At 60.2% G+C, this 56,183-nt stretch carries 54 protein-coding genes and 1 riboswitch (1 of these 55 running past the window's edge); of the genes, 26 read left to right on the top strand and 28 right to left on the bottom strand.

From position 1 onward, the window contains the following. Positions 1-254: the 5' portion of a 2,3-bisphosphoglycerate-independent phosphoglycerate mutase gene (gene gpmM, locus ACUXAC_RS24460; RefSeq protein ID WP_387445483.1), read on the bottom strand. It extends 1,291 nt beyond the left edge of the window; 254 of the gene's 1,545 nt are visible here — the first part of the coding sequence; it begins with the start codon at positions 252-254; its stop codon lies off the left edge, out of view. Positions 255-551: 297 nt separating this feature from the next. Here gpmM and ACUXAC_RS24455 point away from each other — a divergent pair, with 297 nt between their 5' ends. The 5 genes from ACUXAC_RS24455 (at position 552) to cysE (ending at position 3,735) form a co-directional block, all read left to right on the top strand. After that, on the top strand, positions 552-986 hold the full coding sequence (locus tag ACUXAC_RS24455) for a rhodanese-like domain-containing protein (RefSeq protein ID WP_038872623.1): 435 nt from the start codon (positions 552-554) through the stop codon (positions 984-986). A 28-nt stretch (positions 987-1,014) separates the two neighbouring features. Next, positions 1,015-1,263 (top strand): glutaredoxin 3, encoded by a 249-nt coding sequence (grxC, locus tag ACUXAC_RS24450; protein ID WP_004931142.1) that lies wholly within the window; start codon positions 1,015-1,017, stop codon positions 1,261-1,263. Positions 1,264-1,320: 57 nt separating this feature from the next. Further along, positions 1,321-1,791 (top strand): protein-export chaperone SecB, encoded by a 471-nt coding sequence (secB, locus tag ACUXAC_RS24445; RefSeq protein WP_025304678.1) that lies wholly within the window; start codon positions 1,321-1,323, stop codon positions 1,789-1,791. Then, entirely contained in the window at positions 1,791-2,810 is a 1,020-nt protein-coding gene (gene gpsA / locus ACUXAC_RS24440; protein ID WP_038872626.1) for an NAD(P)H-dependent glycerol-3-phosphate dehydrogenase, read from the top strand. The genes secB and gpsA overlap by 1 nt, the downstream gene beginning before the upstream one ends. Before the next feature lie 103 nt (positions 2,811-2,913). Further along, a complete protein-coding gene (cysE, locus tag ACUXAC_RS24435) occupies positions 2,914-3,735 on the top strand; it encodes a serine O-acetyltransferase (protein WP_004931135.1) in 822 nt (273 codons plus the stop codon). A 61-nt stretch (positions 3,736-3,796) separates the two neighbouring features. On the opposite strand, the gene ACUXAC_RS24430 is transcribed toward cysE, so the two are convergent. The 5 genes from ACUXAC_RS24430 to cpxR form a co-directional block, all read right to left on the bottom strand. Further along, positions 3,797-4,468, bottom strand: a complete 672-nt coding sequence (locus ACUXAC_RS24430) for a DUF3313 domain-containing protein (RefSeq protein ID WP_038872629.1) — start codon at positions 4,466-4,468, stop codon at positions 3,797-3,799. 104 nt (positions 4,469-4,572) lie between these two features. Beyond that, on the bottom strand, positions 4,573-5,346 hold the full coding sequence (locus ACUXAC_RS24425; RefSeq protein ID WP_387445489.1) for a CHAD domain-containing protein: 774 nt from the start codon (positions 5,344-5,346) through the stop codon (positions 4,573-4,575). 61 nt (positions 5,347-5,407) lie between these two features. Continuing rightward, the gene (gene trmL / locus ACUXAC_RS24420) at positions 5,408-5,881 is read right to left on the bottom strand and encodes a tRNA (uridine(34)/cytosine(34)/5-carboxymethylaminomethyluridine(34)-2'-O)-methyltransferase TrmL (RefSeq protein ID WP_004931130.1); all 474 of its coding nucleotides are present in this window, start codon (positions 5,879-5,881) and stop codon (positions 5,408-5,410) included. A gap of 43 nt (positions 5,882-5,924) precedes the next feature. Then, on the bottom strand, positions 5,925-7,319 hold the full coding sequence (cpxA, locus tag ACUXAC_RS24415; RefSeq protein WP_387445492.1) for an envelope stress sensor histidine kinase CpxA: 1,395 nt from the start codon (positions 7,317-7,319) through the stop codon (positions 5,925-5,927). Next, positions 7,316-8,014, bottom strand: coding sequence for an envelope stress response regulator transcription factor CpxR (gene cpxR / locus ACUXAC_RS24410; protein ID WP_004931124.1), 699 nt, complete (start codon positions 8,012-8,014; stop codon positions 7,316-7,318). The genes cpxA and cpxR overlap by 4 nt, the downstream gene beginning before the upstream one ends. Before the next feature lie 148 nt (positions 8,015-8,162). Between cpxR and cpxP the strand changes: the two genes are divergently transcribed. The 4 genes from cpxP to ACUXAC_RS24390 all read left to right on the top strand — a co-directional run bounded on the left by cpxP (position 8,163) and on the right by ACUXAC_RS24390 (position 12,047). Beyond that, on the top strand, positions 8,163-8,642 hold the full coding sequence (cpxP, locus tag ACUXAC_RS24405) for a cell-envelope stress modulator CpxP (protein WP_004931122.1): 480 nt from the start codon (positions 8,163-8,165) through the stop codon (positions 8,640-8,642). 132 nt (positions 8,643-8,774) lie between these two features. Continuing rightward, positions 8,775-9,677: a CDF family cation-efflux transporter FieF gene (gene fieF, locus ACUXAC_RS24400; RefSeq protein WP_033649885.1), complete on the top strand. Its 903-nt coding sequence runs from the start codon at positions 8,775-8,777 to the stop codon at positions 9,675-9,677. 231 nt (positions 9,678-9,908) lie between these two features. Further along, positions 9,909-10,871, top strand: coding sequence for a 6-phosphofructokinase (gene pfkA / locus ACUXAC_RS24395; protein WP_004931116.1), 963 nt, complete (start codon positions 9,909-9,911; stop codon positions 10,869-10,871). Positions 10,872-11,057: 186 nt separating this feature from the next. Continuing rightward, on the top strand, positions 11,058-12,047 hold the full coding sequence (locus ACUXAC_RS24390) for a sulfate ABC transporter substrate-binding protein (RefSeq protein WP_060424973.1): 990 nt from the start codon (positions 11,058-11,060) through the stop codon (positions 12,045-12,047). 65 nt (positions 12,048-12,112) lie between these two features. Here ACUXAC_RS24390 and tpiA read toward each other — a convergent pair whose 3' ends face one another. Both tpiA and ACUXAC_RS24380 read right to left on the bottom strand, forming a co-directional pair. Further along, positions 12,113-12,880, bottom strand: a complete 768-nt coding sequence (tpiA, locus tag ACUXAC_RS24385; RefSeq protein ID WP_004931113.1) for a triose-phosphate isomerase — start codon at positions 12,878-12,880, stop codon at positions 12,113-12,115. Between the two features lie 127 nt (positions 12,881-13,007). Continuing rightward, positions 13,008-13,592, bottom strand: a complete 585-nt coding sequence (locus tag ACUXAC_RS24380) for a DUF1454 family protein (protein ID WP_047729614.1) — start codon at positions 13,590-13,592, stop codon at positions 13,008-13,010. 199 nt (positions 13,593-13,791) lie between these two features. Between ACUXAC_RS24380 and ACUXAC_RS24375 the strand changes: the two genes are divergently transcribed. Next, positions 13,792-14,211 (top strand): DUF805 domain-containing protein, encoded by a 420-nt coding sequence (locus ACUXAC_RS24375; protein ID WP_047729615.1) that lies wholly within the window; start codon positions 13,792-13,794, stop codon positions 14,209-14,211. Positions 14,212-14,222: 11 nt separating this feature from the next. On the opposite strand, the gene fpr is transcribed toward ACUXAC_RS24375, so the two are convergent. Further along, positions 14,223-14,969, bottom strand: a complete 747-nt coding sequence (gene fpr, locus ACUXAC_RS24370; RefSeq protein ID WP_387445499.1) for a ferredoxin--NADP(+) reductase — start codon at positions 14,967-14,969, stop codon at positions 14,223-14,225. A gap of 3 nt (positions 14,970-14,972) precedes the next feature. Continuing rightward, on the bottom strand, positions 14,973-15,584 hold the full coding sequence (locus tag ACUXAC_RS24365) for a helix-turn-helix transcriptional regulator (protein WP_047729617.1): 612 nt from the start codon (positions 15,582-15,584) through the stop codon (positions 14,973-14,975). A gap of 297 nt (positions 15,585-15,881) precedes the next feature. Here ACUXAC_RS24365 and emrD point away from each other — a divergent pair, with 297 nt between their 5' ends. Further along, positions 15,882-17,066, top strand: coding sequence for a multidrug efflux MFS transporter EmrD (gene emrD, locus ACUXAC_RS24360; RefSeq protein WP_004931102.1), 1,185 nt, complete (start codon positions 15,882-15,884; stop codon positions 17,064-17,066). Between the two features lie 134 nt (positions 17,067-17,200). Next, positions 17,201-18,175, top strand: coding sequence for a dicarboxylate transporter/tellurite-resistance protein TehA (gene tehA, locus ACUXAC_RS24355; protein ID WP_454266929.1), 975 nt, complete (start codon positions 17,201-17,203; stop codon positions 18,173-18,175). A 40-nt stretch (positions 18,176-18,215) separates the two neighbouring features. Here the strand turns inward: tehA and glpX are convergent, their stop codons facing one another. The 3 genes from glpX to ACUXAC_RS24340 all read right to left on the bottom strand — a co-directional run bounded on the left by glpX (position 18,216) and on the right by ACUXAC_RS24340 (position 21,751). After that, the gene (glpX, locus tag ACUXAC_RS24350; protein WP_070913792.1) at positions 18,216-19,226 is read right to left on the bottom strand and encodes a class II fructose-bisphosphatase; all 1,011 of its coding nucleotides are present in this window, start codon (positions 19,224-19,226) and stop codon (positions 18,216-18,218) included. 128 nt (positions 19,227-19,354) lie between these two features. Beyond that, positions 19,355-20,863, bottom strand: a complete 1,509-nt coding sequence (glpK, locus tag ACUXAC_RS24345) for a glycerol kinase GlpK (RefSeq protein ID WP_019452234.1) — start codon at positions 20,861-20,863, stop codon at positions 19,355-19,357. Positions 20,864-20,905: 42 nt separating this feature from the next. Next, entirely contained in the window at positions 20,906-21,751 is an 846-nt protein-coding gene (locus ACUXAC_RS24340; protein ID WP_387445507.1) for an MIP/aquaporin family protein, read from the bottom strand. Between the two features lie 524 nt (positions 21,752-22,275). Between ACUXAC_RS24340 and zapB the strand changes: the two genes are divergently transcribed. After that, a complete protein-coding gene (gene zapB, locus ACUXAC_RS24335; RefSeq protein ID WP_004931092.1) occupies positions 22,276-22,515 on the top strand; it encodes a septal ring assembly protein ZapB in 240 nt (79 codons plus the stop codon). 60 nt (positions 22,516-22,575) lie between these two features. Here the strand turns inward: zapB and rraA are convergent, their stop codons facing one another. The 7 genes from rraA to priA all read right to left on the bottom strand — a co-directional run bounded on the left by rraA (position 22,576) and on the right by priA (position 30,647). Then, positions 22,576-23,061: a ribonuclease E activity regulator RraA gene (gene rraA, locus ACUXAC_RS24330; protein WP_038872664.1), complete on the bottom strand. Its 486-nt coding sequence runs from the start codon at positions 23,059-23,061 to the stop codon at positions 22,576-22,578. Between the two features lie 75 nt (positions 23,062-23,136). Next, positions 23,137-24,054 carry a 1,4-dihydroxy-2-naphthoate polyprenyltransferase gene (locus tag ACUXAC_RS24325; protein ID WP_015379416.1) on the bottom strand — a complete coding sequence of 306 codons (918 nt, stop codon included), beginning with the start codon at positions 24,052-24,054 and terminating at the stop codon, positions 23,137-23,139. Between the two features lie 96 nt (positions 24,055-24,150). After that, a complete protein-coding gene (hslU, locus tag ACUXAC_RS24320; protein ID WP_025304663.1) occupies positions 24,151-25,485 on the bottom strand; it encodes an HslU--HslV peptidase ATPase subunit in 1,335 nt (444 codons plus the stop codon). A gap of 12 nt (positions 25,486-25,497) precedes the next feature. Beyond that, positions 25,498-26,028: an ATP-dependent protease subunit HslV gene (gene hslV / locus ACUXAC_RS24315; RefSeq protein WP_004931085.1), complete on the bottom strand. Its 531-nt coding sequence runs from the start codon at positions 26,026-26,028 to the stop codon at positions 25,498-25,500. A gap of 102 nt (positions 26,029-26,130) precedes the next feature. Then, positions 26,131-27,066, bottom strand: coding sequence for a cell division protein FtsN (gene ftsN, locus ACUXAC_RS24310; RefSeq protein WP_087762548.1), 936 nt, complete (start codon positions 27,064-27,066; stop codon positions 26,131-26,133). A gap of 65 nt (positions 27,067-27,131) precedes the next feature. Next, positions 27,132-28,160 carry a DNA-binding transcriptional regulator CytR gene (gene cytR, locus ACUXAC_RS24305; RefSeq protein ID WP_038872675.1) on the bottom strand — a complete coding sequence of 343 codons (1,029 nt, stop codon included), beginning with the start codon at positions 28,158-28,160 and terminating at the stop codon, positions 27,132-27,134. A gap of 291 nt (positions 28,161-28,451) precedes the next feature. Further along, positions 28,452-30,647 carry a primosomal protein N' gene (gene priA, locus ACUXAC_RS24300; RefSeq protein ID WP_033654545.1) on the bottom strand — a complete coding sequence of 732 codons (2,196 nt, stop codon included), beginning with the start codon at positions 30,645-30,647 and terminating at the stop codon, positions 28,452-28,454. A gap of 199 nt (positions 30,648-30,846) precedes the next feature. Between priA and rpmE the strand changes: the two genes are divergently transcribed. Further along, positions 30,847-31,062, top strand: a complete 216-nt coding sequence (rpmE, locus tag ACUXAC_RS24295) for a 50S ribosomal protein L31 (RefSeq protein ID WP_004931078.1) — start codon at positions 30,847-30,849, stop codon at positions 31,060-31,062. Positions 31,063-31,139: 77 nt separating this feature from the next. Here the strand turns inward: rpmE and metJ are convergent, their stop codons facing one another. Continuing rightward, on the bottom strand, positions 31,140-31,457 hold the full coding sequence (metJ, locus tag ACUXAC_RS24290; protein ID WP_006317756.1) for a met regulon transcriptional regulator MetJ: 318 nt from the start codon (positions 31,455-31,457) through the stop codon (positions 31,140-31,142). A gap of 304 nt (positions 31,458-31,761) precedes the next feature. Between metJ and metB the strand changes: the two genes are divergently transcribed. The 3 genes from metB to metF all read left to right on the top strand — a co-directional run bounded on the left by metB (position 31,762) and on the right by metF (position 36,485). Beyond that, positions 31,762-32,922: a cystathionine gamma-synthase gene (gene metB / locus ACUXAC_RS24285; RefSeq protein WP_060441468.1), complete on the top strand. Its 1,161-nt coding sequence runs from the start codon at positions 31,762-31,764 to the stop codon at positions 32,920-32,922. 2 nt (positions 32,923-32,924) lie between these two features. Beyond that, complete coding sequence (locus tag ACUXAC_RS24280; RefSeq protein ID WP_164268727.1) at positions 32,925-35,360, top strand: bifunctional aspartate kinase/homoserine dehydrogenase II; 2,436 nt, start codon at positions 32,925-32,927, stop codon at positions 35,358-35,360. Between the two features lie 228 nt (positions 35,361-35,588). Continuing rightward, positions 35,589-36,485: a methylenetetrahydrofolate reductase gene (metF, locus tag ACUXAC_RS24275; RefSeq protein WP_033645217.1), complete on the top strand. Its 897-nt coding sequence runs from the start codon at positions 35,589-35,591 to the stop codon at positions 36,483-36,485. Between the two features lie 107 nt (positions 36,486-36,592). On the opposite strand, the gene ppc is transcribed toward metF, so the two are convergent. Then, the gene (gene ppc / locus ACUXAC_RS24270) at positions 36,593-39,229 is read right to left on the bottom strand and encodes a phosphoenolpyruvate carboxylase (protein WP_342121544.1); all 2,637 of its coding nucleotides are present in this window, start codon (positions 39,227-39,229) and stop codon (positions 36,593-36,595) included. Positions 39,230-39,487: 258 nt separating this feature from the next. Next, on the bottom strand, positions 39,488-40,633 hold the full coding sequence (gene argE, locus ACUXAC_RS24265; protein ID WP_033649896.1) for an acetylornithine deacetylase: 1,146 nt from the start codon (positions 40,631-40,633) through the stop codon (positions 39,488-39,490). A 216-nt stretch (positions 40,634-40,849) separates the two neighbouring features. Here argE and argC point away from each other — a divergent pair, with 216 nt between their 5' ends. The 4 genes from argC to argH all read left to right on the top strand — a co-directional run bounded on the left by argC (position 40,850) and on the right by argH (position 45,336). Continuing rightward, a complete protein-coding gene (gene argC, locus ACUXAC_RS24260) occupies positions 40,850-41,854 on the top strand; it encodes an N-acetyl-gamma-glutamyl-phosphate reductase (protein WP_049205319.1) in 1,005 nt (334 codons plus the stop codon). A gap of 20 nt (positions 41,855-41,874) precedes the next feature. Then, the gene (gene argB, locus ACUXAC_RS24255) at positions 41,875-42,648 is read left to right on the top strand and encodes an acetylglutamate kinase (protein WP_038872691.1); all 774 of its coding nucleotides are present in this window, start codon (positions 41,875-41,877) and stop codon (positions 42,646-42,648) included. Positions 42,649-42,673: 25 nt separating this feature from the next. Continuing rightward, entirely contained in the window at positions 42,674-43,894 is a 1,221-nt protein-coding gene (locus ACUXAC_RS24250; protein ID WP_019452247.1) for an argininosuccinate synthase, read from the top strand. A 68-nt stretch (positions 43,895-43,962) separates the two neighbouring features. After that, entirely contained in the window at positions 43,963-45,336 is a 1,374-nt protein-coding gene (argH, locus tag ACUXAC_RS24245) for an argininosuccinate lyase (RefSeq protein ID WP_043140965.1), read from the top strand. A 36-nt stretch (positions 45,337-45,372) separates the two neighbouring features. Here argH and ACUXAC_RS24240 read toward each other — a convergent pair whose 3' ends face one another. The 3 genes from ACUXAC_RS24240 to ACUXAC_RS24230 all read right to left on the bottom strand — a co-directional run bounded on the left by ACUXAC_RS24240 (position 45,373) and on the right by ACUXAC_RS24230 (position 48,134). Next, the gene (locus ACUXAC_RS24240) at positions 45,373-45,699 is read right to left on the bottom strand and encodes a type II toxin-antitoxin system HicB family antitoxin (protein WP_387445521.1); all 327 of its coding nucleotides are present in this window, start codon (positions 45,697-45,699) and stop codon (positions 45,373-45,375) included. Positions 45,700-45,881: 182 nt separating this feature from the next. Beyond that, the gene (locus tag ACUXAC_RS24235) at positions 45,882-47,330 is read right to left on the bottom strand and encodes a dihydrolipoyl dehydrogenase (protein ID WP_087762552.1); all 1,449 of its coding nucleotides are present in this window, start codon (positions 47,328-47,330) and stop codon (positions 45,882-45,884) included. Between the two features lie 72 nt (positions 47,331-47,402). Then, on the bottom strand, positions 47,403-48,134 hold the full coding sequence (locus ACUXAC_RS24230) for a glutathione peroxidase (RefSeq protein WP_019452251.1): 732 nt from the start codon (positions 48,132-48,134) through the stop codon (positions 47,403-47,405). A gap of 151 nt (positions 48,135-48,285) precedes the next feature. On the opposite strand from ACUXAC_RS24230, the gene oxyR reads away from it, so the two are divergent. Further along, positions 48,286-49,203 carry a DNA-binding transcriptional regulator OxyR gene (oxyR, locus tag ACUXAC_RS24225; RefSeq protein ID WP_033636422.1) on the top strand — a complete coding sequence of 306 codons (918 nt, stop codon included), beginning with the start codon at positions 48,286-48,288 and terminating at the stop codon, positions 49,201-49,203. Here the strand turns inward: oxyR and sthA are convergent. Further along, entirely contained in the window at positions 49,186-50,583 is a 1,398-nt protein-coding gene (gene sthA / locus ACUXAC_RS24220) for a Si-specific NAD(P)(+) transhydrogenase (protein WP_004931047.1), read from the bottom strand. The two genes, oxyR and sthA, sit on opposite strands and share 18 nt — an antisense overlap. Positions 50,584-50,801: 218 nt before the next feature. On the opposite strand from sthA, the gene fabR reads away from it, so the two are divergent. Further along, positions 50,802-51,434: an HTH-type transcriptional repressor FabR gene (fabR, locus tag ACUXAC_RS24215; RefSeq protein WP_004931044.1), complete on the top strand. Its 633-nt coding sequence runs from the start codon at positions 50,802-50,804 to the stop codon at positions 51,432-51,434. A gap of 15 nt (positions 51,435-51,449) precedes the next feature. Then, on the top strand, positions 51,450-51,821 hold the full coding sequence (locus ACUXAC_RS24210) for a YijD family membrane protein (RefSeq protein ID WP_049201879.1): 372 nt from the start codon (positions 51,450-51,452) through the stop codon (positions 51,819-51,821). Between the two features lie 34 nt (positions 51,822-51,855). Here ACUXAC_RS24210 and trmA read toward each other — a convergent pair whose 3' ends face one another. Next, the gene (gene trmA / locus ACUXAC_RS24205) at positions 51,856-52,959 is read right to left on the bottom strand and encodes a tRNA (uridine(54)-C5)-methyltransferase TrmA (RefSeq protein ID WP_141960515.1); all 1,104 of its coding nucleotides are present in this window, start codon (positions 52,957-52,959) and stop codon (positions 51,856-51,858) included. 115 nt (positions 52,960-53,074) lie between these two features. After that, a riboswitch (cobalamin riboswitch) is annotated at positions 53,075-53,294 on the top strand. A 69-nt stretch (positions 53,295-53,363) separates the two neighbouring features. Here trmA and btuB point away from each other — a divergent pair. Further along, the gene (gene btuB, locus ACUXAC_RS24200) at positions 53,364-55,235 is read left to right on the top strand and encodes a TonB-dependent vitamin B12 receptor BtuB (protein ID WP_225529607.1); all 1,872 of its coding nucleotides are present in this window, start codon (positions 53,364-53,366) and stop codon (positions 55,233-55,235) included. Next, positions 55,180-56,043: a glutamate racemase gene (gene murI / locus ACUXAC_RS24195; RefSeq protein WP_060424947.1), complete on the top strand. Its 864-nt coding sequence runs from the start codon at positions 55,180-55,182 to the stop codon at positions 56,041-56,043. The genes btuB and murI overlap by 56 nt, the downstream gene beginning before the upstream one ends. Positions 56,044-56,183: the final 140 nt, after the last annotated feature.

Raw genomic sequence — 56,183 nt, 5'->3', positions numbered from 1 at the left:
TCCAGCCGGGTCAGATCCTGGTACACGATGCGCCCGGCACCCAGATTGACGTGGCCGACTTCGGAGTTGCCCATTTGGCCGTCGGGCAGGCCGACATCCAGCCCGGAAGCGGCGATCAGCGTATGCGGCTGCTCCCGCCACAGGCGATCCATCACCGGGGTGCCGGCGTTCAGGATCGCGTTGTCCTGCCGCTCTTCACGATGGCCGTAACCGTCCAGGATCACCAGTACCATCGGTTTTTTGTTGCTCGACATTGCATTGACCTCTTATGAACTTTTTAAGCTGCGAATAGCCATGCGCCCGCCGCAGGCATGGCTATTCACCCTCGAAAAACCGGCTGATTTTACACCGCCGGCGGCGATAAATAGCCCAAAGAGATCAAGGTTGCGGCGAATCGCGCGGGCTTTTATGCTCTGACGTCGGGAATTTCTCAGCGCAGCCCGCAGTTTCTACAATCGCGCTTGCTTATTGGCTGTATTTGCCGCACTCGGCAGGTATACTCTGGAACCTTGACTTATTTATCCCTTAACTGACGGGAGTTGTTACACCCCATGCTGCAAGAAATTATGCCATTCGTAAGCAGACACCCTATTCTGAGCCTGGCTTGGATCGCTCTGCTGGTCGCCGTGATCGTCATGACCTTCAAAAGCCGTTTCTCCAAGGTTAAAGAGATCGCCCGCGGTGAAGCTATTCGCCTGATCAACAAAGAAGAAGCCGTGGTGGTCGACACCCGCAGCCGCGACGATTTCCGCCGTGGTCACCTGGCCAACGCCATCAACCTGACCGCCAGCGAAATCAAAAACGGCAGCCTGGGCGAGCTGGAAAAACACAAAGCGCAGCCGATCATCGTCGTGTGCGCCAACGGCACCGCCTCCCGCGAGCCGGCGGAGAACCTGAGCAAGGCCGGTTTTGAAAAGGTAACTATGCTGAAAGACGGCATTTCCGGCTGGAGCGGAGAAAACCTGCCGCTGGTGCGCGGTAAGTAACCGTTTAACCTATTTGAGGTGGCAATCCATGGCTAACATTGATATCTACACCAAAGCGACCTGTCCGTTCTGCCATCGCGCCAAGGCGCTGTTGAACAGCAAGGGCGCGGCGTTTAACGAGATCGCCATCGACGGCGATAACGCCAAGCGCGAAGTGATGATCGAGCGCAGCGGGCGCACCACGGTGCCGCAGATTTTCATCGACGGCCGGCATATCGGCGGCTGCGATGATTTATATGAACTCGATGCTCGCGGCGGCCTGGATCCGCTGCTTTAAGCAGCTTGCCGGTTCACCGAGTGTCAATAAGGACGTTTAACCAAGGGTATTACTCACATGTCAGAACAAAACAGCACCGAAATGGCTTTCCAGATCCAACGTATTTATACCAAGGACATCTCCTTCGAAGCGCCGAACGCGCCGCAGGTTTTCCAGCAGGAATGGCAGCCGGAAGTTAAACTTGATCTGGATACCGCGTCCAGCCAGCTGGCTGACGAAGTGTATGAAGTGGTACTGCGCGTAACCGTGACGGCGAGCCTGGGCGAAGAAACTGCGTTCCTGTGCGAAGTGCAACAGGCGGGCATCTTCTCGGTAGCAGGCATCGAAGGCACGCAGCTGGCGCATTGCCTGGGTGCATACTGCCCGAACATCCTGTTCCCGTATGCGCGCGAGTGCATCACCAGCCTGGTTTCCCGCGGTACATTCCCGCAGCTGAACCTGGCACCGGTCAACTTTGACGCGCTGTTCATGAACTATCTGCAGCAGCAGGCGGAAGGCGAAGGTGCCGCACCACATCAGGATGCCTGATGAACACCGTCAATGCTTCAATGACTGTCATCGGTGCCGGCTCGTACGGCACCGCATTGGCCATTACGCTGGCGCGTAACGGCCACTCCGTGGTGCTGTGGGGGCACAACCCCGCGCAAATTCAAACGTTGCAGCAAGATCGCTGCAATCAGGCGTTTCTGCCCGACGTTCCCTTCCCCGACACCCTGCTGCTTGAAGCCGATTTGGCGCGTGCGCTGGCGGCCAGCCGCGACGTGCTGGTGGTGGTGCCGAGCCACGTGTTCGGCGACGTGCTGCGCCAGCTGAAGCCGCATCTGCGCCCGGACGCCCGTATCGTGTGGGCCACCAAGGGGCTGGAAGCGGAAACCGGTCGGTTGCTGCAGGACGTGGCGCGTGAGGCGTTGGGCGAGACGATCCCGCTGGCGGTGCTCTCCGGGCCGACGTTCGCCAAAGAGCTGGCTGCCGGCCTGCCGACGGCGATCGCGCTGGCGGCGACCGATGCGCAGTTCGCCGACGATCTGCAACAGCTGCTGCACTGCGGCAAGAGCTTCCGTGTCTATAGCAATCCCGACTTCATCGGCGTGCAGCTTGGCGGCGCGGTGAAGAACGTGATCGCCATCGGCGCCGGCATGTCCGACGGCATCGGTTTCGGCGCCAACGCCCGCACTGCGTTGATTACACGCGGGCTGGCGGAAATGAGCCGTCTGGGTTCTGCGCTCGGCGCCGATCCTTCGACGTTCATGGGCATGGCGGGGCTGGGGGATCTGGTGCTAACCTGCACGGACAACCAATCGCGCAACCGCCGCTTCGGCATTATGCTGGGGCAGGGCAAAGGCGTGCAGGAAGCGCAGGACAGCATCGGCCAGGTGGTCGAGGGCTATCGAAATACCAAAGAGGTGTTGGCGCTGGCGCAGCGGCACGGCGTGGAAATGCCGATCACCGAACAGATTTATCAGGTGCTTTACTGCCATAAAGACGCCCGCGAAGCGGCGCTGAGCCTGCTGGGGCGAGCCCGAAAGGACGAAAAACCCAGCGCGTGACATAAAACGATATGCCGGGGCAGCGTGCTGACCCCGCAAATGACCTGGGCCGCTTCGCGCTACCGTGTGAAGCGGCCCGTTTGGCAAGGCAGAGGGGAATGTGATGTCGTCAGAAGAGTTGGAGCAGGTCTGGAACAGCATTAAATCAGAAGCGCGAGCACTGGCTGATTGTGAACCGATGCTGGCCAGCTTTTTCCATGCGACGTTGCTCAAGCACGAGAACCTGGGCAGCGCGCTCAGCTATATGCTGGCCAACAAGCTGGCGACGCCGATCATGCCCGCCATCGCGGTGCGCGAGGTGGTGGAAGAGGCCTACAAGTCCGACAACCAGATGATCGTTTCGGCGGCGCGCGATATCCTTGCGGTGCGGCTGCGCGACCCGGCGGTCGATAAATATTCCACGCCGCTGCTTTACCTGAAAGGGTTCCATGCGCTGCAGGCTTACCGTATCGGTCACTGGCTGTGGCAGCAAGGGCGGCAAGCGCTGGCTATCTACCTGCAAAATCAAATTTCCGTCGCCTTCGGCGTGGACATCCACCCGGCGGCGACCATCGGCTGCGGCATCATGCTCGACCACGCCACCGGCATCGTGATCGGTGAAACGGCGGTGGTGGAGAACAACGTCTCTATCCTGCAGTCGGTCACCCTGGGCGGTACCGGTAAAACCAGCGGCGATCGTCACCCGAAAATTCGCGAAGGGGTGATGATTGGCGCCGGCGCCAAAATTCTCGGCAATATCGAAGTGGGCAAGGGCGCGAAGATCGGAGCGGGCTCGGTGGTCTTGCAGGCGATACCGCCGCACACCACCGCCGCCGGCGTACCGGCGCGCATCGTCGGGCGTCCGGAGAGCGATACGCCGTCGATGGATATGGACCAATACTTCAACGGCACCAATCACGGCTTTGAGTACGGCGACGGCATTTGAGTGCCGTCTGCGCAGCCATTCAGGGGGAGCTTCGGCTCCCCCTGTGTTTTTCAGGCGGCGGTCAGCCCTGTTTCGGGAAGTTGGTGATATCGGTAACGATGTCGTCGATCGCCGCCTTGACGTCATCCGCCGTGACCGGCGTGCTGTCGTTGTTGACGGTTTTGCCGTAAGCCTTGCGTACCACTTCCATCACCGTTTTACCGGTATCCTGGTCGATCAGCTCGCCTTCGATATACAGCGCGGTATTTTGCGTCCGGTGCCCGGTCGCCGCCATGGTGCTGGCAACGACCGCCGCGACCGGTACCACCTCATAGAACTTCATGTCTTCGTTTTCGGCAGAAACGGCGGTGATGGCGAGTTTGGCTACTAACACACGTGAGCCTGCCGGGCTGGGCAGAATGGTGAAGCGGTTCTGCAGCGCGGCTTTAATCCGCTGGGTCGCATACGCCTTGATTTTGTTCAGCGTGTCCTGGCTGACGCGCGTGGTCGGTTTTTCCGCCGGGAAATAGACCACCGGTTGGAAATAGAGGCCGCGGTAGTTGGATTCCTTGTAGTTTGGATCTATCCAGCGCAGCGTTTTATGGCCGCTTGGCGAGGTGGTTTCCTGCAGTTTGCTGTAATCGGACAAGAAGCCCGAATATTGAGACGTTTGGGTGACTTTGGACGAACAGCCCGCCAGCAACAGGCCCGCTGCCAGAACCGCCATGGCAACGCTCAAGCGTTGTTTCTTCATATGGTTTCCTATGATGAGTGGTGATTACCCTTACAAAACATAGCGCATTATCTGTGCCTCATCGGGCATTTTCGGGGCCGGGCGTGCCCTGCCGTGGCCTTTTTTCAGGATCGTGATGCGCCGCCGGTTTTCGCCGCCAGCGCCGGTGATAAGGCGGCGAGTAGGGTATCCGTTCTGGCCAGCGCCTGGCGTTGCTCAACTTGCCATAGGGGCAACAACGGCCAGAGATCCGCCTGATGCTCGGCCTGCAGGCACCAGACCTCCCGATCGTGCCAGTCACCGAGGGCGTTTTGCGCCGCTTTGAGGCCCGCCGTCGCTTCGGCAGAGAGGGAAAGGCGTTGCGGATAGGCTTCGGCGGCATAACGCAGGCGTTTTATCAGCAGCCGCAGACGGTGGCGATCGTAGCCGGTATCGGCCAATGCCCGGCGCAGCTGCCGCTGCTGGCGCTGTAGGCGCCGGTTCAGGCGGTATTTGGCGGTGCGTCGCGCGGTGCGGCGGAAGCGGCGCGGCCAGGCGTGCAACAGCGAGGGAAAGTCGATGAGCTGCGGATGGGCGAGCAGTTGACGGCAGCGAGCCTGAAGATCGCTCCGGCGCACGTTGGCCTGCCAATCGAGGCGATGGCGCGCCAGCTCGGCGCTCAGCACCTCGAGATCGCGTAGCGGCGTCGTGAGCCTGCCCAACTCGGCGGCGGCCCGATCGAGCCGCGTTGCGCCGGGGCAGCCGCGCAACGGGCGCAGCAGGCTGCGAATGCGGCGCAGACAGACGCGCAGGTCGTGCAGCGCTTCGCTGTCTTGCGCCTGCTGCAGCCGCAGCAGCGCCTCGTTCAGCGCCGTCTCGAGGCGGCGAAGCTGGGTGACAATATCCTCGATGAAAGCCATGTGCCGTTCCTGGAAAGAACATCGCAGCGATGATGCCTCCAGTATGGCGCGTCGTCGCGGATTATGCCTTGATCAGCGCGCCGGCATAGTCCAGCTGCCGCCAGGCCTCATACACCACCACCGATACGGCATTCGACAGGTTCATGCTGCGGCTTTGCGCCTGCATCGGGATGCGGATTTTTTGCTGCGCAGGCAGCGCATCGAGGATGTCGGCGGGCAACCCGCGCGTTTCCGGGCCGAACAGCAGATAGTCGCCGGCCTGATAGCTGACGGCGCTGTGCGCCGGCGTGCCTTTGGTGGTCAGGGCAAACAGCCGCTGTGGGTTTTCGGCGGCGAGAAAGGCGGCGTAATCGGCATGGCGGCTGACGCGGGTGAACTCATGGTAGTCCAACCCGGCGCGGCGCAGGCGCTTGTCGTCCCACGGGAATCCCAGCGGTTCGATCAGGTGCAGGTTAAAGCCGGTATTGGCACACAGGCGGATGATATTGCCGGTGTTGGGTGGAATTTCGGGTTCAAATAAAACGATGTTCAGCATGTTGCAGGCCCCTCGTGAACGAGGGGCGCAGGATAGCAAACTCTTACTGTTCTGTCTTAGTCGATAGACGTTGATGATGCATCGGCAGCCACAGCACCAGCCGCAGGCCGCCAAGCGGGCTGTCTTCGGCCTTCACCCAGCCGCGATGCTGGTTGACTGCCGCTTCGACGATCGCCAGGCCGAGGCCGGTGCCGCCGGATTCGCGGTCGCGCGCTTCATCGGTGCGGTAGAACGGACGGAAGATCTGCTCGCGATCTTCGGCGCTGACGCCGGGGCCGTCGTCGTCAACCTGGATGGTCACGCCCTGATTGTCGGCGCTGAACGCCACGGCAATGCGGGTGTGCGAATAACGCAGGGCGTTGCGCACGATGTTTTCCAACGCGCTGTCCAGCGCACTCGCGTTGCCGAACAGCGTCCACGGGCCGGGCGGCGCGGTGATCTCCAACTGCTTGCCCATCTGTTCCGCTTCGAAACGGGCATTGTCCAGCACGTCGGCCCACAGGTCGTTGGCCTTCAGCTGCTCGCGCGCCAGCTCGCCTTTTTGCTGCCCGCGCGACAGCGCCAGCAGATCGTTGATCATCGAATCCAGCCGCTGCGCTTCGGTTTCGATGCGCGCCAGCTCGTGGCCTTCACCATGGCGGCGACGCATCAACGCGGTGGCCAGCTGCAGGCGCGTCAGCGGCGTGCGCAGCTCGTGCGAGATGTCCGAGATCAGCCGTTGCTGTGCGTTCATCATGCGCTCCAGCGCGCTGACCATCTGGTTGAAGCTGGCGCCGGTGGCCAGAAACTCCTGCGGGCCGGCCTCCAGTTCCGGATGCTGCTTCAGGTTGCCACGCGCCACGTCATCGGCGGCGTTCTTCAGCTTGCGTGCCGGTTTCGCCAGGCTCCAGGCCAGCCACAGCAGCAGCGGGGCGCTGATCAGCATGGTGACGATCAGCAGCAGCAGCGGCCGGTCGAACATCAGGTTGATGAAATCGGATTGCGGGCTGTTGGCGGGGCGGATCAGGTACAGCTGGTAGTTGTCTTCGCCGTCGCGCACCGCGAACGGCCCGACCAGCTCGACGCGACCGTACTTTTTCTTCTTCGGATGATCTGAATTATCGGATTGGCCGATGAAGTTGCGGACGATCTGCATTTCATTGCGCTGCGCGCCGATCACCCGGCCTTCGCTGGTGACCAGCAGCAGGCGTTGGCCCGGCGGCGCCCATTTGTCGATGGCGCGGAACAGGCGGCGCCACCACATCAGATCGTTGGCCGGATCGTTTTGCAACTCGGCCTCGACGTGCTGTTCCAGCATCAACCCCTGCCGCTGCTCGCTGTCGAGCAGCGAGGTCATTTGGCGGGAGTCGAGCTTGGGCACCATCAGCACCAACATTAGCACCAGGGCTAACGTGAACCAGAAAATGGCGAAGATGCGTGCCGTCAAACTGTTGATCATGTTGCAGATACCATCAAATAACCCCGCCCGCGCAGGGTTTTGAACCACGGATGCCCGTCTTTGCGATCCGGCAGCTTACGCCGCAGGTTGGAAATGTGCATGTCGATGGCGCGATCGAACGGGGTCAGGCGTTTGCCCAGCACTTCCTGGCTCAGCAGTTCGCGCGACACCACCTGGCCGAGATGCTGCGCCAGCAGGTAAAGCAGGGTGAATTCGGTGCCGGTCAGATCCAGTACCTGACCGTCGAAGCTGGCCTCCTGGCGGCCGGGGTTGAGCTGCAGGCCATCGACATCCAGCGTCGGGGCGCCGCTGTCGACCTGCTGCTGCTGTTCGCTCCAGTTGGAACGGCGCAGAATGGCGCGAATGCGCGCGACCAGTTCGCGATCGTTAAAGGGTTTCGGCAGGTAATCATCGGCGCCCAGCTCCAGGCCCAGCACGCGGTCCAGTTCGCTGCCGCGCGCGGTCAGCATGATGACCGGCGTTTGGTGATGTTGGCGCAGTTCTTTCAGCGTATCGATGCCGTTTTTCTTCGGCATCATGATATCGAGCAGCAGCAGATCGACGGAGCTGTCCAGCAGCGACAACGCCTGCTCGCCATCGTGCGCGACGACGATATTAAAACCTTCCATTTCAAGCAGTTCTTTTAACAGCGAGGTCAACTCGCGGTCGTCGTCAACTAACAGAATCTTGTTCATTATGATTTACCTCCAGACGCAAAATACGTCATCAACTGTTGCCATTCCATGACTTTACGTAGTTTTACATGCACTGACGCAGGTTTTCAGGTGTAGCGGTACACTGCTCCTCGTTGATTCGCAAAGTGAGAAAGCTTGAGGAGTTGAAATGCGTAAGGTGACCGCATTAGTTATGGCATCACTGCTGGCAATTGGTTCGACCGCTGCCTTCGCTGCCGACACTATACCGGACACAGCCCAACCTCCCGGCAACGACGCGATGACCCGAATACCCGGCCAGCACCATATGTTCGACGGTGTCAGCCTCAGCGAACAGCAGCGCCAGCAAATGCGCGATTTGATGCGCCAGGCCCGGCACGATCTGCCTGGTGTCAATGTAGCTGAAATGGAAGCCATGCATAAACTGGTGACCGCAGAGAAATTTGACGAAGCCGCCGTGTATGCCCAGGCGGAAAAGATGGCCCAACAGCAGGTCAAGCGCCAGGTCGAAATGGCCCGGGTGCGCAACCAAATGTATAACCTGCTGACGCCAGAGCAAAAAAGTGTTTTAGACCAGAAACATCAGCAGCGTATGCAGCAGATGGAGCAACAAATTTCTGGTTTGCAGCAAGCTTCTGCCCAGAAGTGAAGTACGACTGAGTAGTCCCCTGTTTTTCCTTGCCATAGACACCATCCCTGTCTTCCCCGCCATGATGGCGGGGTTTTTTTTATCCGACATTTCGCTATATTGAGCGCCACACCTTTTGACCGGGATCCCTTCATGGAACAGCGCTATGCACGCCTGGTAAAGTCCGCTGCGTTGGCCGCTACCGCGCTGGCGTCGTCGCTGCTGTTGATCAAAATCGTCGCCTGGTACCACACCGGTTCGGTCAGCCTGCTGGCGGCGCTGGTGGATTCGCTGGTCGATATTGCCGCCTCGCTGACCAACCTTCTGGTGGTGCGCTATTCGCTGCAGCCGGCCGATGCCGAGCACACCTTTGGCCACGGCAAAGCGGAATCGCTGGCGGCGCTGGCGCAAAGCATGTTTATTTCCGGCTCCGCCCTGTTTCTGTTCCTCACCGGCTTCCAGCATTTGTATGCGCCGCAAACGCTGCGCGATCCCGGCGTCGGGATCGTCGTGACGGTGATCGCGTTGATCAGCACCCTGATTCTGGTCACCTATCAACGTTGGGTGGTCAGAAAAACGCGCAGCCAGGCGGTGCGCGCAGATATGCTGCATTATCAGTCAGATGTCATGATGAATGGTGCTATTCTTATCGCTCTTGGGCTAAGCTGGTACGGCTTCCAGCGGGCGGACGCGCTGTTCGCGCTGGGCATCGGCGTTTACATCCTGTATAGCGCGCTGCGCATGGGCTACGAAGCGGTGCAGTCGCTGCTGGATCGGGCGTTGCCGGATGACGAACGCCAGGCGATTATCGAGGTGGTTTCCTCTTGGCCCGGGGTGAAAGGCGCGCACGATCTGCGCACGCGGCAGTCGGGGCCGACGCGTTTCATCCAGCTGCATCTGGAGATGGAAGACACGCTGCCGCTGCGTGAGGCGCATCGGTTGGCCGATCAGGTGGAACAGGCGTTGCGGCACCGTTTTGCGGGGGCAGACGTCATCATTCACCTGGATCCGTGCTCCGTGGTGCCACCGGGTAGGCAGGGGCATTGGGAGCTATAATCAGATAGAGGCATAGATCGAAGTATTATCATGAATATCTGAGTTAGCTCAGCGTGCCATGCGGTATTTTTACCGTTATATTGCGTGACTTGAATCAATTCAGCTGGGTGTTTTTGATATAATATCCAGCAATAAGCCGTAAAGCTGGTTTTCTGCAGCCGGAGAGGTTTCAAGACGATCGGCGGAGACAGAATTCTTAAGAAATTGCATCTACACAGTTCAGAGGTAGTCATGATCAAGAAAATCGGTGTACTGACGAGCGGCGGTGATTCGCCGGGTATGAACGCTGCAATCCGCGGCGTTGTGCGTTCTGCGCTTTCAGAAGGTCTGGAAGTTTTTGGTATTTACGATGGCTACCTTGGCTTGTACGAAGATCGCATGGAGCAGCTGGACCGCTATAGCGTGTCCGACATGATCAACCGCGGCGGCACCTTCCTCGGCTCGGCCCGCTTCCCGGAGTTCAGGGATGAAAACGTGCGCGCCAAGGCGATTGAAAACCTGAAGAATCGCGGCATCGACGCGCTGGTGGTGATCGGCGGCGACGGTTCCTACATGGGCGCCAAACGCCTGACGGAAGAAGGCTTCCCGTGCATCGGTCTGCCGGGCACCATCGATAACGACGTTGCCGGTACCGACTACACCATCGGTTACTTCACCGCGCTGGAAACCGTGGTGGAAGCGATCGACCGCCTGCGCGATACCTCCTCTTCGCACCAGCGTATCTCCATCGTGGAAGTGATGGGCCGTTACTGCGGCGATCTGACGCTGGCGGCGGCGATTGCCGGCGGTTGCGAATTCATCGTGCTGCCTGAAATCGAATTCAACCGCGAAGACCTGGTGTGCGAAATCAAGGCCGGTATCGCCAAGGGTAAAAAACACGCCATCGTGGCGATCACCGAGCACATCTGCGATATCGATGAGCTGGCGCGCCACATCGAGCAGGAAACCAAGCGTGAAACTCGCGCTACCGTGTTGGGCCACATTCAACGCGGCGGTTCGCCGGTTGCCTACGACCGCATCCTGGCCTCGCGCATGGGCGCCTACGCCATCGAGCTGCTGCTGCAGGGTTACGGCGGCCGCTGCGTCGGTATCCAGAACGAAAAAATGGTGCATCACGACATCATCGACGCGATCGAAAACATGAAGCGTCCGTTCAAGGGTGACTGGCTGGAAACGGCGAAAAAACTGTACTGATATGCCGCTCACCGCACGACAAAAAAGCCTCCGCTCGCGGGGGCTTTTTTATGCCCGTCGGCGATATATTCCGGAATCATCTATCCCAAAATTTTTTATTCTTTAATTGCCGGGAAAGTTTCTGGCAGGCTCTGATGCTAAATCAACCGATTGAGGTTGCGCTTAATTTTCTGGGAGAGCCTGTCGATGCGTAAATGGGGTGTTGGTCTGACATTGGTGCTGTTGGCGTCCGGCGCCATGGCGAAGGATATTCAACTGCTGAACGTGTCATACGATCCGACGCGTGAGTTCTATCAGGCTTACAACACGGCATTCAGCAAGCACTATCAGGCGGAAACCGGCGACAAGGTGACGGTGCGCCAGTCGCATGGCGGCTCCGGCAAACAGGCGACCTCGGTGATCAACGGCATCGAGGCCGACGTGGTGACGCTGGCGTTGGCCTATGACGTCGACGCCATCGCCGAACGCGGGCGTATCGAGAAAGACTGGATCAAACGCCTGCCGGACAACTCGGCGCCTTACACCTCGACCATCGTCTTCCTGGTGCGCAAAGGCAACCCGAAACAGATTCACGACTGGCCCGATTTGCTCAAGCCGGGTGTGTCGGTGATCACCCCGAACCCGAAAACCTCCGGCGGTGCCCGCTGGAACTACCTGGCCGCCTGGGGCTACGCGTTGCACCACAACAACAACGATAAGGCCAAGGCGCAGGACTTCGTCAAAAACCTGTACAAGAACGTCGAAGTGTTAGATTCCGGCGCGCGCGGCGCGACCAACACCTTTGTTGAGCGCGGTATCGGCGATGTGCTGATCGCCTGGGAAAACGAAGCGTTGTTGGCGGAGAAAGAACTGGGCAAAGACAAGTTCGAGATTATCACCCCGAGTGAATCGATCCTGGCCGAACCGACGGTGTCGGTAGTGGATAAGGTGGTCGATAAACGCGGTACCCGCAACGTGGCGACCGCCTACCTGAAGTATCTGTATTCGCCGGAAGGGCAGACCATCGCGGCACAGCACTATTACCGTCCGCGCGATGCGGCGGTGGCGGCCAAGTTTGCCGGGCAGTTCCCGCAGCTGAAGCTGTTTACCGTGGATGACACCTTCGGCGGCTGGACCGAAGCGCAGAAGGTGCACTTCGCCACCGGCGGTGTGTTCGACGAGATAAGCAAACGCTGATGCCGTCTGAGCGGCAATAAAAAACCCCGGCAAGCCGGGGTTTTTTTATGGCAAGCCTAAGGTAATCAGGCTTTTTTCGCTGCGGCAGCGGCTTTGACGATCACGGCGAAAGCGTCGGCTTTCAGCGAAGCGCCGCCAACCAGCGCGCCGTCGATGTCCGGCTGAGAGAACAGCTCTGCGGCGTTCTTGTCGTTCACCGAACCGCCGTACTGGATGATGATTTCAGCGGCAACCGCGGCATCGTGTTTGGCGATGTGGTCACGGATAAATTTGTGCACGGCCTGCGCCTGCGCAGGGGTAGCGGACTTGCCGGTACCGATGGCCCAGACCGGCTCATAGGCGATCACGGTGCCTTTCATCGCCGGTGCGCCCAGTGTTTTCAGCACGGCGTCGATCTGGCGCGCACACACTTCTTCAGTTTTGCCCGCAGCGTTTTCCGCTTCGGTTTCACCGATGCACAGTACCGGGATCAGGCCGGCTTCTTTCAGCACGGCGAATTTCTCGGCGATGACTTCGTCGCTCTCTTTGTGGTAGGTGCGACGCTCGGAGTGGCCGATGATGATGTATTGGGCGCCGACGTCTTTCAGCATGTTGGCGGAAACTTCACCGGTGAAGGCGCCGGACAGGTTAACGTCCACGTTCTGCGCGCCCAGCGCGATGCGGCTGCCGGCCAGCGCGTGCTTGGCCTGATCCAGATACATCACCGGCGGGGCGATGGCGACGCCACAGCCGTCAACGCTGCTCAGCTCATTGCGCAGGCCGGCGATCAGTTCGTTGACCATGTGGGTGCTGCCGTTAAGCTTCCAGTTACCCATAACTAATGGATGACGCATGTTTTTTCCTCCAACTAGAAAACGCGAGAGTCGAAATGACAACTGCCGGACCGGCAGTTTACCTGCCCAACAGTATAGAGATCATTAAGCGCGAAGGCTTTGCTTTTCGTCATTAAATGCCGCGCCGTTACGGCTCGGAAAGCGCCAGCTTAATCGGTTCAACCGCGAAGGTTACGCCTTTATCGCCGTTGTCCGAGACGACATAGCGAATGGCGCCGACCTGCTGTTGGTAAAAGCGCGACCCTTTGCCTTTTTCCAGCAGGCTGTTCACCTTGTTCTGGCTCTGTTCCACCGTCAACGCCGGTTCGAACTGGCGCATCAGCGCCGCCATGTAGCTGATGGCGATGGCGCGCGCGGCTTTTTCTTCATTGGCCTGCTGCAGCGGCAGGTGAGTGATCTGCAACGTTTTGATTTTACCGGTGCCTTTCTCCAGCGCGGTGGAGGCGTACAGGTTTTCGTTGAGTTTGCTGGCGGCGCGCGTCAGCAGCGGCGAATCGTCTTCGGCGGCGGGAATGGCGCGGAATTCGCCAATCGGCAGCTTCGGGTTATCGCGGTTGTATTTTTCGCGGAATTTGACCACCGTCAGATCGAACGTCGGTGCCCCGGCCAGCAGGTAAGGTGCGGCGGGCGTCGCATCGGCGGGCGGCGGATCGGCCCAGGCGCTGGCGGCCACCTGAAGCAGGCAGGCGATGACGAGGGTTTTTCTCAGCATGGCGTATGGCATCAAGGACAAAGATGGCTCCGATTAAAGCGATAACCCGCGGGGCTTGTCAAAGATCCCACGCCATTATCGGTTCGCTGACGAGAAAGCTGTGCGGCGCACCGCGTTATGCGAGGCGGAAAACTCGGCCCGGCAGCGCCTATGTTACACTGCGGCGCAGAATATGGGCAGGCTTAGAGCGCAGGAATCGATGACGTTACAACAGTGGTGTTTTTCTTTTAAGGGCCGCATCGGGCGGCGCGACTTCTGGATTTGGATGGGGCTGTGGTTGGCGCTGATGGCGGCGGCGTTTACGCTGGCCAATTATCAGCTGGTCGCCATCCAATCCATCGCCTTCTTTATCGTGGCGCTGCTGTGGCCGACGGCGGCGGTGCTGGTCAAGCGCCTGCACGATCGCAACAAGGCCGGCTGGTGGGCGCTGCTGCTGATCCTGGCGTGGATGCTGGCGGCGGGGAACTGGCAGATGCTGGCGCCGATCTGGCAATGGGGCGTCGGGCGTTTCATTCCGACGCTGATTATCGTGATGATGATGATCGATCTGGGGGCCTTCGTCGGCACGCCGGGAGATAACCGGTTCGGCCCGGAAGCCGAACCGGTGAAGTTCCGCTGACCCTCGCCGGGTTACCAGTAGTGTTCGCTGGTGATGTGGCCCGGCTTGCGACGCAGGTGCTTGCGCATCTGGCGGTGGTCTTTCAGCGTTTGCTGGGTGTCCCGCACCATTTGCGGGTTGCCGCACAGCATCACGTGGCTGGTTTCGGCGTCGATAGTCAAACCGATCGCCGCTTCCAGCCGTCCGTCCTCGATCAGCGCCGGTACGCGGCCGGTCAATGAGCCGGGCGCCTCTTCGCGGCTGACGACGGTCTGGATGCGCAGCTTGCCGTTGTAGCGTTGCTGCAGTTGCTGCATCAGCGGCAGGTAGCTCAGGTCACGCGCAAAGCGCGCGGCATGCACCAGCACCAGGTTGTTGAAGAGCTCCAGGCCGGCGCCCTGCTGCAGAATCGATAAATAGGGGCCGATGGCGGTGCCGGTCGCCAGCATCCACAGCGTATCGCAGTCGGGCACCTCGTCCAGCACGAAGAAGCCGGCCGCTTCTTTGGTTACCATCACGTCCGAGCCCGGCTGCAGCTGACTGAGGCGCGGGCTCAGCTTGCCTTCCGGCACGGTGACCAGATAGAACTCCAGATTGGCGTCGTCGGGGGCATTGACGTAGGAGTAGGCGCGTTGCACCCGTTCGCCGTCGATCTCCAGCGCCAGCTTGGCAAATTGCCCGGCGGTGAAAGGATCGATGGGGGCATTGACCACCAGGCTGAACAGCCCGTCGGTCCATTGTTTTACCTGCGTAACCTTGCCGTTTACCCATTCAGCCATACTCTAAAGCTCCCGTGGTCGAATCAAATAAGCACAATGTCGTGAGCCGGAAATGGCGTGCGCGGTGCGCTCTACCCGGTAGTCGTTGCCGAACAGGCGGTGAAACAGCTGCAGCTCGGAATTGCACAGGCTGCTGCAGCTGGAACCGGCCACGCCGATCGGGCAGTGGTTTTCCACCAACAGCGCGCCGTGCGGGTGGTCGAACAATTCGGCCATGTAACCGTCGTGTTGCCGCAGGCGCACCAGGCGGGCTAACCGGTCCTGATGGCTGCGCTCGGCGGACAGCTCTTCGGCATAACGCAGATAAAGCTGCTCTTCGCGCGCGTTGAGCAACGGCTCCACCCCGGCGCCGCCAAACAGCTGCAGCGCGGATGCCCGCAGCCGCTCCTGATCGGCGGCGGCAAAGGCGTGCCCTCGCTCGGTCAGCGACCAGTAGCGCGTCGGGCGGCCGACCTTGCTGCGCGCTTCTTCGTAACAAACCAACTCACGTTTTTCCAGGGATTGCAGATGTTGTCGGATGCCCATCGGCGTAATGTCCAGACGCTCCGCCAGCATTTTGGCCGAGTGCGGGCCGAGAGCCTTTAACTGCAATAAAATCAGCTCAGGTGTTTTCATGAACCAAATCCCTATGGTGTTATTTTATTTCAAGTTGATGAAAAGAATTATCGATTAAATGCTAAAGCGCGGCTACTGCAAGGGCGCTATTTTTAACTCCAAAGCGTTAGACGTACAGTTTAATTTACGAGCCTGGTCGGGTTTGCTGCCAGTGTGACCTGGATCAATATCTGCCTGAAACTCGCTAAAAAAATCAGATTTGATTAGTTTATGCCGCCATAGAGGGCTGCTCGCCGTTCTGGCTGCTGCAACGGCCATACCGGGACGCTGTGACGGGTTGAAACGTTAACGAAGATAATGAGAAAACTAGAGAATTTTCACCTGCTGGTGATGCTTATCCTGTTGGTCGCCGTCGGCCAGATGGCGCAAACCATTTATGTTCCCGTGATTGCTGATATCGCCCACGATCTGTCGGTTCGCACCGGCGCCGTGCAACGGGTGATGGCGGCGTATCTGCTGACCTACGGTTTCTCCCAGCTGATTTACGGTCCGATATCGGACCGTATCGGACGTCGTCCGGTGATCCTGACCGGCATGATGATCTTCCTGGTCGGTGCGCTGGGCGCGCTGCTGTCCACCAACCTGACGATGCTGGTCGCCGCCAGCGCGATTCAGGGCATGGGCACCGGCGTGGCGGGCGTGATGGCGCGCACCATGCCGCGCGATCTGTATGCCGGCACCGCGCTGCGCTACGCCAATAGCCTGTTGAACATGGGGATTCTGGTTAGCCCGCTGCTGGCGCCGGTGATCGGCGGCGCATTGGCAATGGTGTTCGGCTGGCGCGCCTGTTATGCCTTCCTGTTGGCGCTGTGCGCCTGCGTCGCCTTCGCCATGTTTCGCTGGTTGCCGGAGACCCGCCCGGTGCAGACGGAAAAACGCCGCATGCTGGCCAGTTTTCGCCAGCTGCTGGGCGACAGCACCTTCAGCTGCTATCTGGTGATGCTGATCGGCGCGCTGGCGGGGATTGCGGTATTCGAGGCCAGCTGTGGCGTGTTGATGGGCGGCGTATTGGGGCTGAGCGGTCTGACCGTCAGCATCCTGTTCATTCTGCCGATCCCGGCGGCGTTTTTCGGCGCCTGGTACGCCGGGCGCGACGGCAAGACCTTCCACACCCTGATGTGGCATTCGGTGATTAGCTGCCTGCTGGCGGGGGCGATGATGTGGATCCCGGGCTGGTTCGGCGTGATGAACATCTGGACGCTGATCGTGCCGGCCGCGCTGTTCTTCTTCGGCGCCGGCATGCTGTTCCCGCTGGCGACCACCGGGGCGATGGAGCCGTTCCCTTACCTGGCCGGCGCGGCGGGCGCGTTGGTGGGCGGCATGCAGAACATGGGATCGGGGCTCGCGACCTGGCTTTCCGCCATGCTGCCGCAAACCGGGCAGTTCAGCCTCGGATTGCTGATGTTCGCGATGGCGCTGCTGATCCTGCTGTGCTGGTGGCCGCTGTCCAACCGGATGCAACATCAGGGGCATACCGCATAACCCTCTTCCTGAACCGGCGCAGGCCTTAGTCTTGCAAGACGACTAAGGTCCTGCCGCCGGTTTGACCCAGGTTATTACTGCGCTGAGGCGATCGGTATACACTTTACCGACAGTATTTTTCCGGGTTATTCGCTATGTCATCACTGCAGTGCATTCAACGTGTTCCCGTCGGCTTCTTTGGGATGGTTCTGGGGGTTTTCGGCCTCGGCAGCGCCTGGCGATACGCCGCCACGCTCGGCTATGGGCCCGGCTGGCTGGGTGAGTCGCTCATCTTTCTCGGCAGTGCTATCTGGCTGGCGTTGGCGCTGATCTATCTCTGCCGCTGCCTGATTGACCCACGCGCGGTGCGTGACGAGTTTCGCAGCAACACTCAGTTCAGTTTTATCAGCTTGCTTCCGGCAGGCGGCGTGTTGGTGTCCATCGGTCTGCACCCCTATTGCCTGCCGCTGGCGAATGGGCTGATGGTCGCGGGCTCCGTCGGCCAGCTCATCTTCTCGGCCTGGCGCTGTGCGCCGTTGTGGCGCGGCGAGTTCGCGTCGGAGGCCACGACGCCGGGATTCTACCTGCCGACGGTGGCCGCTAACTTTATCTGCGCGATGGCGTTTGGCACCGCCGGCCACCCTGATATCGGCATGATGTTTCTTGGCGCCGGTTTGATTTCATGGCTGACCCTCGAACCCGCCATCATCCACCGTCTGCGCACCAAGGCCGCGCTGCCGGCCGCCGCCCGCGGCGTTATCGGTATTCAGCTGGCTCCGGCCTTTGTCGCCTGCTACGCGTGGTTATGCGTCAATGGCAACGACTTCGATACGTTCGCCTTAATCCTGTTGGGCTACGGCCTGCTGCAGCTGTTTTTTATGTTCCGGTTGGTGCGTTGGTTTTTTGCCGGTGGCTTCAGCCCGGGCATGTGGGCTTTCTCGTTCGGCTTATCGGCGATGGCGAACGCGTCGCTGCGGTTGTTGCAGAGCCAGCGCGGGGCAGATATGCAAGTGCTGGCCAGGGGGCTGTTCGCGTTGGCTAACCTGCTGCTCGTCGGCCTGATGGTGAAGACGCTGTGGCTGCTGTTGCGTGGGAAACTGCTGCCCGCCAAAACGCCGGTGGCGGGATGAACCCGCCCTCAGCGGCTGCTGGGGGCGGTCTCTTGTCGGCTTACAGCAAAAACTCGTGCAGCGCCGGGTCTTTGCGATCCAGATAGTGGGTCGAACGGATGCGGCGGATGGTGCGCGACTTGCCGCGGATCAGCAGGGTTTCGGTCGTGGCCATGTTGCCCTGGCGGCTGATACCCTCCAGCAGATCGCCCTTGGTGATGCCGGTGGCGGAGAAGATCACGTTGTCGTTGCGCGCCATCTGGTCCATGCGCAGCACCTGACCGGCCTCGATACCCATTTCCCGGCAGCGTGTCAGTTCCTGTTCGCCGATGCGGCGGTTCTCGGCGCTGTCGCCTTTCACCTCATGGCGCGGCAGCAAACGCGCCTGCATGTCGCCGTCCAGCGCGCGGATCACCGCGGCTGAGATCACCCCTTCCGGCGCGCCGCCGATGCCATACATCACATCGACCTCGCTTTCCGGCATGCAGGTGAGAATGGAGGCCGCCACGTCGCCGTCAGGAATGGCGAACACCCGCACGCCCAACTGCTGCATCTGCGCGATGACGCCGTCGTGGCGCGGTTTGGCCAAGACGATCACCGTCAGCTGCGACAGCGGTTTGCCCAGCCGTGCGGCGACGTTCTGCAGGTTCTCCGCCAGCGGCAGGTCGAGATCGATGGCGCCGCGCGCCGCCGGGCCGACCACCAGCTTCTCCATGTACATGTCCGGCGCGTGCAGGAAGGTGCCGCGATCGCCCACCGCCAAGACCGCCAGCGCATTCGACTGGCCCATGGCGGTCATGCGGGTGCCTTCGATCGGATCGACAGCGATGTCGACCGCGTCGCCCTGGCCGGTGCCGACCTGTTCGCCGATATACAGCATCGGCGCTTCGTCGATCTCGCCTTCGCCGATCACGATGCGGCCATCGATATCCACTTTGTTGAGCATGATGCGCATGGCGTGGACCGCCGCGCCGTCGGCGGCGTTCTTGTCGCCGCGTCCCAGCCATTTGTAGCCCGCCAGCGCGGCGGCTTCGGTAACGCGGGAAAATTCGATGGCTAATTCACGTTTCATGGCAAACCTGTCTGTGAGAAAGGGAAGAAAATATCGGCAAAGTCTATCACAGCGCGGTGGCGGTGGGGCGGGGCAAAAAAAAGCGCCGCCCGCAGGCAGCGCTTGTTGGAGAAACGGCAGCGTCGAGATTACTCGTGATCTTCCCATGCCTGAGCACGAGCCACCGCTTTTTTCCAGCCGCTGTAGCGGTAGTTGCGTTCGGTGGTTTCGATGCTTGGGCGGAATTCGCGCTCAATCACCGCTTTGCTCTTCACTTCATCCAGATCGTTCCAGTAGCCGATGGCCAGGCCCGCCAGGAACGCGGCACCCAGCGCCGTCGATTCACGCACCTCAGGGCGTTCTACGCGGGTGCCGAGGATATCGGACTGGAACTGCATCAGGAAGTTGTTGGCGACCGCGCCACCGTCCACGCGCAGCGATTGCAGGCGGGTGTTGGCGTCGGCCTGCATGGCGTCCAGTACGTCACGGGTCTGGAAGGCGATGGATTCCAGCGTGGCGCGGATGATGTGGTTGCTGTTGGCGCCACGGGTCAGGCCGAAGATGGCGCCGCGGGCATACGGATCCCAGTAAGGGGCGCCCAGGCCGGTAAAGGCCGGCACCACATAGACGCCGTTGCTGTCTTTCACCTTGGTGGCGAAGTATTCGGAGTCGGCGGCGTCGCTGATCAGTTTCAGCTCATCGCGCAGCCACTGGATAGACGCACCGCCGATGAACACCGCGCCTTCCAGCGCATAGTTCACTTCGCCGCGCGGGCCGCAGGCGATGGTGGTCAGCAGGCCATTTTTCGAGCGCACCGCTTCTTTGCCGGTGTTCATCAGCAGGAAGCAGCCGGTGCCGTAGGTGTTCTTCGCCATGCCCGGTTGAACGCACAGCTGGCCGTACAGCGCTGCCTGCTGGTCACCGGCGATACCGGCGATAGGAATACGCGTGCCGCCTTTACCGCCGATGTTGGTCTGGCCGTACACCTCGGAGGAAGGACGGACTTTCGGCAGCATGGCGCGCGGGATATCCAGCACTTCCAGCATGCGCTCATCCCAGTCCAGCTCGTGGATGTTGAACATCATGGTGCGTGAGGCGTTGGTGTAATCGGTAACGTGTACGCGGCCCTGGGTCATTTTCCACACCAGCCAGGTATCGACGGTGCCGAACAGCAGTTCGCCGCGCTTGGCGCGCTCGCGGGCGCCTTCGACGTTGTCCAGGATCCACTTCACCTTGGTGCCGGAGAAGTACGGGTCAACCACCAGGCCGGTGTTGTGACGGATGTACTCTTCCAGGCCGTCGCGCTTGAGCTTCTCGCAGATGTCGGCGGTGCGGCGGCACTGCCAGACGATGGCGTTGTAAATCGGCTTGCCGGTCTCTTTTTCCCAGACGATGGTGGTTTCGCGCTGGTTGGTGATGCCAATGCCGGCGATCTGATCGGAACTGATGTCGGCTTTCGCCAGCACTTCTACCAGCGTCGAGCTTTGCGACGCCCAGATCTCCATCGGGTCGTGCTCAACCCAGCCGGCCTTTGGATAGATCTGCGGGAATTCGCGCTGCGATACCGCAACGATGTTGGCGTCGTGATCGAGCACGACGGCGCGTGAACTGGTGGTCCCTTGGTCGAGTGCGACAATGTATTTTTTTTCTACAGTCATGGTAATTATCCTGCTGTTGTTAACCGTGTAAAACTGCACCCATCACGCTTTGCGCTGCTGGGTCTTGGCATCAGGCTCTTCTTCCGTCACGCAGACGTCGCACGGCAGGTGGCGGCCAATCAGCGCGCGGTAACCGAAAGCGCCCAGGCCACAGCCGACGATAGGGGCGAAGATCGGCACCAGGAAGTACGGGATGTCCCGTGCGCCGGTGAAGGCGACTTTGCCCCAGCCGGCCAGGTAGGCAAACAGTTTCGGCCCGAAGTCACGCGCCGGGTTCAACGCAAAGCCGGTCAATGGTCCCATGGAGGCGCCGATCACGGCAATCAGAATACCGATCAGCAGCGGGGCCAGCGGGCCGCGCGGAATGCCGTTGCCGTCGTCGGTCAGCGCCAGGATCAGGCACATCAGAATGGCGGCGATCACCGTTTCTACCAGGAAGGCCTGGCCGACGGAGATGTGCGCGTTAGGGTAAGTCGAGAAGATGCCCGCCAGTTCGAGGCTTTCGTTGCTGCCGCGCACCATGTGGTGAGCCGCTTCAAAGTCGAAGAACAGGGTGTAGTACAGCCCATAGACCAGGGCAGCGGCGCAGAAGGCACCGGCGACCTGTGCAATGATGTAAGGCACCACTTTGCGCCCGTCGAAGCAGGCGAACAGCCACAGAGCGAGGGTGACCGCAGGGTTGAGATGCGCGCCGGAAATGGCGGCGGTCAGATAGATGGCCATGGCGACGCCCAGGCCCCAAATGATGCTGATTTCCCACTGGCCGAAGCTGGCGCCCGCCAGTTTCAGCGCGGCAACGCAGCCTACGCCAAAGAAGATCAGCAGCGCCGTGCCGAGGAACTCGGCGATGCACTGGCCTTTTAATGTCGGACTGGTGGTTTGGCTCATAATGTTGTTGTCCTGCAAAACGGCGGTTGTTGGTTTATAGGCTCAGTTGGGTATACATCCGGCCTATGGGCACAGTTTTTTTCATCTCGTCCAATTATTGAATAAGGACGTGATGTAAATTTATCGTTAACGAACATAAACGAGAAATAGCGAAATCAAAATGTGTGTGGCGCGTCATAAAATTGAGCGATTTCGCGTCGTTTAGTGTTCTTTCTGAGCCATAAAAGTGTGATCTGACCAGTGGTTTGGCGAGGGTTGTTAACAACTCGCGGCGGTGGCGGCGGGGATTTTCAGTTTTTGCTGATGGCGGGGGCAGGAAAATTGCAACAGACTGCGCGATGATCCGGTATGTTGCTAGACAGGCGGAGACTGGCTACTTACAATCGTTTTTAACGAATCGAGACTGGCGCGCCTTCCGTAACGGCGCGCGTCACTGAGCGCGATGCAATATTCGCAGTAGCTGCAGCCGACGTTGCGGCCGCTACTTATAGATGTACGCCTTGCTATCATGAGGGGACTGAAGCATGTCATTTGAAGTATTTGAGAAACTGGAAGCAAAAGTACAGCAGGCGATTGATACCATCACCTTGTTGCAGATGGAAATTGAAGAGCTGAAAGACAAAAACAACTCTCTGTCGCAGGAAGTTCAGGCTGCCTCCGGCAACCACGAAGCGCTGGTGCGCGAAAACCAACAGCTGAAAGAAGAACAGCACGTATGGCAAGATCGCCTGCGCGCTCTGCTGGGCAAAATGGAAGAGGTCTGATTCCTCACGCCATGCAGCAACGAAAAGGGCGCCTCAGGCGCCCTTTTTCATGACCGAAAATCACTCGATGTCGAGCGGGTCTTCGGAGAGGATGATGCCGGTGTTGTCGGCATACAGGTGATCGCCGGAGAAGAAGGTGACGCCGCCGAAGTTGACGCGGATATCGCTTTCGCCCACGCCTTCGCTCACGGCACCCACCGGGATCGCCGCCATCGCCTGAATGCCGATGTCGAGTTCTTCCAGATCGTCCACCTGACGCACCGCGCCGTACACCACGATGCCTTCCCATTCGTTCTGGGCGGCCAGGCGCGCCAGTTCGGCGTTGATCAGCGCCCGGCGTACCGAACCGCCGCCGTCGACCAACAGCACGCGGCCGCGGCCGTTTTCTTCAAGCAGATCGAACAACAGGCCGTTATCCTCAAAGCATTTCACCGTGGTGATCTGCCCGCCAAATGAAGTACGCCCGCCAAAATTGGAGAACAGAGGTTCAACAACGTTCACCTCTTCATGATAGATGTCGCAAAGTTCGGAAGTATCGTATTTCATAGGATTTTACGTCTGTTTGCCGCTGGAATGTTCAGTATATCCCTTTATTCGCCCTGTTGGCAAAATCATCAGTTTTTAACTGAGCGCCACGCCGATGGCGAACAGCAGGTTGGCCAGCAACGCCGCCTTGACCATGTGTTCCAGCATCGGCCGCATGCCGACCGGCGTCGGATCGCGCAACACGCGCAGGCCGTGGCGCACCAGCAGCGGGATCGCCAGCACGAACAGCCAGCCCCACGGGCTGTGGAGATTGAACAGCGTAAACAGCGCGAAACACAGCACCGCGCCGCCGAGCAGCAGGGCATGGTAAATGCGCGCCTTGTGCGGGCCGAGGCGCACCGCCAGCGTGTTCTTGCCGTTTTCGCGATCGCTCTCGATATCGCGCAGATTGTTGATGTTGAGCACCGCCGTCGCCAGCAGGCCACAGGCGGTGGCCGGCAGCATCACGACGCTGTCGAAGGTGTGCGTTTGCAGATAGTAGGTGCCGGCCACGCTCAGCCAGCCGAAGAACACCAGCACCGAGATGTCGCCCAGCCCCAAATACCCGTAGGGCTTGTTGCCGACGGTATAGGTGATGGCCGCCACGATAGACAGCCCGCCCAGCACCAGGAAGCCCACCACGTCGCTGGGTTGCTCGCAGGCGACTGCGATCAGCGAACAGCCGGCGAGGGCGATCAGCACCACCGTCACCACCAGCGCCCGTTTCATCTGCGCCTGGGTGATCATGCCTTTTTGCATGCCGCGCAACGGCCCGATGCGATCTTCTTTGTCGCTGCCTTTGACCGCATCGCCGTAGTCGTTCGCCAGGTTGGAGAGGATCTGCAGCAGGCCGGCGGTCAACAGCGCCAGCAGCGCCACTTCAGGTTTCAGGCTGCCGTGCCAGGCGGCGATGGCCGAGCCGACCACGATGGAGGCAAAAGCCAACGGCAGGGTGCGGGGGCGTAGACTTTCCAGCCAGGCGGAGATCGGGGTGGTGGAGGTTGATGAGCTCATGTTTCGCTTCTGTCGGTGAGTTGCGGTGTCCGTTAGAAATAATTGTGGGAGGCAATGCCTCCCACACAGATGACTGACAAGACAATGATTGAGCGATTATAGGATAAAACGACTCAAATCTTCATCCGCCACCAGTTCATCCAGATGACTGCGCACGTAATCCGCATCAATTGTAATGGATTGGCCATTAATTTCACTCGCATCGTAGGAAATATCTTCCATCAGACGTTCCAGCACGGTGTGCAGACGACGCGCGCCGATATTCTCGGTGCTTTCGTTGACCTGCCACGCGGCTTCGGCGATGCGGCGGATGCCGTCGGCGGTGAACTCGATGTTGACGCCTTCGGTGCCCATCAGCGCTTTGTACTGCTCGGTCAGCGACGCGCTCGGCTCGGTCAGGATGCGCTCGAAGTCTTCAGTGGTCAGCGCCTGCAGCTCAACGCGGATCGGCAGACGGCCCTGCAGTTCCGGGATCAGATCCGACGGATTGGCGGTCTGGAACGCGCCGGAAGCGATGAACAGGATGTGGTCGGTCTTCACCATACCGTGCTTGGTCGACACGGTGCAGCCTTCCACCAGCGGCAGCAGATCGCGCTGCACGCCTTCGCGCGAGACGTCCGGGCCGGAGCTCTGGCCGCCGCGCTTACAGATTTTGTCGATCTCGTCGATAAACACGATGCCGTGCTGTTCAACCGCTTCGATCGCCTGCTCTTTCAGCTCTTCCGGGTTCACCAGCTTGGCGGCTTCTTCTTCCACCAGCAGCTTGAAGGCTTCTTTGATCTTCACCTTGCGCGGCTTTTGCTTCTGGCCGCCAAGGTTCTGGAACATCGACTGCAGCTGGTTGGTCATCTCTTCCATGCCCGGAGGCGCCATGATTTCCACGCCCATCGGCGCCGCGGCCAGATCGATTTCGATCTCTTTGTCGTCCAGCTGGCCTTCGCGCAGTTTCTTGCGGAATGCCTGGCGGGCGGCGGACGGCTCCTGATGCTCTTCCGGCTGGCCCCAGTTGTTCTTGGCCGGCGGGATCAGCACGTCGAGAATGCGCTCTTCGGCCAACTCTTCGGCACGGGTGCGGTTTTTCTCGATCGACTGCATGCGCACCATTTTGATGGCGGCATCGGTCAGATCGCGGATGATGGAGTCCACTTCTTTGCCCACATAGCCCACTTCGGTGAACTTGGTGGCTTCAACCTTGATGAACGGCGCGTTGGCCAGCTTCGCCAGACGACGGGCGATTTCGGTTTTACCGACGCCGGTTGGGCCGATCATCAGAATGTTTTTCGGGGTCACTTCGTGACGCAGCATCTCGTTGAGCTGCATCCGGCGCCAGCGGTTGCGCAGGGCAATGGCGACAGCGCGTTTGGCCTTGTTTTGGCCAATGATATAGCTGTCCAGTTCGCTGACGATCTCGCGCGGGGTCATTTCAGACATGGTATTCGATCCTTACGCTTTGGAAGGCAATTCTTCAATGGTGTGGAAATGGTTGGTGTAAATACAGATGTCGCCGGCGATGTTGAGGGATTTCTCAACGATGTCGCGGGCGCTCAGCTCGGTATTTTCCAACATGGCGCGGGCTGCGGCCTGGGCGTACGGGCCGCCGGAGCCGATGGCGATCAGATCGTTTTCCGGCTGCACCACATCGCCGTTGCCGGTGATGATCAGCGAGGCGGTTTCATCGGCGACCGCCAGCAGCGCTTCGAGCTTGCGCAACATGCGGTCGGTGCGCCAGTCTTTCGCCAGCTCGACGGCGGCTTTCACCAGGTGGCCCTGATGCATTTCCAGTTTGCGTTCAAACAGTTCAAACAGCGTGAAGGCGTCAGCGGTGCCACCGGCGAAACCGGCGATCACTTTGTCGTTATACAGGCGACGCACTTTCTTGACGTTACCCTTCATCACCGTATTACCCAGGGTTGCCTGGCCATCACCACCGATGACGACCTGGCCGTTGCGGCGTACGCTTACAATTGTTGTCACGAGCAGACCCTCGTTAAAGACGGAAAGAAGTCCCCGCAGCGCCTGCTTTCGCAGACGCTACGAGGCATATTGAGAGTATAGATGGGGGGGGATTGACGCTTTTCAACCCCCAACGGAGAGGGGAATGCAACTCGACATGCCGACGCCCTTCAGGCGCGAAAGGGTTTTGTCCGCGGCGGCACGGCTGCTGTACGGGCCGAGCACCACGCGATTCCAACCGCCGCCGGCGGTGATGCGGCTCTCGATGCCTTCGAACGCCAGGCGCGCACGCACGGATTCAGCCTGATCGGTGGCGCGGAACGAACCGCATTGCACCATCCACTTCTGCTTCGATTCCGGTTTGGTTTCCTGCTTGGCCGTTTCCTGCTTCACTTCCGGTTTGGGCTCCGGCTTCGGTTGCGGCTTCGGCTCAGGCTGTTTCACCTGCACCGGTTGCTGGGTAGTCGGTTTTGGCTGCGGGTGCGGCTGCACCGGCGCGGTAGTGGCCCCGTTGCTGAACGGGTTGCGCGGCGGCTGGCTGACCTGCTGCTGTTGCTGTACCGGCTGCTGCTGCATTTGCTGTTGTTGCATCTGCTGCTGTTGGCGGGTGCTGCGCGCGTTGGCCTGGCCCGGATCGTTATACGGCACTTCGTTCAACTGCGTCGGGCGCTGCTGCATATCGGCCTGCATCTGCTCCAGCAGCTGCCGCTGTTCGGCGGTCAGCTGAGTTTTGGAATTGAGCTCGCCGCCGGCCGTCGGTTCGGTCGGGGTTTGCACGCCGATCTGCCGGTTTTCCAGCTCTTTGATGTAGCGCCAGCGCTCTTCCGGCTTCGGCGGCAGGCCGTTGCCGGGGCGCGTGGTGTGCGCAGGCAACAACGGCGCGTCTTCCGGCTTGTTGTGCGTAATGAAATAGAGGCCACCGACAAAGACAACCAGCAACGCGGCGGCTAACGCCAGCACGGTTTTGGAAACCTTCGGAGAACTGCGTTTTTTACGGCTGGGGGTTTTACGCTTAGCTCCTGCTGCGCGCCCACGGCTTACATAGTCTTTTTGTGCCACTATTATTCCGCTGTGTCCTGATGAGAGGATAAGTCCGTCATGTTACTGAACCCTAAAATATTTGACTAGCGTTTCGGGGCAGCGGTGCTGCCTCTGATAATCAATTCACTGTCCAATAGCCGGGAGCCGCTGGCCACCGTCTGGCCGTTCAACTGCTCCAACAGCAACAACATCGCCTGCTGGCCGATCTGGAAGCGCGGCTGCGCCACCGTGGTCAGCGGCGGATCGCAATACTGCGCCAGCTTGAGGTCATCAAAGCCGACGATCGACAGATCCTGCGGTATCCGCAGCCCCATTTTCTTCGCCTGGGACAGCACGCCGATCGCCATGACGTCGCTGTGGCAGAATACCGCCGTTGGCGGTTTCGGCTGCGCCATCAGCGCCGTCAGCGCTTGCGCGCCGGCTTCGTAGGTAAAATCACCCCGGGTAATATAGCTGCTTTCGACGGTAATGCCATTACGACGTAGCGCTTGAACGTAACCCTGTAGCCGATAATGGCTCAGCGGCATCTGTTCCGGCCCGGCGACGCAGGCGATCTGCCGGTGGCCCAATTGATGCAAATAATGCACGGCTTCAAAGGCGGCGGTCAGGTTGTCGATGTGCACCGTCGGCAGTTCCAGCTCGGGGGCGAACTCGTTGGCCATCACCATCGGCGGCAGGTTGCGCTGTTCTTCCTTGCTGGCGTCGAACGGCAGGTTGGAGCCCAGCAGCAGCATGCCGTCGATCTGTTTGGTGATGATCAGATTGACGAAGGTGCGCTCTTGCTGGTTTTGCTGCGCGCAGTCGCCGATCAGCACCAGATAGCCTTGTTGGGCGGCGGTCTGTTCGATCCCCTGGATCACATCGGCGAAAAACGGATCGCAGATGTCGGGCACGATCACCAGGATGGTGCGGGATTCGTTGCGCTTGATATTGCGTGACAGAGCATGAGGAGAATAACCCACGGCCAGGACGGCCTGTTCCACTTTCTGGCGCGTCGGCGTTGACACCTTTTCCGGGTTCATCAGCGCACGCGATACGGTAGCCGTTGAAACGCCCGCCATTTCGGCGACGTCTTTCATGGTCGCCATGGATAACTCTTTCTTGTGTTCCAACGCCTTTCTCCTTGCGTCAGCCCCATGCCGACGCCACTACTGCTGTTTGCTCACAATGTCCGGCATGCGGTGGCGAGATTGTTGTCATTGAGCGCCACTCGCGTTCGGGCACTCCGTCGCGCTGCGATGTGGCGACAAAATTTGCCCTCGCAGACATTCTAAACAGAATACGCCCCGCCTTTGTTACCTAATTTGCATAAAAAATGTGACCTGAGAAGGTTTTTTAGCGTTCGCTCGCAATTTCAAGGGTAAACGTTTGCACTGCGGCAGCTAAATCGGACTTTTCCGGGATCAGCTGTCGATCGGATCGACATCCAGCGTCCATTTCACCTTGCGCGTTTGCGGCAGGGTGCCGATCAGCGGCAGCGAGCTTTTCATCAGCTGTTGCAGGACGCGCCGCGTCGGGTGCTGCAGCAGCAGCTGCCAGCGGAAACGGCCGCCGCGTTTGGACTGCAGCGCCGGCACCGGGCCCATCACCCATAGCGAGTCGTCCTTCAGCGGGCTGGCTTCCAGCAGGTTGCGCAGCTGCTGCAGGAACAGCGGGGCCTGCTGGTTGTCGTGATCTTCGGCGCGCACGATGATGTGGCTGGTGTAAGGCGGCAGAAACACGCTGTTGCGCTCCGCCAGCGTCTGTTTGGCGAAGGCGTCGTAACCCTGTTGCAGCAGCACCTGCAGCAGCGGGTGCTCTGGATGGTGGGTTTGCAGCAGCACTTCACCCTGTTTGCCCGCCCGGCCGGCCCGCCCGGAGACCTGGGTATACAGCTGAGCGAAACGCTCGGCGGAGCGGAAGTCGGCGGAGAACAGCGCGCCGTCCACGTCCAGCAACGCCACCAGGGTGACGTCGGGAAAATGGTGGCCCTTGGCCAGCATCTGCGTGCCGATCAAAATGCGCGCTTCGCCGCGATGGATATCCGCCAGGTGCTGCTCAAGCGCGCCTTTACGGCTGGTGGTGTCGCGATCGATGCGGGTGATTGGCGTATCGGGGAACAGCGGCGCCAGCTCCTGCTCCAGCTGTTCGGTGCCGACGCCGACCGACACCAGGTGGGTGGAGCCGCACTGCGGGCACTGGTGCGGCACCGGCCGCTGGCTGTCGCAGTGGTGGCAGCGCAGCTGGCGCTGATGCTGGTGGAAGGTGTAGTAGTGATCGCAGCGCTGGCATTCGGCGATCCAGCCGCACTCGTGGCACAGCAGCGCCGGGGCGTAACCGCGGCGGTTGAGGAACAGCATTACCTGATTGCCGGCTTTTAAATGGTGCTGCATGCTCTTCAGCAGCGGCTGCGACAGGCCGACCTTCAGCGGCAGCCCCTTCAGATCGATCAGGTGCTGCGCCGCCGGTTTGGCGTTGCCCGCGCGCTGGGTGAGCTTCAGCTGGCGGTATTTGCCCAGCTGCACGTTGTGCAGCGTTTCCAATGCCGGGGTCGCGGAGCCCATCACCATCGGGATGTCCTCTTCCCGGGCGCGGAACACCGCCAGATCGCGGGCGTGGTAGCGCCAGCCTTCCTGTTGTTTATAAGAGCTGTCGTGCTCTTCGTCGATGATGATCACGCCCAGCTGACGGAACGGCGTGAACAGCGCCGAGCGGGTGCCGATGACGATGGCGGCTTCGCCGCTGCGTGCGCGTAGCCAAACCGCCAGCCGCTCGCTGTCGTTCAGGCCGGAGTGCAGCACGTCTACCGGCGCGTTGAAGCGCTCGCGAAAGCGGGCGATGGTTTGCGGCGTCAGGCCGATTTCCGGCACCAGCACCAGCGCCTGCCGGCCTTTGGCCAGCACGTTCTCCAGCACGCTGAGGTAGACCTCGGTCTTGCCGGAGCCGGTCACCCCGGCCAGCAGCCAGGCGGCGAACTGCTCATCCTCGCTTCTGATCGCCCCGACGGCGGTAGCCTGTTCAGTGTTCAGCCGCAGCCGCTCGCCGAGCACCGCGAAGTTAGGGCGCCAGTCGTGCGTATCCGCGACCTGAGCGCGCAGATCGATCAGCCCTTTGGCGCGTAGCGCCTGCAGGGCGCTTTCCGTCAGCTCCAGCTGGCTGACCTGGTGGCGATAGACCGGGCGTTGCAGCAGCGCCGCCAGCGCCTGCTGCTGTTTCGGCGCGCGTTTCAGGCTTTCGGGCGGGGTGGCACGCCCCTCTTCGGTGGCGAACCATTGCCACAGCGGTGCGGCCTCGGCCGGTTTGCCTTGCCGCAGCAGGATCGGCAGCGCATGGAACAGCACCTCGCCGATGGGGTAGTGATAGTAATCGCTGGCCCAGCGCAGGATGCGCCACAGGCTGGGGGAGAACAGCGACTCGGCGTCGATCACGCTGTCGATCGGTTTGAGCTTGTCCAGCGGCAGTTCGCTGGTGTCGCTGCAGCCGGTGACGATGCCGATCGCATGCTGCCTGCCCCAGGGCACGCCCACGCGCGCGCCGGCCACCGGCTGCATGCCGGGCGGCAGCAGATAGTCGAAGGTGCGGGCGAGGGGGACCGGCAAGGCAACGTGTACGACGGGCATGATCTCATCCAAATTGAAAAAAGTGGGCATCAGTTTACACGGCGCACCGGCAAATGTACGGTTCCGATTGCGCGCCTCGGCTAATGCTGTATAATTTGCCGCCTTTGGTATAATTCGATACCAAAATTCTATTATCAACCACGTGTGGTGTCTGGCGAAACAGGGCTGGATAGCGACACGGCCTTAACTGAGGTTTCCCATGAAACAAGGTATCCACCCAAAATACGAAGAAGTTACTGCTAACTGCTCTTGCGGTAACGTGATGAAGATCCGCTCCACCGTGGGCCACGATCTGAACCTGGACGTTTGTGGCGCATGCCACCCGTTCTACACTGGCAAGCAGCGTGACGTTGCTACCGGTGGCCGCGTTGACCGCTTCAACAAGCGTTTCAGCGTACCAGGCGCTAAGAAATAAGATTTCTTATCGTCCGATGAAAAAGGCGCCTTTGGCGCCTTTTTTCGTTTCTGCCGCCGGCGTTCGCCGGACGGTTCTCAATATTCCCAGGTATCGGGATCGACACCCAGTTCGCGCATCAGCACTTTTGCGGCTTCCGGGATTTCATCGCTGCGCTCTTTGCGCAGGTCTTCATCGTTCGGCAGCGGCTGGCCGGTAAAGGCATGCAGAAACGCTTCGCACAGTAGTTCGCTGTTGGTGGCGTGGCGCAGGTTGTTCACCTGGCGACGGGTCCGTTCGTCGGTGAGGATTTTCAGGACCTTCAGCGGAATGGATACCGTGATCTTTTTGACTTGCTCGCTTTTTTTACCGTGTTCAGCGTAAGGGCTGACATACTCGCCGTTCCACTCAGCCATGGGACACCTTAACTTTGTCAGAAAAATTACAAAATTCTAAAAACCGGCCAATTATGCCCGATCTTCACTGTTCTCACTAAATAAATGTCAATTTTACGCGACCAGGGTCACTGAATGCCCCGCCTCGGCCGGACATTGTGGCTTAACATCTTATCGTCATGTCATATCGGCATAATTTTAGCGGGTATTGTGCCATTGCTCAATCTATACGCAGAGAAGTTTAGATGTCCAGATGTATTGACGTCTATCAATCCTGCGATTACTCTTTAGGCCTCATTCACCGAACCGAGAGCCGAGCGAGCCCATGACGCGTAAACCAGCCACGATTGCCGTACGCAGCGGCCTGAACGACGACGAACAGTATGGCTGCGTTGTCCCGCCGATTCATCTGTCCAGCACCTATAACTTTACCGACTTCAACCAACCCCGAGCCCATGATTACTCGCGCCGCGGCAACCCGACGCGCGACGTGGTGCAACGCGCGTTGGCGGAGCTGGAAGGCGGCGCCGGCGCGGTGATGACCGGCAGCGGGATGTCGGCGATCCATCTGGTGACCACCGTGCTGCTGAAGCCGGGCGATCTGCTGGTGGCGCCGCACGACTGCTACGGCGGCAGCTATCGGTTGTTCGACAGCCTGAGCAAGCGCGGCGCCTATCGCGTGCTGTTCGTCGATCAGGGTAATGAAGAAGCCCTGCAGCAGGCGCTGGCGCAAAAGCCGAAGCTGGTGCTGATTGAAAGCCCCAGCAATCCGCTGCTGCGGGTGGTGGACATTGCGGCGATCTGCACCGCCGCACACGCGGCGGGCGCGTTGACGGTGGTGGACAACACCTTCCTCAGCCCGGCCCTGCAACAGCCGATCGAACTCGGTGCCGATCTGGTGGTCCATTCTTGCACCAAATACCTGAACGGGCATTCGGACGTGGTGGCCGGCGCGGTGATTGCCAAAGATCCCGAGCTGGCGGTCGAATTGGCCTGGTGGGCGAACAATATCGGCGTGACCGGCGGCGCGTTCGACAGCTATCTGCTGCTGCGCGGCATGCGCACGCTGTCGCCGCGCATCAAGGCGGCGCAGCAAAACGCCGAAGCGATTGTCGGCTATTTACAGCAGCAACCGCTGGTGAAAAAGCTGTATCATCCTTCCCTGCCGGAAAACCCGGGGCATGAGATCGCCCGCCGGCAGCAGCGCGGCTTCGGCGCGATGCTGAGTTTTGAACTGGACGGCGATGAAGCGGTGCTGCGCCGTTTTCTCTCTGCCCTTGAGCTCTTTACTCTGGCAGAATCGCTGGGCGGCGTAGAAAGCCTGATCTCGCATGCAGCGACCATGACCCACGCCGGCATGGCGGCGGAGGCGCGGGCAGCGGCCGGCATCTCCGAGAGCCTGCTGCGCATTTCCGTGGGTATTGAAGACAGTGAAGATTTGATTGCCGATCTGGAACGCGCGTTCCAGGCGGCGGCAACGAGGTAAGCATGAATGCAATTGCTGTAGCAGGGCCGGTGAGCGGGCGTCAACTGCACAAGTTTGGCGGCAGCAGTCTGGCGGATGTGAAATGTTATCTGCGTGTGGCCGGGATTATGGCGGAATACAGCCAGCCGGGCGACATGATGGTGGTATCGGCCGCCGGCAGTACCACCAACCAGTTGATCAACTGGCTGAAGCTTAGCCAGAGCGATCGCCTGTCTGCGCACCAGGTGCAGCAGACGTTGCGTCGCTATCACAGCGATCTTATCGGCGGCCTGCTGCCGGCGGAAAGCGCCGAGCCGCTGATCGCCGAGTTCATTCAGGATCTGGAACGTCTGGCGGTGCTGCTGGACGGCAACGTCGACGAGGTGTGCTATGCCGAAGTGGTCGGGCACGGCGAGATCTGGTCGGCGCGCCTGATGGCGGCGGTGCTCAACCACCTGGATATGCAGGCGGCCTGGCTGGATGCGCGTGATTTCCTGCGCGCCGAGCGCGCCGCGCAGCCGCAGGTGGATGAAGGCCGTTCTTATCCGCTGTTGCAACAATTGTTGGCCCAACATCCGGGCAAGCGCCTGGTGGTGACCGGCTTCATTTCGCGCAACGACGCCGGGGAAACCGTGCTGTTGGGGCGCAACGGCAGCGACTACTCTGCCACTCAGGTCGGCGCGTTGGCCGGCGCGGCGCGCGTCACCATCTGGAGCGACGTGGCCGGGGTATACAGCGCCGACCCGCGCAAGGTGAAAGACGCCTGCCTGCTGCCGCTGCTGCGCCTGGACGAAGCCAGCGAGCTGGCGCGCCTGGCGGCGCCGGTGCTGCATACCCGCACCCTGCAGCCGGTCTCCGGCAGCGATATCGATCTTCAGCTGCGCTGCAGCTACCAGCCGGAGCAGGGCTCGACGCGCATCGAGCGCGTATTGGCGTCCGGCACCGGCGCCAAGATTGTCACCAGCCACGATGACGTGTGTCTGATTGAGCTGCACGTCGCCGCTCAGCACGACTTCAAACTGGCGCAGAAAGAGTTGGATCTGGTGCTCAAGCGCGCGCAGATCAAACCGCTGGCGGTGGGCATCCATCCTGACCGCAATCGGATACAGCTGTGCTACACCTCCGAGGTGGTCAACAGCGCGCTGGCGACCCTGCAGGCCTCGGCGCTGCCGGGTGAACTGCACCTGCGCGAAGGGTTAGCGCTGGTGGCGATGGTCGGTGCCGGGGTATGCAAGAACCCGCTGCACAGCCACCGTTTCTATCAACAACTGAAAGATCAGCCGGTCGAGTTTATCTGGCAGGCAGAAGATGGCATCAGTCTGGTGGCGGTATTGCGCCAGGGGCCGACCGCGCTGCTGATTCAGGGGCTGCACCAAAGCCTGTTCCGCGCCGAGAAGCGCATCGGTCTGGTGCTGTTCGGCAAGGGCAACATCGGGTCGCGCTGGCTGGAGCTGTTCGCCCGTGAGCAGACCAATATCTCCGCGCGCAGCGGTTTCGAATTTATCCTGGCGGGGGTGGTGGACAGCCGCCGCAGCCTGCTGAACTACGACGGGCTGGACGCCAGCCGTGCATTGGCGTTCTTTGAGGACGAGGCGCAGGAACTCGACGAAGAGTCGCTGTTCTTGTGGATGCGCGCGCACCCGTTCGACGATCTGGTGGTGCTCGACGTGACCGCCAGCGAAGAACTGGCCGGGCAGTATCTGGATTTCGCCAGCTACGGTTTCCACGTGATCGGCGCCAACAAGCTGGCGGGCGCCTCGTGCAGCGATACCTATCGCCAAATTCGCGACGCCTTCGCCAAAACCGGCCGCCACTGGCTGTATAACGCCACCGTCGGCGCCGGGCTGCCGGTCAACCATACGGTGCGCGATCTGCGCGACAGCGGCGACAGCATTTTGGCGATCAGCGGCATCTTCTCCGGCACGCTTTCCTGGCTGTTCTTGCAGTATGACGGCACGGTGCCGTTCACCGAGCTGGTGGATCAGGCTTGGCAGCAGGGGCTGACCGAACCGGATCCGCGGGTCGATCTCTCCGGTCAGGACGTGATGCGCAAGCTGGTGATCCTGGCGCGCGAAGCGGGCTACGACATCGAACCGAACCAGGTGCGGGTCGAGTCGCTGGTGCCGGCGGGCTGCGAGCTGGGCTCCGTCGATCAGTTCTTCGAGAACGGCGAGGCGCTGAACCAGCAGATGCAGCAGCGCTTTGAGGCCGCCAGCGAAATGGGCCTGGTGTTGCGTCACGTGGCGCGTTTCGATGCCAACGGCAAGGCGCGGGTCGGCGTGGAGGCGGTGCGTCCTGAGCATCCGCTGGCCTCGCTGCTGCCGTGCGACAACGTGTTCGCCATCGAAAGCCGCTGGTATCGCGATAATCCGCTGGTGATCCGCGGGCCGGGCGCCGGCCGCGACGTGACCGCCGGCGCGATCCAGTCAGACCTTAACCGGTTGGCACAGCTGCTTTAATCCTCTGCGGGCGCGGGTTCACCGCGCCCCTTTGCTTTTCCTGCCATACTTATCCCTGCCGCCGTCATGAAATTCCCTCGTTGAGCGGGTGAAGATTAATCATCTTATTCCCCTCATTTTCCTGTTGACTCTTTAGCCAACATGCGGCATTTTCTATCTAGACGTCTAAACGTATAGACGCTCATCAAAATGAAATAAAAACAGTGATCGAGAAGAGGTGAGCAGGGTATGAGCTTTTTCCACGCAAACCAGCGGGAAGCGCTGAATCAGAGTCTGGCGGAGTTGAACGGCCAGATTAACGTATCATTCGAGTTCTTCCCGCCGCGCACCAGCGAGATGGAAGAGACCCTGTGGCAGTCGATCGATCGTCTGAGCATCCTCAAACCCAAATTCGTTTCCGTCACCTACGGTGCCAACTCCGGCGAGCGCGATCGCACCCACAGCATCATCAAGGGGATCAAGGAGCGCACCGGCCTGGAGGCGGCGCCGCACCTGACCTGCATCGACGCCAGCCCGGCGCAGCTGCGCGACATCGCGACCGATTACTGGAACAGCGGCATCCGCCATATCGTGGCGCTGCGTGGCGATCTGCCGCCGGGCGGCGGCAAGCCGGAAATGTACGCGACCGATCTGGTGGCGCTGCTGAAAGACGTGGGCGACTTCGACATTTCCGTCGCTGCCTACCCGGAAGTGCACCCGGAGGCGAAGAGCGCCCAGGCCGATTTGATTAACCTGAAGCGCAAGATCGACGCCGGCGCCAGTCGCGCCATCACCCAGTTTTTCTTCGACGTCGAGAGCTACCTGCGCTTCCGCGACCGCTGCGTCGCCGCCGGTATCGACGTGGAAATCGTGCCGGGCATTCTGCCGGTGTCCAACTTCAAGCAGCTGCAGCGCTTCGCCACCATGACCAACGTGCGGGTGCCAAGCTGGATGACCAGCATGTTCGAAGGGCTGGACGACGATGCGGAGACCCGCAAAATGGTCGGCGCCAACATCGCCATGGACATGGTGAAGATCCTCAGCCGCGAAGGGGTGAAAGATTTCCACTTCTATACGCTGAACCGTGCCGAGATGAGCTACGCCATCTGCCACACGCTGGGCGTGCGCCCGGTGGCCGCCGCCTGACAGGCTTGTTCCATTGAAAAAGGGCGTCGCTTTACCGCGGCGCCCTTTTTTTGTGGGGGAAAGACATAAAAAAACGGCCCCGATAAACGGGGCCGCGATGAGGCTCACTAGCCGGTGTTGCGCATCCCGGCGGCGACGCCGGCGATGGTGACCATCAGCGCCTGCTCGACGCGGGCGTCCGGCTGCTCCTGCTGACGCGAACGATGCAGCAGCTCGGCTTGCAAGACGTTCAGTGGGTCGGTATAAACGTTGCGCAGCGCGATGGATTCGGCGATCCACGGCAGGTCTTCCATCAGGTGCGCATCGTTGGCGATGGTCAGCACCACCTTGATGTCGCTTTCCAGCTGATCGCGCAGCTGTTGGCCCAGCGGCCACAGCGATTTATCCACCAGGCGCTGATCGTAGTATTCCGCCAGCCACAGATCGGCTTTGGCGAACACCATTTCCAGCATGGCGATGCGGGTGGAGAAGAACGGCCAGTCGCGACACATCGCCTCCAGCTCCGCCTGCTTGCCGGCTTTCACCGCTTCCTGCAATCCGGCACCGGCGCCGAGCCAGGCCGGCAGCATCAGGCGGTTCTGCGTCCAGGCGAAGATCCACGGAATGGCGCGCAGGCTTTCCACGCCGCCGTTCGGCTTGCGTTTGGCCGGGCGTGAGCCCAGCGGCAGTTTACCCAGCTCCAGCTCCGGCGTGGCCGCGCGGAAGTAAGGCACGAAGTCCGGGTTTTCACGCACGTAGCCGCGATACATCCGGCAGGAGATCTCGGACAGATCGTCCATCAACGCCCGCCATTCTTTCTTCGGTTCCGGCGGCGGCAGCAGGTTGGCCTCGAGGATCGCGCCGGCATACAGCGCCAGACTGCTGATGGTGACTTCCGGCAGGCCGAATTTGAAGCGGATCATCTCGCCCTGTTCGGTGACGCGCAGGCCGCTCTTCAGGCTGCCCGGCGGCTGCGACAGCAGCGCCGCATGCGCCGGTGCGCCGCCGCGGCCGATGGAGCCGCCGCGCCCATGGAACAACGTCAGCGCCACGCCGGCTTTTTCACAGGTTTTGATCAACGCGTCCTGCGCACGGTACTGCGCCCAGGAAGCGGCCATCACGCCGGCGTCTTTCGCCGAGTCGGAGTAGCCGATCATTACCATCTGTTTGCCCTGAATAAAGCCGCGATACCAGTCGATATTCAGCAACTGGGTCATTACGTCGTCGGCGTTGTTCAGATCGTCGAGGGTTTCGAACAGCGGAGCGACCGGCAGCGCGAACGGGCAGCCGGCCTCTTTCAGCAGCAGGTGCACCGCCAGCACGTCGGAAGGCGTGCGCGCCATCGAAATCACGTAGGCGGCGATCGAGCCCTGCGGCGCTTCGGCGATCACCCGGCAGGTTTCCAGCACTTCCTGCGTGTCGGCGCTCGGTTGCCACTTCAGCGGCACCAGCGGGCGTTTGGAGTTCAGTTCGCGGATCAGGAACGCCTGTTTATCGGCTTCCGACCAGCTTTCATAGTCGCCCAGCCCCAGATAACGGGTCAGCTCGGCGATGGCTTCGGTATGGCGAGTGCTTTCCTGGCGCACGTCGATGCGCACCAGCGGCACGCCGAAGCAGCGCACGCGGCGTAGGGTATCCAGCAGCTGACCGTTGGCGATGATGCCCATACCGCAGGCCTGCAGCGATTGGTAGCAGGCATACAGCGGCTCCCACAGCTGCTCGTTGTTCACCAGCAGGTCGTGCGGCTTCAGCACGCGTTCGCCCTTCAGGCGGCCTTCCAGATAGGCCTGGGAGCTCATCAGCTGGCTGCGCAGCTGCTTCATGATTTCGCGGTACGGTTCCTGCACCTCGTCACCGCCGGCGCGGGCGCGCAGCTCCGGGGTGCATTCGGTCATCGACAGCTCGGAGACCAGCACCTGGATATCGCGGGTGAACAGGTCGCAGGCTTTCCAGCGGCTGAGCAGCAGCACATGGCGGGTGATTTCGGCGGTCACGTTCGGGTTGCCGTCGCGGTCGCCGCCCATCCAGGAGGTGAAGCGCACCGGCACCGCTTCCGCCGGCAGGCTGTAATTGATGGAGTTTTCCAACTGCTCGTTGAACTCGCGCAGGAACGCCGGCACGCCTTCCCACAGGCTGTTTTCTACCACCGCGAAGCCCCATTTGGCTTCGTCGATCGGGGAGGGGCGATGTTTGCGAATTTCATCGGTGTGCCACGACTGGGCCACCAGCTGGCGCAGGCGGCGCATGATCTTGTTGCGCTCGTAGTCGGCCAGATCGTTGTGATCGAGCTGGCTGAGGCAGGTGTTGACCTCCACCAGCTTGTGGATCAGGGTGCGGCGGGTGATCTCCGTCGGGTGCGCCGTCAGCACCAGCTCGATGGAAAGTTGCGACACCGCGTGCTGCAGCTCTTTGTCGCTGAGCTTTTTGTCTTTGAGGCGGCTGAACAGCTGCGCCAGCGCTTCCGGGTTGCTGGCGGCTTCGCCGTTGGGCGAAATGCTGTGGTACTGCTCGGCGACGTTGGTCAGGTTGAGGAACTGGCTGAAGGCGCGCGCCACCGGCAGCAGCTCGTCGTTGGACAGGTTCTGCAGGGTGGAGAGCAGCTCCTGGCGATGCGCTTCGTTGCCGGCGCGTGAAGATTTGGAAAGCTTACGGATGGTCTCAACGCGATCGAGAATATGCTCGCCCAGCGCTTCTTTGATGGTATCGCCGAGCAATTTGCCGAGCATACTGACATTACTGCGCATTGCCGAATATTGTTCGTTCATATAACCCCTGACCCAGTTCTGTATGATTTTTATCTTGTAAATAAATTTCACGCGTCAGGCGCAGACCGCCCGCCTGATCACATCGCGTTCCTGTCCAATCGTCAATTGACACTATTTTTAGCAAAAAAACATCAAAATCGGCGCATTTTCTGAAATTTAATTACGCCGCGTCGGTTATCAGCGTGGCTTATTTCGCCGTTTTCTACTTATTTTGAGGTAGGGGAAAGCATAAAGCATTTCCCCTGCTAAATGTCGGGTTTATTGCCGACAAAAGTGATTGACCAGCTGGCCCAACAGTTTGCGCGTCGGTTCGATAAACGCGGTGTCGATATATTCGTCCGGCTGGTGGGCCTGATCGATGGAACCGGGGCCGAGCACCAACGTCGGGCAAACCTGCTGCACGAACGGCGCTTCGGTGCAGTAGTTGACCACCTGCGTGCGGGTGCCCAGTAGTTCCTCGATCACCGCCACCATGCGGTGGTCGGTCGGGCATTCGTAACCCGGCACCGACGCGTGCAGCTCTTCGATGGTCAGGCGGCCCGGCCAGCGTTGGCTCACCGGCTCCAATGCCTGATGCATCAGCTCGTTGATGTTGTCGAGCGTCATGCCGGGCAACGGGCGGATATCCAGGTGCAGCTCGCAGCAGGCGCAGATGCGGTTGGCCGCGTCGCCGCCGCTGATATGGCCGAAGTTCATGGTGGGATAAGGCACGGCGAACGCCGGGTTGTTGTAGCGCTCCTGCAGGGTTTTGCGCAGCTCCATCAGGCGGCCGATGGATTCGTGCATCAGATCGATGGCGTTGACGCCGCGCGCCGGATCGCTGGAATGGCCGGACTGGCCGACGATGCGAATGGCGTTGGCCATGTGGCCCTTGTGCGCACGCACCGGCTGCAGCGAGGTCGGTTCGCCGATGATGGCGAAATCCGGACGAATGGCGGTGGAGGCGGCGAAATAACGTGCGCCGGCCATCGTCGTTTCTTCATCTGCGGTAGCCAGAATGTACAGCGGCTTGGTCAGTTTGCTCGCGTCGATGTCGCGCACCGCATCCAGAATAAAGGCGAAGAAGCCTTTCATGTCGGCGGTGCCCAGGCCGTAGAGCTTGTTGTCGTGCTCGGTCAGGGTGAAGGGATCGCGCGTCCAGCGGCCTTCGTCGTAAGGCACCGTATCGGTATGGCCGGCCAGCAGCAGGCCGCCGCTGCCTTCGCCGATGCTGGCCAGCAGGTTGAATTTGTGGCGCGATTCCGGCACCGGCTGTACGTCGACGCGAAAGCCCAGGTCGGCAAACCATCCTGCCAGCAAGTTGATTAACGCCTCATTGCTCTGATCGAGGCCGGCATCGGTGGCGCTGATCGACTTCGTTGCGATCAACGCCCGGTACAGCTCAATAAATGGAGGTAATTTCATCTTCACTGTTGACAGCCTTTGGTTAGGATAGTATCAATATTCATGCATTTATTTTGAATAAAAATACAGTAAGCCGAAGCGTAAGGGAACCCGATACCCGGATGTTTATAAAAGCATCAACGCCTGGCTCCGTGGGTGAACGGCGCAACAACGCTGGCTAGCCCTGTTACCTGGGTCGCAAGCGACCGCACGTCAGTTTAGAAGGTGAAAGGCCACATGTTGAATACGCTGATCGTTGGTGCCAGCGGTTACGCCGGAGCGGAGCTCACGGCTTACCTGAATCGCCACCCACACATGAACATAACCGCTTTAGCGGTTTCAGCGCAAAGTGCAGATGCAGGAAAGTTGCTTTCCGATCTCCATCCCCAGTTGAAAGGCATCGTCGATCTGCCGCTGCAACCGTTGACCGACGTTGCCAAGGCGGCGCAGGGCATCGACGTGGTGTTCCTCGCCACCGCCCATGAAGTCAGCCACGATATCGCACCGGCCTTCCTGGCGGCGGGCTGCGTGGTGTTCGATCTGTCGGGCGCCTTCCGCGTGCAGGACGCCGGTTTTTATAGCCAGTATTACGGTTTCGAGCATCAGCATGGCACCCTGCTGGAGCAGGCGGTGTACGGCCTGGCGGAGTGGCAGAGCGACAAGATTAAACAGGCGCAGCTGATTGCCGTGCCGGGCTGTTACCCGACGGCGGCGCAGCTGGCGCTGAAACCGTTAATCGAAAAACAGCTGCTGAACCTCGACCAGTGGCCGGTGATCAACGCCACCAGCGGCGTTAGCGGCGCCGGTCGCAAGGCCAGCATGACCACCAGCTTCTGCGAAGTGAGCCTGCAGCCGTACGGTATTTTCACTCATCGGCACCAGCCGGAGATCGCCGCGCACCTGGGCGTGCCGGTTATCTTTACGCCGCACCTGGGCAACTTCCCGCGCGGTATCCTTGAAACCATCACCTGCCGCCTGAAGGCCGGCGTGACCGCGCAGGACGTCGCCGCCGCCTATCATGCCGCCTATGACGACAAGCCGCTGGTGCGGTTGTACGACCAGGGCGTGCCGGCGCTGAAAGCGGTGGTGGGGCTGCCGTTCTGCGACATCGGTTTTGCGGTGCAGGGCGAGCATCTGATCGCCGTAGCGGTGGAAGACAACCTGCTGAAAGGCGCGGCGGCGCAGGCGGTGCAATGCCTGAATATCCGTTTCGGCTTCCCGGAAACCCAGTCACTCCTTTAAACCAGCGTGAGTAAACAGCAATGAACCCGTTAATTATCAAGTTAGGTGGCGTGTTATTAGACAGTGAAGAAGCGCTGGAGCGTCTGTTTACCGCGCTGGACAGCTACCGGCAGCAGCATCAGCGTCCGCTGGTGATCGTGCACGGCGGCGGCTGCGTGGTGGACGAACTGATGAAGCAGCTCTCTTTGCCGGTGGTGAAAAAGAACGGCCTGCGGGTCACGCCGGCCGATCAGATCGACATCATCACCGGCGCGCTGGCCGGCACCGCCAACAAAACGCTGCTGGCGTGGGCGATTAAACATCAAATCAACGCCGTCGGCCTGAGCCTGGCGGATGGCGGCAGCGCGGTCGTGACCCCGCTCGATCCGGCATTGGGCCACGTCGGCAACGCGCAGCCCGGTTCGCCCGCGCTGCTCAATACCCTGCTGAGCGCCGGCTACCTGCCGGTGGTCAGCTCCATCGGCATCACCGCCGAAGGGCAGTTAATGAACGTGAACGCCGATCAGGCGGCGACGGCGCTGGCGGCGACGCTGGGGGCGGATCTGATCCTGCTGTCGGACGTCAGCGGCATCCTCGACGGCAAGGGGCAACGCATTGCGGAAATGACGGCGCAAAAAGCGGAACAACTGATCGCGCAAGGCATCATCACCGATGGTATGGTGGTGAAGGTGAATGCGGCGCTCGACGCGGCCCGCACCCTCGGCCGCCCGGTGGATATCGCCAGCTGGCGCCATGCCGATCAGCTTCCTGCTTTGTTTAACGGCGTGTCGATTGGCACCCGGATCCTCGCTTAATTTTAGAATTAGAAAGGAATAGATCATGCAAAACCAAGGCATCAAAAAAATCGTTCTGGCGTACTCCGGCGGCCTGGATACCTCGGCCATCATTCCATGGCTGAAAGAGAACTACGGCGGCTGTGAAGTGGTGGCGTTCGTGGCGGACATCGGTCAGGAGCGCAGCGATCTGGAAGGCGTGGAGCAAAAAGCCCTGCAGTCCGGTGCCTCTGAATGTCACGTGGTGGATCTGCGTGAAGAATTTATCCGCGATTACGTTTATCCGGTGCTGCAGACCGGCGCCCTGTACGAAGGCAGCTACCTGCTGGGCACGTCGATGGCGCGGCCGATCATCGCCAAGGCGCAGGTCGAGCTGGCGTTGAAAGTGGGCGCCGACGCGCTGTGCCACGGTGCGACCGGCAAAGGCAATGACCAGGTGCGTTTCGAGACCACCTACACCGCGCTGGCGCCGCAGCTGAAAGTGGTGGCGCCGTGGCGTGAGTGGAACCTGCGTTCCCGTGAAGCGCTGTTGGATTACCTGAAAGAGCGCAACATTCCGACCACCGCGTCGCTGGAAAAAATCTACAGCCGCGATGAAAACGCCTGGCACATCTCCACCGAAGGCGGCGTGCTGGAAAGCCCGTGGAATGCGCCGAACAAAGATTGCTGGGTATGGACCGTCGATCCGCAGGAAGCGCCGGATCAGCCTGAGCAGGTGACCGTTACCGTTGAGAAAGGCCGCGTTGTGGCGGTTAACGGTAAAGCGCTGTCGCCTTACCAGTGCCTGGAAACCCTGAACGCGCTGGGTGCCAAGCACGGCGTCGGCCGTATCGACATCGTGGAAAACCGCCTGGTGGGCATCAAATCCCGCGGCTGCTATGAAACCCCGGGAGGCACCATCATGGTGGCGGCGCTGCGCGCCGTCGAACAGCTGGTGTTGGATCGCGACAGCTTCAAATGGCGCGAGCAGCTGGGCCTGGAGATGTCCTATGTGGTGTACGACGGCCGCTGGTTCGCGCCGCTGCGCCGCTCGCTGCAGGCTTCTGCCGAAGCGCTGGCGGAAGAGGTGAACGGCGAAGTCGTGCTGCAGCTGTACAAAGGCCAGGTGACGGCGACCCAGAAGAAATCGGCCAACAGCCTGTACTCCGAAGAGTTCGCCACCTTCGGCGAAGACGAAGTTTACGATCACAGCCACGCGGGCGGCTTTATTCGCCTGTTCTCTCTGTCTTCACGCATCCGCGCGTTGAACGAGAAAAAGAATAAATAATCGATTGGCGTGACTCTGCAAGGGCGCAGCATGCTGCGCCCTTTCGCATAAAAATTCAGGAGTAAGATATGGCACTTTGGGGTGGACGGTTCACTCAGGCGGCGGATCAGCGGTTCAAGCAACTCAACGATTCGCTGCGGTTCGATTATCGCCTGGCGGAGCAGGATATCGTGGGCTCGGTGGCCTGGTCGAAGGCGCTGGTGACCGTTAACGTGTTGACGGCAACGGAGCAACAGCAGCTGGAGCAGGCGCTGAATGCGCTACTGACGGAGGTCCAGGCCGACCCTTTGGCGATCGTCCAAAGCGATGCCGAAGACATCCACAGCTGGGTGGAGCAGAAGCTGATCGAGAAGGTCGGTGATTTGGGCAAGAAGCTGCACACCGGCCGCAGCCGCAACGATCAGGTCGCGACCGATCTGAAGCTGTGGTGCAAACAGCAGATCGGCGATCTGCATCAGGCGATCGTCCAGCTGCAGCAGGCGCTGGTGGAGACCGCCGAAGCCAACCAGGATGCGGTGATGCCGGGGTATACCCACCTGCAACGCGCGCAGCCGGTGACTTTCGCGCACTGGTGCCTGGCCTATGTCGAGATGCTGGCGCGCGATGAGAGCCGTCTGCAGGATACCCTGAAACGGCTGGACGTCAGCCCGCTGGGTAGCGGCGCGCTGGCCGGCACCGCTTATCCTATCGATCGCGAGCAGCTGGCCGGCTGGCTGGGCTTCGCCTCGGCGACCCGCAACAGCCTGGACAGCGTATCCGATCGCGATCACGTGCTGGAGCTGCTGTCCAACGCCGCCATCAGCATGGTGCACCTGTCGCGCTTCGCCGAAGATCTGATCTTCTTCAACAGCGGCGAAGCGGCGTTTGTCGAGCTGTCCGACCGCGTGACCTCCGGCTCTTCGCTGATGCCGCAGAAGAAAAACCCGGACGCGCTGGAGCTGATCCGCGGTAAGTGCGGCCGCGTACAGGGCGCGCTTACCGGTATGATGATGACGCTGAAAGGCCTGCCGCTGGCGTACAACAAAGACATGCAGGAAGACAAAGAAGGGCTGTTCGACGCGCTCGACACCTGGATGGACTGCCTGCAAATGGCGGCGCTGGTGCTGGACGGCATCCAGGTGAAACGCCCGCGCTGCCAGGAAGCGGCGGAGCAGGGCTATGCCAATGCCACAGAGCTGGCGGATTACCTGGTCGCCAAGGGCGTGCCGTTCCGCGAAGCGCACCACATCGTCGGCGAGGCGGTGGTAGAAGCGATTCGCCAGGGTAAACCGCTGGAAGCGCTGCCGCTGGCGGACTTGCAGCAGTTTAGCGCGACGATCGGCGACGACGTTTACCCGATCCTGGCGTTGCAATCCTGCCTGGACAAGCGTGCGGCCAAAGGTGGCGTCGCACCGCAGCAGGTGGCCGCGGCAATCGCCGCAGCGAAACAGCGTTTGGCCTGACGACGACAAGGGCGGCCCGGCGCCGCCCTTGAACCTTTACTCCGCCAGACGTGCACACAGATAGCGGTTCAGGCTCACGCCTTCCTCCATCGCGCCGAGCGCCAGCCGGCGATGCTGTTCCGGCGTCATGCGCAGCACCAGTTTTCCGCTGAAGTTCTTTTCCGCCAGCGCCTGCGGCGGCGTTTCGCCTTGCGCCAGCATATCGGCGATCGTTTCGCTCACGACTTTTTCGATACCCTCCAGTGCGCCGGTACGCGTGGCCGCCAGCCAGGACAACGAGGGGAATTCGGCGCACAGCCCGACATATTCACGATCTTCCGCTGACCAGGTGATGCGATAGGTATAGTGTTCATGCCTTTCCATGTTCTTCCTCCATTCTGGCTCCTTTCTTTATTTTAGTATCAATATTGGTATCACTTCAATGTTGAAGTATAAAAAATGAGCGCAGAAGGGCCGTGAGGCAAGAGGAGGGAGGAAAATGTGGAAAGTGCTGCGCAAGAAAACCGGGCCTGAAGGCCCGGTGGGGATGAACGGAGAATAAGAGGTTATTCGCCCGGGCAGCGCTGGCAGCGCTCGATTTCGGCCGTGCCGAGTTTGAGCTTCGCCTGCAGATCGCGCAGCGCGGTGCGCAAGCCTTCTTCGATCACCGGATGATAGAACGGCATGTCCAGCATCTGATCGACGGTCATCTGCTGCTGGTGCGCCCAGGCCAGCAGGTGTGCGATGTGTTCGGCGTCCGGGCCGATCATTTCCGCGCCGAGGAAACGGCCGGTGCCTTGCTCGCCGTAGACGTGCAGAATGCCTTTGTTGCGCAGCATCACCCGCGAGCGGCCCTGATTCTCAAACGAGACGTTGCCCACTTCAAAGCAGCCGCAGGCGCTGAACTTCTCGCTCAGCTCGCGGAAGGTTGAGCCGACCATGGCGATCTGCGGATCGGAGAACACCACCGAAATCGCGCTGCGGCGCAGGCCCGGATTGATCTCCGGGAAGCTGCCGGCGTTGGCACCGGCGATGCGTGCCTGATCGCTGGCCTCATGCAGCAGCGGCAGTTGGTTGCTGGCGTCGCCGGCGATGAAAATATGCGGCACGCTGGTTTGCATCGTCAGGCGGTCGGCCAGCGGTACGCCTCGGGCGTCAAGCTGTAAGCCGGTGTTTTCGAGGCCCAGCCGATCGACGTTGGGGCGGCGGCCGGTGGCGGCCAGCACGTAGTCCACCAGGATCTCCTGCGGTTGGCCCTGCAGGTCCCGATAGCGGATAAACACCTTGTCGCCTTCGCGCTGCATCATCTCTACCTTCACGTCGGCGTCGAGATAGAACTCTTCCCCCAGTGCTTTGGCGGCGTAGTCGCGCACGGCGCTGTCGGTGAGCGGCCCGACCGCGCCGCCGATGCCGAAGACCTTGGTGTCGACGCCGAGGCGGTGTAGCGCTTGCCCCAGCTCGAGCCCGATGACGCCGGGGCCGAATACCGCTACGGACTGCGGCAAATCATCCCAGTTGAACAGGTCGTCGTTGACGATCAGACGATCGCCCAGTTCGCTCCACGGCGCCGGCCAGCTGGGGCGGGAGCCGGTGGCGATCACAATGCGCTGCGCCACGATGCGCGTATGGTCATCGACCTGCAGCGTGTTGTCGTCGATAAAGCGGGCATAGCCCTGAATTTTGTCGCCGGCCGGGATCTCGTCCACGCCTTCCAGCACGAAACCGACGAAGCGATCGCGTTCGCGCTTGACGCGCGCCATCACTTCACGTCCGTCGATGCGGGTTTTACCGGTTGGGTGCACGCCAAAGCCCGGCGCGCGTTCGATTTGATGCACCGCTTCGGCAGCGGCGATCAGCAACTTGGATGGCATACAGCCAACGCGCGCACAGGTGGTGCCGTAAGGCCCGCCTTCGATCATCACCACGCTGGGGGTAGACCGTTTGGCCGCGCGATAGGCGCCGAGCCCTGCGGTGCCGCCGCCGATGACCGCGACATCAACGTTCAACAGTTTCATATCCGCTCCTGAAAGGTAAAAAAAGGGCGGGCCGTAGCCCGCCAAAGTTCACGTTGGCTTTGTTATTACTTATTAAGCTGACAGGAAAGTTTCCAGATCGTCGCTGCCACCGATGTGACGGCCGCCGATGAACACTTGCGGCACCGTGGCGCGGCCGCTGACGGCGCGCAGGCTGACGGTGGTGGCGTCTTTGCCCAGCACGATCTCTTCATACTGAATGCCGCGTTCTTGCAGCATCTGTTTGGCTTTGGCGCAGAATGGGCAGCCTGGTTTGGTGAACAGGGAGACCGACTCTTGCACTTTGAATTCCGGTGCCAGGTATTTCAGCATGGTGTCTGCGTCGGACACCTCAAACGGGTCGCCCGGTTTGTTCGGTTCGACGAACATTTTCTCGACCACGCCGTCGCGTACCAGCATCGAGTAGCGCCATGAACGAGGGCCAAAGCCCAGATCCGCTTTCTCGACCAGCATGTTCATGCCTTTGGTGAATTCACCGTTGCCGTCCGGCACAAAGGTGATGTTTTCCGCATGCTGATCGGCTTTCCAGGCGTTCATCACGAAGGTGTCGTTCACCGAGACGCACAGAATACCGTCGACGCCGTGCTGTTTGAATACGCTGGACAGCTCGTTGTAACGCGGCAGATGGCTCGAAGAGCAGGTCGGCGTGAACGCGCCCGGCAGCGAGAACACGATGACCGTTTTGTTTTTGAACAGGTCATCAGTGGTCACATCAATCCATTGGTCGCCCTGACGGGTGTGGAAAGTAACCTGAGGAACTTTCTTGCCTTCTTGACTGGTAAACATTGATTAACCCCTTAATTAGGAAAAGTAATTTTTAGCATTTAGCGCGATATCGCTTCGTTGGGACACATTATTGTCGCTGGGACTTGATAGATCTAATCGCTCATTGCTATCTTATCTATCGCCATGAGCTATCATGGAATGGAGGGAAACAATGAATATTCGTGATTTAGAGTATCTGGTCGCCTTGGCCGAGCACCGGCACTTCCGCCGTGCGGCCGATTCATGCCATGTGAGCCAGCCCACGCTGAGCGGGCAGATCCGCAAGCTGGAAGACGAGTTGGGCGTCATGCTGCTCGAGCGCACCAGCCGCAAGGTGCTGTTCACCCAGGCGGGTCTGTTGCTGGTGGAGCAGGCGCGTACCGTGCTGCGCGAAGTGAAAGTATTGAAGGAGATGGCCAGCCAGCAGGGCGAAGCCATGTCCGGGCCGCTGCACATCGGCCTGATCCCAACCGTGGGGCCTTATCTGCTGCCGCAGATCATCCCGACGCTGCACAAAACTTTCCCGAAACTGGAAATGTACCTGCACGAAGCGCAAACCCAGCAACTGCTGGCGCAACTCGACAGCGGCAAATTGGACTGCGCCATTCTGGCATTGGTGAAGGAAACCGAGGCGTTTATCGAAGTGCCTCTGTTCGATGAACCGATGAAGCTGGCGGTGTATTCCGATCACCCGTGGGCGCAGCGCGAGCGCGTGGCGATGCCGGATTTGGCGGGAGAGAAGCTGCTGATGCTGGAAGATGGCCACTGCCTGCGCGATCAGGCGATGGGCTTCTGCTTCCAGGCGGGCGCGGATGAGGATACCCACTTCCGCGCCACCAGTCTGGAAACGCTGCGCAATATGGTCGCGGCCGGCAGCGGCATTACCCTGCTGCCGTCACTGGCGGTGCCGCCGCAGCGCGAACGCGACGGCGTCTGCTATCTGGATTGCTACAAGCCGGAACCGAAGCGCACCATCGCGTTGGTGTATCGCCCCGGTTCCCCACTGCGCAGCCGTTATGAGCAGTTGGCCGAAGCGATCCGCGAGCACATGCAGGGCTACATCGACAACGCGTTAAAACAGGCGGTTTAAGCCGTTAAGCGCCGCCACCCGGTAGGCTTCGGCCATGGTCGGATAGTTGAAGGTCGTATTAACGAAATACTCGATAGTATTGCCTTCACCTTTCTGTTCCATGATCGCCTGACCGATGTGGATGATCTCCGCCGCACGCTCGCCGAAGCAGTGGATCCCGAGGATCTGCAGGGTGTCGCGATGGAACAGGATCTTCAGGCTGCCGACGTTCATCCCGGCGATCTGCGCGCGCGCCAGATGTTTGAACTGGGCGCGGCCCACTTCATACGGCACCTTCATCGCCGTCAGTTCCTGCTCGGTTTTGCCGACGGAGCTGATTTCCGGAATGGTGTAGATGCCGGTCGGGATATCTTCGATTAAGTGACCGCTGGCTTCGCCGGAAGCGATCGCTTGCGCGGCGATGCGGCCCTGATCGTAGGCGGCGGAAGCCAGGCTCGGATAGCCGATCACATCACCGACCGCGTAGATGTGCGACAGCGCGGTTTGGTACATGCTGTTCACCTTCAGCAGCCCGCGGCTGTCCGATTCCAGGCCGACGTTTTCCAACCCCAGCGAATCGGTGTTGCCGGTACGGCCGTTGGCGTACAGCAGGCAGTCCGCTTTCACCTTCTTGCCGGATTTCAGGTGTACGATCACGCCGTCTTCGGTGCCTTCAATCTTCTCGAACTCCTCGTTGTGGCGGATCACCACGCCGTTGTTCCAGAAGTGGTAAGAGAGCGAATCCGACATCTCCTGATCGAGGAACGCCAGCAGGCGATCGCGGGTGTTGATCAGATCCACCTTGACGTTCAGGCCGCGGAAGATAGACGCGTATTCGCAGCCGATCACCCCGGCGCCGTAAATGATCACGTGGCGCGGTTCATGGCTCAGCTCGAGAATGGAATCGCTGTCGTAGATGCGCGGGTGATTGAAATCGACGCTGGCCGGATGGTAAGGGCGCGAGCCGCAGGCGATCACGATGTGGTCGGCGCGGATGGTGTCCTGGGTGCCGTCCATGTAGCTGACGCTGACGGTGTTGGCGTCGATGAAGCGCGCGTCGCCGGCGAACAGTTTGCACTGGTTCCGCTCATAGAAGCCTTGGCGCATGCGGGTCTGCTGGCTGATGACGTTATCGGCGTGGCGTAAAATGTCAGGGAAGGTCGCGCTGAGCGTGCGCGAGTTGTTGTAAAGCGGGTTCTGGTTGAATTCGATAATGCGGCTGACGGCGTGGCGGAGGGCTTTGGAAGGGATGGTGCCCCAGTGGGTACATCCGCCGCCTACGTTGTTGTACCGTTCGATAACGGCCACGCGGGCGCCCTGTTTCACCAGCCCCATGGCGGCACCTTCACCACCAGGGCCCGAGCCAATCACAATGGCATCAAATTGATAGTGCTGTTGCATGTAGGAGAGACCTGTTTTTTTATACAAGATTACAACGGTATCTTAACATCATAGCGCTGCTCACCCAATCACCATTAGGCTTTTTGAGGCAAAGCACAATCGGCTCAGGGCGGAAGTGTGATAGAGCGCGTTAGTATAAATGCTGTTGCAATAAAATTTGCTATATTGCCGAGTCTAGGGCGTTAGACTGAGAGAATGGAACCTATCCGGATATGCATATGGGCGTCAGAGCACAACAAAAAGAACGGACTCGTCGTTCCCTGATCGAAGCCGCATTCAGCCAGCTGAGCGCCGAACGCAGCTTCGCCAGCCTGAGCCTGCGGGAAGTTTCACGCGAGGCGGGCATCGCGCCCACGTCGTTTTACCGCCATTTCCGCGATGTGGATGAGCTGGGGCTGACCATGGTGGACGAAAGCGGCCTGATGCTGCGTCAGTTGATGCGCCAGGCGCGCCAACGCATCGCCAAGGGCGGCAGCGTGATCCGCACTTCGGTGTCCACCTTTATGGAATTTATCGGCAACAACCCGAACGCCTTCCGCCTGCTGCTGCGCGAGCGCTCCGGCACGTCGGCGGCATTCCGTGCGGCGGTGGCGCGCGAGATCCAGCATTTCATCGCCGAACTGGCGGACTACCTCGAGTTGGAAAATCACATGCCGCGCAGCTTTACCGAAGCGCAGGCGGAAGCGATGGTCACCATCGTGTTCAGCGCCGGCGCGGAAGCGCTGGATATCGACGTCGAGCAGCGGCAGCAGCTGGAAGAACGGCTGGTGCTGCAGCTGCGGATGATCTCCAAAGGGGCGTATTACTGGTATCGTCGCGAACAAGAAAAAGCTTCTGTGTCCCACGTATAAAAAAGGTAAAAAATGATGGAAAAACCAGGCCGTGAAAATGGCACCTTACTGCTGGCGTTGATTGCCGGCCTTTCGATCAACGGTTCCTTTGCCGCGCTGTTCAGCTCAGTGGTGCCGTTTTCGATCTTCCCGCTGATCGCGTTGGTGCTGGCGGTGTACTGCCTGCATCAGCGTTACCTGAACCGCGCCATGCCGGACGGCATGCCGAAGCTGGCGGCGGCCTGTTTCCTGCTGGGGCTGCTGATGTACAGCGCCATCGTGCGCGCAGAATACCCGCAGATCGGTTCCAACTTCCTGCCGTCGGTCATCTGCGTGGCGCTGGTACTGTGGATCGGAGTCAAACTGAAGGCGCGCAAGGCGCCGGATGCGCCGACTCAAGAGTCGTAATGAAACGGGGCGCCATGATGGCGCCCCTGTCGTATCAGCAGCGCTTTTCCAGCAGCACGCCGCATTCCATGTGATGGGTATACGGGAACTGATCGAACAGCGCCAGGCGGCTGACCCGGTGCGTGGCCTGCAGCGTTTCCAGGTTGGCGCACAGCGTTTCCGGGTTGCATGAGATATACAGAATGCGCGGGTAGGCCTGCACCATCTTCACCGTTTCATCGTCCAGCCCGCTACGCGGCGGATCGACGAAAATCGTCTCGCAGTTGTAACCGCTCAGATCGATGCCCTTCAACCGGTTGAATTCGCGCACCCCGTTCATCGCCTGGGTGAAATCTTCCGCCGCCATGCGGATGATCTGCACATTGTCGATATGGTTGGCAGCGATGTTGTATTGCGCCGCCGCCACCGACGGTTTGGCGATCTCGGTCGCCAGCACGCGCTCGAAATTGCGCGCCAGCGCCAGCGAGAAGTTGCCGTTGCCGCAATACAGCTCCAGCAAATCGCCTTTGGAACCGGCGGTCACCGCCAGCGCCCATTCCAGCATCTGCACGTTCATGGCCGCGTTGGGCTGAGTGAAGCTGTTTTCCACCTGGCGGTAGATCATGTCGCGGCCGGCGACCGGCAGCACTTCGTCGACATAATCCTGGTCGAGCATGATTTTGGTCTTCGACGCCCGGCCGATCAGCTGCAGATCGAAACCCTGAGCGCGCAGTTCGTCACGCAGCTGCTCGGCGCGCCGTTGCCAAACGTCATCCAGCTTGCGGTGGTACAGCAGCGAGGCGATGATTTTGCCGCTTTGCGTCGACAGATAATCGATCTGGAACAGCTTGTGGCGCAGGATCGGTTCCGGTTTCAGCGCGGCGATCAGGGCGCTCATCAGGCGGTTGATCAGTTCGCTGGCGGCCGGGAACCGATCGACGCGAATACGCTGCTTGGTCTGCTGATCGAACATGATGTGGTACATGTCGTCCGCGTCGTGCCAGATGCGGAATTCGGCGCGCATGCGGTAGTGGTCGACTGGCGAGCGGAACACTTCCGGCTCGGGCGCCGCGAACGGTGACATCAACGTCTTCAGGCGGGCGACTTTCTCCGCCAGTTGGTCATCGTAACGTTCAATAGGCAAATTCTCGGGCGTCATGTGTGTCTTCTCGTCAGGCAAATTTGATCAGCGGGGATTGTAGGGAATCAGCCCGTGAAGTCCAGTTTTGTCGCGTTTATTATTTGTAACATTAGTAGCAGTCTAGACATCTATTTTCATTGATCGTAGCATTGCCGTCCGGCCTCAAGCAGCGAGTGAAAAGGGAATCCGGTGTGAATCCGGAGCTGACGCGCAGCGGTAAGGGGAAGTCACGGCGATAGCGTTTCGACGCAGACACTGTCCACTGCAGGATGGGAAGTCATCGCCCGTTGCCGGTCGCACCCCGCGGCCCGCAAATCCCAAGCCCGAAGACCTGCCGGTGTTACGTCGCAATGTCCGTGGCCGTCGCGAACTACCGGCCATGATCCTGCGGCATCCGCCAATTAAGTTTGGATGCTTTTCTCATGACAATTACAAAAAATACGCTGCTGGCGGTGGTCTCCTCCGTCACGGCTTTTTCTGGATGGGCGCAAGACAACACGACAGCCACGAATGGCGATAACCTGGTGGTGACCGCCAACCGCTTCCCGCAGCCGGTTTCTTCCGTGCTGGCGCCGACTTCTATCGTCACCCGTAACGATATCGATCGTTGGCAGGCCAAGAGCCTGACCGACGTGATGCGCCGTTTGCCGGGCGTGGACATCGGCCAAAACGGCGGGCTGGGGCAAAAGAGCTCACTGTTTATTCGCGGCACCAACTCCAGCCATGTCTTGGTATTGATCGACGGCATTCGCCTTAACCAGGCGGGCGTCAGCGGCTCTTCCGATCTCAGCCAAATCCCGATTTCGCTGGTGCAGAAAGTCGAATACATTCGCGGCCCGCGCTCGGCGGTGTACGGTTCCGACGCCATCGGCGGCGTGGTCAACATCATCACCACGCGTGAAAAGAACGGTACTACGCTCTCTGCAGGCGTCGGCTCCAACGGCTATCAGGCCTATGACGCGTCGACCCAGCAACAGCTGGGCGACAGCACCGTGGCGACGGTGGCAGGGAATTACACCTATACCAAAGGGTATGATGTGGTGGCCTATGGCAGCACCGGCATGCAAAGCCAGCAGGACCGCGATGGCTTTATGAGTAAGTCTCTGTATGGCGCGCTTGAGCACCAGTTCAGCGAATCGGTCAGCGGCTTTGTACGCGGATATGGCTATGACAACCGCACGGCGTACGATGGTTACTATTCCTCTCCGACCAGCCCTCTGTTAGATACTCGCAAACTGTACAACCAAACCTGGGATACCGGATTGCGTTATAAAGAAGGGATTTACGCAACACAATTGATCGGCAGCTACAGTCATAGCAAGGATTACGATTACGATCCTCGTCGCGGTATGTATGACAGTTCGGCCAGCTTGGTGGATTCCGAACAGTACAACCTGCAGTGGGGTAATACGCTGCAGGTTGGAGAGGGTACCGTAAGCTCTGGTGTTGACTGGCAGCAACAGAAAATCAAGCCGGACTCCACCACCGTGAAGGGTGAAAAAAGCCAACGTGATGCAGGCATCTACCTGACTGCGCAGCAACTGGTTGGCCCGGTAACGTTGGAAGGCGCGGTTCGAGGTGACGATCATTCCGAGTTTGGCTGGCACGGCACTTGGCAAACCAGCGCAGCCTGGGAATTCGTCGAGGGATACCGTTTTATCGCTTCGTATGGCACGGCGTTCAAAGCACCGAATATGAGCCAGCTATACGGCAATTTCGGCAACAATACCGATCTGAAACCGGAAGAAAGCAAGCAGTGGGAAGGCGGCTTTGAAGGACTGACCGGCCCGGTGACCTGGCGCATCTCCGGTTATCGCAACGACATCGACAATTTGATCGATTCCACGGGGGAAACCAACTACGTCTATTACAACGTGGGTAAGGCGACCATCAAAGGGATTGAAGCCACTGCCTCGTTTGATACCGGCCCGCTGACGCACCAGATTGGCTATGACTATGTCGATCCTCGCAACGCCAAGACCAATGAAGTGCTGCTGCGGCGCGCGAAACAACAGGTGAAGTATGAGCTGGATTGGCAGTTGTATGACTTTGACTGGGCGGTGACTTATCAATACCTGGGTCAACGTTATGACAAGGACTACAGTACCTATCCGGAGCAAAGCGTGAAACTTGGCGGCGTGAGCCTGTGGGATCTCGCAGTTTCGTATCCGGTCACATCTCATCTGACAGTTCGTGGTAGAATTGCCAACCTGTTTGATAAAGATTATGAGACGGCCTATGGCTACGCTACTCCAGGAAGAGAATACTACCTCACTGGAAGCTATACCTTCTAACAGCACCGCCACACCTCGCCCGACGGTGCTGGTTTTCGATTCCGGCGTCGGCGGGCTGTCGGTATATCAAGAGATTCGGCAGTTGCTGCCGGATCTCCACTATATATACGCTTTCGACAACGTGGCGTTCCCCTACGGCGAGAAGTCCGAAGAGTTTATCGTTGAGCGCGTGGTGGAGATTGTCGGCGCAGTGCAGCAGCGGCATCCTCTGGCGATTGTCGTCATTGCCTGTAACACTGCCAGCACCGTCTCTTTGCCGGCCCTGCGCGAGCGCTTCAGTTTCCCGGTCGTGGGCGTGGTACCCGCCATCAAGCCTGCCGCCCGTCTTACCGTCAATGGCATTGTCGGCCTGTTGGCGACTCGCGGCACCGTACAGCGCAGCTACACCCACGAACTGATTTCCCGTTTCGCTACCGACTGCAAGATTGAGCTGCTGGGCTCTTCAGAGCTGGTGGAGCTGGCGGAGGCCAAGCTGCACGGCGAAGCCGTGCCGCTACCGGTGCTGAAGAAGATCCTGCATCCGTGGCTGAGCATGCGCGAGCCGCCGGATACCGTCGTGCTGGGCTGCACTCATTTTCCTCTATTAGCTGAAGAGCTGATGCAGGTGTTGCCGGAAGGCACCCGGCTGGTGGATTCCGGTGCGGCGATTGCCCGTCGTACCGCCTGGCTCATCTCGACGCAGGAAAATCTGGTCTCGAGCCAGGAAGAGAATCTGGCGTATTGCATGGCGCTAAATGAAGATACTGACGCTTTATTGCCCGTTTTGCAGGGCTACGGCTTTAAATCGTTGAAAAAACTGCCGCTTTAACGGTGTTTTGGTTAAACATTCAACGGTCGGAAAAAATATTGAAAATAGGGGTTGCGGCCCGCCGAGAACTCCCTATAATGCGCCTCCACTGACCGGGAACAACGACTGACAAGCCGCCGGGTCAGCGAGAAGAAAGCGAA

This window comes from Serratia sp. 121840015-1 (assembly GCF_053627655.1).
Note: the sequence above shows the minus strand (reverse complement) of the source record. Positions and strands in the feature narration are given on the sequence as shown.

Bases quoted from the DNA above. Each gene is read 5' to 3' on its own strand.
- ACUXAC_RS24455 (WP_038872623.1), top strand. From the start codon at position 552: ATGCTGCAAGAAATTATGCCATTCGTAAGCAGACACCCTATTCTGAGC.
- grxC (WP_004931142.1), top strand. From the start codon at position 1,015: ATGGCTAACATTGATATCTACACCAAAGCGACCTGTCCGTTCTGCCAT.
- secB (WP_025304678.1), top strand. From the start codon at position 1,321: ATGTCAGAACAAAACAGCACCGAAATGGCTTTCCAGATCCAACGTATT.
- gpsA (WP_038872626.1), top strand. From the start codon at position 1,791: ATGAACACCGTCAATGCTTCAATGACTGTCATCGGTGCCGGCTCGTAC.
- cysE (WP_004931135.1), top strand. From the start codon at position 2,914: ATGTCGTCAGAAGAGTTGGAGCAGGTCTGGAACAGCATTAAATCAGAA.
- ACUXAC_RS24430 (WP_038872629.1), bottom strand. From the start codon at position 4,468: ATGAAGAAACAACGCTTGAGCGTTGCCATGGCGGTTCTGGCAGCGGGC.
- ACUXAC_RS24425 (WP_387445489.1), bottom strand. From the start codon at position 5,346: ATGGCTTTCATCGAGGATATTGTCACCCAGCTTCGCCGCCTCGAGACG.
- trmL (WP_004931130.1), bottom strand. From the start codon at position 5,881: ATGCTGAACATCGTTTTATTTGAACCCGAAATTCCACCCAACACCGGC.
- cpxA (WP_387445492.1), bottom strand. From the start codon at position 7,319: ATGATCAACAGTTTGACGGCACGCATCTTCGCCATTTTCTGGTTCACG.
- cpxR (WP_004931124.1), bottom strand. From the start codon at position 8,014: ATGAACAAGATTCTGTTAGTTGACGACGACCGCGAGTTGACCTCGCTG.
- cpxP (WP_004931122.1), top strand. From the start codon at position 8,163: ATGCGTAAGGTGACCGCATTAGTTATGGCATCACTGCTGGCAATTGGT.
- fieF (WP_033649885.1), top strand. From the start codon at position 8,775: ATGGAACAGCGCTATGCACGCCTGGTAAAGTCCGCTGCGTTGGCCGCT.
- pfkA (WP_004931116.1), top strand. From the start codon at position 9,909: ATGATCAAGAAAATCGGTGTACTGACGAGCGGCGGTGATTCGCCGGGT.
- ACUXAC_RS24390 (WP_060424973.1), top strand. From the start codon at position 11,058: ATGCGTAAATGGGGTGTTGGTCTGACATTGGTGCTGTTGGCGTCCGGC.
- tpiA (WP_004931113.1), bottom strand. From the start codon at position 12,880: ATGCGTCATCCATTAGTTATGGGTAACTGGAAGCTTAACGGCAGCACC.
- ACUXAC_RS24380 (WP_047729614.1), bottom strand. From the start codon at position 13,592: ATGCTGAGAAAAACCCTCGTCATCGCCTGCCTGCTTCAGGTGGCCGCC.
- ACUXAC_RS24375 (WP_047729615.1), top strand. From the start codon at position 13,792: ATGACGTTACAACAGTGGTGTTTTTCTTTTAAGGGCCGCATCGGGCGG.
- fpr (WP_387445499.1), bottom strand. From the start codon at position 14,969: ATGGCTGAATGGGTAAACGGCAAGGTTACGCAGGTAAAACAATGGACC.
- ACUXAC_RS24365 (WP_047729617.1), bottom strand. From the start codon at position 15,584: ATGAAAACACCTGAGCTGATTTTATTGCAGTTAAAGGCTCTCGGCCCG.
- emrD (WP_004931102.1), top strand. From the start codon at position 15,882: ATGAGAAAACTAGAGAATTTTCACCTGCTGGTGATGCTTATCCTGTTG.
- tehA (WP_454266929.1), top strand. From the start codon at position 17,201: ATGTCATCACTGCAGTGCATTCAACGTGTTCCCGTCGGCTTCTTTGGG.
- glpX (WP_070913792.1), bottom strand. From the start codon at position 19,226: ATGAAACGTGAATTAGCCATCGAATTTTCCCGCGTTACCGAAGCCGCC.
- glpK (WP_019452234.1), bottom strand. From the start codon at position 20,863: ATGACTGTAGAAAAAAAATACATTGTCGCACTCGACCAAGGGACCACC.
- ACUXAC_RS24340 (WP_387445507.1), bottom strand. From the start codon at position 21,751: ATGAGCCAAACCACCAGTCCGACATTAAAAGGCCAGTGCATCGCCGAG.
- zapB (WP_004931092.1), top strand. From the start codon at position 22,276: ATGTCATTTGAAGTATTTGAGAAACTGGAAGCAAAAGTACAGCAGGCG.
- rraA (WP_038872664.1), bottom strand. From the start codon at position 23,061: ATGAAATACGATACTTCCGAACTTTGCGACATCTATCATGAAGAGGTG.
- ACUXAC_RS24325 (WP_015379416.1), bottom strand. From the start codon at position 24,054: ATGAGCTCATCAACCTCCACCACCCCGATCTCCGCCTGGCTGGAAAGT.
- hslU (WP_025304663.1), bottom strand. From the start codon at position 25,485: ATGTCTGAAATGACCCCGCGCGAGATCGTCAGCGAACTGGACAGCTAT.
- priA (WP_033654545.1), bottom strand. From the start codon at position 30,647: ATGCCCGTCGTACACGTTGCCTTGCCGGTCCCCCTCGCCCGCACCTTC.
- rpmE (WP_004931078.1), top strand. From the start codon at position 30,847: ATGAAACAAGGTATCCACCCAAAATACGAAGAAGTTACTGCTAACTGC.
- metJ (WP_006317756.1), bottom strand. From the start codon at position 31,457: ATGGCTGAGTGGAACGGCGAGTATGTCAGCCCTTACGCTGAACACGGT.
- metB (WP_060441468.1), top strand. From the start codon at position 31,762: ATGACGCGTAAACCAGCCACGATTGCCGTACGCAGCGGCCTGAACGAC.
- ACUXAC_RS24280 (WP_164268727.1), top strand. From the start codon at position 32,925: ATGAATGCAATTGCTGTAGCAGGGCCGGTGAGCGGGCGTCAACTGCAC.
- metF (WP_033645217.1), top strand. From the start codon at position 35,589: ATGAGCTTTTTCCACGCAAACCAGCGGGAAGCGCTGAATCAGAGTCTG.
- ppc (WP_342121544.1), bottom strand. From the start codon at position 39,229: ATGAACGAACAATATTCGGCAATGCGCAGTAATGTCAGTATGCTCGGC.
- argE (WP_033649896.1), bottom strand. From the start codon at position 40,633: ATGAAATTACCTCCATTTATTGAGCTGTACCGGGCGTTGATCGCAACG.
- argC (WP_049205319.1), top strand. From the start codon at position 40,850: ATGTTGAATACGCTGATCGTTGGTGCCAGCGGTTACGCCGGAGCGGAG.
- argB (WP_038872691.1), top strand. From the start codon at position 41,875: ATGAACCCGTTAATTATCAAGTTAGGTGGCGTGTTATTAGACAGTGAA.
- ACUXAC_RS24250 (WP_019452247.1), top strand. From the start codon at position 42,674: ATGCAAAACCAAGGCATCAAAAAAATCGTTCTGGCGTACTCCGGCGGC.
- argH (WP_043140965.1), top strand. From the start codon at position 43,963: ATGGCACTTTGGGGTGGACGGTTCACTCAGGCGGCGGATCAGCGGTTC.
- ACUXAC_RS24240 (WP_387445521.1), bottom strand. From the start codon at position 45,699: ATGGAAAGGCATGAACACTATACCTATCGCATCACCTGGTCAGCGGAA.
- ACUXAC_RS24235 (WP_087762552.1), bottom strand. From the start codon at position 47,330: ATGAAACTGTTGAACGTTGATGTCGCGGTCATCGGCGGCGGCACCGCA.
- ACUXAC_RS24230 (WP_019452251.1), bottom strand. From the start codon at position 48,134: ATGTTTACCAGTCAAGAAGGCAAGAAAGTTCCTCAGGTTACTTTCCAC.
- oxyR (WP_033636422.1), top strand. From the start codon at position 48,286: ATGAATATTCGTGATTTAGAGTATCTGGTCGCCTTGGCCGAGCACCGG.
- sthA (WP_004931047.1), bottom strand. From the start codon at position 50,583: ATGCAACAGCACTATCAATTTGATGCCATTGTGATTGGCTCGGGCCCT.
- fabR (WP_004931044.1), top strand. From the start codon at position 50,802: ATGGGCGTCAGAGCACAACAAAAAGAACGGACTCGTCGTTCCCTGATC.
- ACUXAC_RS24210 (WP_049201879.1), top strand. From the start codon at position 51,450: ATGGAAAAACCAGGCCGTGAAAATGGCACCTTACTGCTGGCGTTGATT.
- trmA (WP_141960515.1), bottom strand. From the start codon at position 52,959: ATGACGCCCGAGAATTTGCCTATTGAACGTTACGATGACCAACTGGCG.
- btuB (WP_225529607.1), top strand. From the start codon at position 53,364: ATGACAATTACAAAAAATACGCTGCTGGCGGTGGTCTCCTCCGTCACG.
- murI (WP_060424947.1), top strand. From the start codon at position 55,180: ATGGCTACGCTACTCCAGGAAGAGAATACTACCTCACTGGAAGCTATA.